The organism is Butyricimonas sp. Marseille-P3923 (assembly GCF_900184685.1).
Lineage (GTDB): Bacteria > Bacteroidota > Bacteroidia > Bacteroidales > Marinifilaceae > Butyricimonas > Butyricimonas muris.
In genome coordinates, this window is record NZ_FXXL01000005.1 from 346,029 (window position 1) to 403,699 (window position 57,671).

Here is a 57,671-nt window from a genome sequence, read left to right on the forward strand (position 1 = left end):
CGTTGAGAGATCGTATGGAAATGATAGAGGTCAGCGGCTATCTTATGGAAGAAAAGATCGAAATTGCCAAACGTCACCTGATCCCGAAGCAACTGGCAAATCACGGGCTAAAAGCAGAACAGATCACATTCTCGGATGATATATTGAACTATATTATCGACAAATACACCCGTGAATCCGGCGTGCGCGGTTTAGACAAAACCTTGGCTAAGATTATGCGCCAAGTGGCTAAAAACGTGGCCTTAGACCCCAGCTTCACGGTGCAACCGACAAAAGATACCGTGGAAGAATACCTCGGAACTCCTATCTTTACCAGAGAAGAATACCAAGGAAATGAACTACCGGGTGTTGTGACAGGCTTGGCTTGGACTGCCGTGGGCGGAGAAATTCTATACGTGGAATCGAGTATCAGCAAAGGCAAAGGACAATTAACCATGACCGGAAGCCTCGGTGACGTGATGAAAGAATCTGCCACGCTGGCATTGGAATATATTAAATCACACGCCGAAGAATTGGGCATCAACCCCGCGGCAATAGAGGAACATAACATTCACATTCACGTTCCGGCAGGCGCCGTACCCAAAGACGGTCCTTCGGCAGGTATCACCATGGTGACCTCCTTGGCATCATCACTGACCGGACGAAAAGTGAAAAAAGCTCTTGCTATGACCGGAGAGATCACCCTGCGCGGCAAAGTCCTTCCGGTAGGCGGCATCCGTGAAAAAATCCTCGCCGCCAAGCGAGCCGGAATCAAAGAGATTATCCTCTGCTGCGAGAACAAAAAAGACATCGACGAAATCAAAAAGGAATATGTTTCGGGTATCACCTTCCATTTCGTCAACCACATCCGGGAAGTACTGGAAATCGCATTGATTTAAAAATAACTGGGATTTACGTCTGAAATACTCAGACGTAAACCCACATGACTGACTAGTTCAAATCGCTTGATTTGAATATTGGTACTATTCTCATCAAAATTTGAAGAGAATAAAAAAATAATCCTAATAACGCCTCTCGTGAAAAACATCGTCCAATTACACCCTATTCTTTCGGTTCCAAGGCTTCTCACTATATTCCTTCTTTATCCCTTTCGTTATCGGGTCGTATCGATTTAATTTACCAATTTGCTCAGACCAATAATCGTTTTTACGATCAACATAACGAAAATCGTAAAAACAATATTTCTTTTCTTTAAATATACTTCTATCATTACAACGTACTGCACTTTGCACACACACGTCATTATCAATATTTTCCAATTTCACAATTCTCGGAAAATTACTCTCGTTCGTGTAATTTATCAAAGCATCCATACAATCCCACGGACCAGTAACCACAGTACGTAGACCATCCTCGTCAATTCGCAGTAAAGAACGAATTAGGATACCTCCCCCACGTGATTTCTCTGTACCAGAATCCACTCTCCCCGTGAAACAAATATCCAAACCACTAGCATGCACGAAAAATGTACCCGAAACTTTGCAATTACGAGCATAAACAAAAGGACGATTACCAAACTCTAAAACATCTTTATGCTCTGGACTGAAATAATAAAACTCTACCTCGAGGAAACGATATTCCACACTACCTTGTTTGATACAAAATCCACGAAAAAGCTGTTTCGCAATATCCTCGAAAATCTCGCTAGCATTACTCTCCGTGAGGTTATGCACATTCTCCAATACATTTTGTAACGTTGTCATTTCTTGCGTTCAATTAATCAATCAACAATTCTTTGCAACAAACATACCTTCCCCTCGATACAAATCTAATAATAATTTCCGCACAGGAATTCCCAGAGCCTAGACATTGCTCACACGGGAGGTATTGTTCTATAGTGACAGTTCGGTTCGGAAACATCGAATTTGTAAAGGTCACCATAAAGATCCGTGTATATATTCCCATTGCCGTCAGAATAAGTGGGGTCCTACTTACTCGACGGATAGCCAAAAATTTTCGTTCGAGCAAGGGGTGATGGAAGAGGAAAGCCGCCCTCATCACATATCTTCCATCGGAAACAAACGTTTTTCTATTTCATACTTGAACAACACTTTCTTCCGCATACAATCCCACGATATCAATTTTATCTTGTTCCTTACTACCCTTCCCTTGCCACCACATCCAACGCAACTAACTCTTTTTCTCTATTATAAAATTTCATATTTGTCCTCCAATCAGTTTAATCAAACAAAATTGCCAAATTTTACAGCCGCAAAATTTACCACTGTAAAATTTCAAAGTCAATATAAAGTTATGAATAATCAACACATTATTAGTTTTTCCTATACACACATAGAATAATTCAATTAGATTTATCATACATATCAAGAAAAACTATATATCTTTGTATCGAGAAAACAAATTAATAACAATCATAAACACACTAAACAATGGAACCAATTATCAATTCACAAATTCCGGAATTCAAAGTTCAAGCTTTTCACAATGGTAATTTCAAAACTGTAAGCAGCGACGACGTAAAAGGGAAATGGGCTATTTTCTTCTTCTATCCCGCTGACTTCACTTTTGTATGCCCGACCGAACTGGTAGACGTGGCAGAGAAATACGAGCAATTCCAGAAAATGGGAGTAGAGGTTTATTCCGTGAGCACAGACTCACACTTCGTACACAAAGCATGGCACGATGCTTCTGAAAGTATTCGTAAAATCAACTACCCGATGCTTGCAGACCCGACCGGGGTATTGAGTCGCGCATTCGGCGTAATGATTGAGGAAGAGGGAATGGCATACCGCGGAACTTTCGTGGTAAACCCGGAAGGGAAAATCAAAATTGCTGAAATCCACGACAACAATATCGGACGTAACGCGGACGAATTACTACGAAAAGTGGAAGCAGCTTTATTCGTGGCAGAACACCCGAATGAAGTATGCCCCGCGAAATGGAAAAAAGGTGCGACCACGCTAAAACCAAGCATCGATTTAGTCGGTAAAATTTAACAGAATCACGCGAAAGCCGACGAAACCACATCGTCGGCTTTTTTTAACAATGAATCACATGCTAGATACGACACTAAAGAACCAGCTAAAAACTATTTTCGAGGGATTGGAAGCAACATACACGTTTGATGTCATTGTTGCACCTCAACACGAGAATCGCCAAGAACTCTTGGAAATATTAAACGACGTTAGCGAATGCTCCGATAAAATATCGTGCAAACTCACGGAAGGAGACGGGCTAGCGTTCACGATCTTAAAGAACGAAGAAAAAACAGGTATAAAATTCCGGGGTGTTCCCAATGGACACGAGTTCACCTCTTTGTTGCTCGCCATCATGAATCTGGAGGGCAAAGGCAAAAACTTCCCGGATGAAACCACCTGTAACAGGGTAAAAGCCTTGAAAGGCCCCATTCACTTGACAACCTACGTTTCACTGACTTGCACGAACTGCCCGGATGTCATTCAAGCTCTGAATGCCATGACCACGTTGAATGACCAAATCACGCACGAGATGGTGGACGGAGCAATCAATCAGGCTGAAGTAGAGGCTTCAAATATACAAGGTGTACCTTCCGTGTTTGCCGACGGGAAATTGATTCATGTCGGACGGGGAGAATTCGGGGAATTATTGAGTAAACTGGAAAACCAATACGGTAGCAACGAGGACACGATTGATACCACCGAAAAACACTATGACGTGATTGTCGTCGGCGGAGGACCCGCGGGGGCAGCCGCAGCCATTTATTCGGCACGCAAGGGGTTGAATGTAGCTATCGTGGCTGAACGCGTAGGCGGGCAGGTAAAAGAAACCGTGGGTATCGAGAACCTGATATCCGTACCCGAAACAACCGGTAGCCTATTGGCCGAAAACATTAGAACACATATTCAGCGCTACCCGATAGACCTGTTGGAACATCGCCGGATAGAGAAAGTTGAAATCGAGAAGAATCAGAAAATATTATCCACGGCAAAAGGGGAGAAATTCATCGCTCCGGCAGTCATTATTGCCACGGGAGCAAGTTGGAGAAAATTAAACGTGGCGGGTGAGGCAGAATATACAGGTAGAGGCGTTGCCTTCTGCCCGCATTGTGACGGACCTTTCTATAAAGGTAAACAGGTAGCCGTTATCGGCGGGGGCAATTCGGGGATTGAAGCAGCAATTGATTTGGCGGGAATTTGTTCAAAAGTAACAGTTCTGGAATTCCTCGAGGAATTAAAAGCTGACCAAGTACTACAAGAAAAAGTAAAGAGCCTGTCGAACGTGGAAGTATTCACCAACTCGCAAACTTTGGAAATCATCGGGAATGGAGAAAAAGTAACCGGGATACAAGTGAAAGACCGCAAGACAGAAGAAAGTAGAGTAATCACCTTGGACGGGATATTCGTTCAAATCGGATTGGTTCCGAATAGTGGAGCGTTCCGTGAAGTAGTGGATACCAACCGTCCCGGAGAAATAGTGATTGACGCGCATTGCCGCACGAACATTCCGGGCATATACGCGGCAGGAGATGTATCTTCGGTACCTTACAAACAAATTATCATAGCTATGGGTGAAGGAGCGAAAGCCGCACTTTCCGCTTTTGAAGACCGTACACGTGGGGTGCTGGATTAGTTTATAAAGTTTATAAAGTTTGTAAGGTTTATAAGGTTCATAACGGCAACTTTCGTTGCCGTTAAATTCTGTCCGAAGAATACCTGTAACTTTATAAACTTTATGAACTTTATAAACCTTAGGAACCCGGTGAACTCATTCCAAACTCTTCGTGAGTGACTTCACGAGTTTATATTTATTAAAAAACTCCCTCAATATTACCCTCAACACGGTATAACCCGGAATGGCAAGAATCATTCCCGGAATCCCGGCCAAGTTTCCCGCGATTAATATCACCAGAAAAATTTCCATCGGGTGAGCATGCACGCTATTCCCGTAAATCAAGGGCTGCAAAATTACATTATCAATCAATTGCGTGATAATAAATACGATACTCATATAAATCAGTAAAGGAAATACCACCGTGTAGAAATCCACGTCCACGTTCGTGGCAATTCCCACCGAAAGCCCGAAGGCCGCACCGATAAGCGGTCCGATATACGGGATTACATTTGTTATTCCGGTCATCAACCCGATTAACACGGCATTATTGAACGGCAAGCCGATGATGGTCAGCCCCATGATATTCAAACCCATGACAATCAACACCTCGAAAGTAATCCCTATAAAGTAACGAACCAGCAATTTCTGTATAGAATCAAGTGCTTTCCCCACCCCCTCGCCATAACGTGTTGGCACAACAGCCAACAACATCTTATAAAAAAGATTGCTGTCCTTCAAAAAGAAGAACGCCATAAACGTCACCGAAAAAAGGGCGATAAAAATACTGCTGATAGTCCCCGCCAAAGAGCCGAACAAATTTCTAATCTGTGTAACGTCCACCACGGATTTGAGATTCTTCACGATATACTCTTTTACATCCTGATTGGCATCTATAATCCCGAAATGCTTCAATCCCTCTTCCAAATCGGCCAAAGGGTCTTCCAGCTTGTTCACGATATTCGTGATACTGATATCGCTTAACGACTGAAATTCCTGACTAACCAACGGTATCACCGTGTAAAAGAAAAGAATACAGACAAACCATATACAAACTAAAGCAATCCCCGCCCTCAACCCGTTCGGTATGCGCTTACCTTTTATTTCAATCTTCCCCAGAAGCTCGATAATCGGATGCCCGAAAAACGAGAGCACGACCGCCACCAGTATATAAGCGATAATCGAAGAAAAGTACCAACATAAAAATCCGACCGCCAACAGTGCCAATCCCCCCAAACAATATTTTCCTGCATTATTCATAATTCAATTTTACATTACCGGGTTAAAACTACCCCACGTGTAGAAACAAAATTAGACAAATAAATTTATCCTATACACGCATAAGTATTATTTATGCAAAAAAAATCGAACTTAGAAAAAACATTTATACCTTTGGTAACGTTCTTACATAGATAAACAATAAAAACTGCCGTGTATGTTAAAAAAGGCTTGGTATCTTTACTATGACGGATTTAAGAATATGCCCCGCTGGGGACGTACTCTTTGGCTTATCATCATTATTAAACTGAGTATCATGTTTTTGGTATTTAAACTCTGGTTGATGCCAAACTACCTCAACTCCCACTATGACAGTGCCGAGGCAAAAAGCGAGCACGTTTTCAAAGAATTAACAACAAAACCTTAACATTATGCTTCTTGATCTGACAACCACCACTCTAGTGGAGTGGTCACGATGGCAATTCGCCATGACAGCAATCTACCACTACATGTTTGTTCCCCTCACGCTGGGATTAGCCTTGATGCTCGCCGTCATGGAAACCATGTGGGTAAAGACAGGTGACGACAGTTGGCTGAAAGCCACCAAGTTCTGGATGAAATTATTCGGTATTAACTTCGCTATCGGGGTCGCCACCGGACTAATCCTCGAATTCCAGTTCGGGACGAACTGGTCGAATTACTCTTGGTTCGTGGGCGATATCTTCGGGGCTCCGTTGGCCATCGAGGGTATTATCGCGTTCTTCCTCGAATCCACGTTCGTGGCAGTGATGTTCTTCGGTTGGAACAAAGTCGGCAAACGCTTCCATCTCGTATCCACGTGGATGGTATTCGTCGGCGCGAACATCTCAGCCCTATGGATTCTTGTCGCCAACGCTTGGATGCAAAACCCCGTCGGCATGGAATTCAACCCGATTACCGCCCGCAACGAAATGGACGATTTTTGGGCAATACTGTTCTCGCCCACGGCAATCAGCAAATTCACTCACACGGTAACCTCCGCGTACACGCTTTCCGCCTGTTTCGTGGTAGGTGTCAGTTCATGGTTTATCCTCAAGAAAAGACACCTCGAATTTGCCCGCAAGAGTATCATGCTCGCCTCGGTGTTCGGGTTGATCAGTATCATTTTAACCATTTACACGGGTGACAGCAGCGCACAAGACGTAACAAAGACTCAACCCATGAAATTCGCCGCCATGGAAGGCTTGAATGAAGGTGGCAGAGGTGCCGCATTCACCGTTATCGGACTCCCGGTAAACGATCCGTCCTTGCCGACAGATAGAATGAAGAAAATGGAATACGCCATCCATGTACCCAAAGTACTCTCGTTCCTCGGCTATCATGATTTTGACGCCTACATCCCGGGCATTCAGAATATTCTGGACGGCTACACGTCTCAATCCGGCGTAACCTATCCTTCTTTAGAACAACGCATGGCAAACGGTCGCACCGCGATTGATGCATTGAAGACTTACAAGCAAGCCATAAAAGAGAATAACCACACGATGGCCGACAGCACATTACAGATATTTAAAGCCAACTACTCCGATTTCGGGTATGGCTATCTTAATTCCCCCTACGATGCCATACCTCATATACCTTTGGTATTTTTCAGTTTCCGTATCATGGTAGGACTGGGAATGCTTTTTGTTTTATTATTCGCCCTCTCTTTGTGGTACGCCAAGAAAAGAAAATTCGAGAAATTCAAATTCATCCCCTACTTGGCATTATTCTGTGTTCCGATGGCATACGTCGCATCGCAATGCGGCTGGATAGTGGCTGAAGTAGGACGCCAACCGTGGGTGGTACAAGATTTAATGCCTACCAATGTTGCCGTGACAAAAATTGCATCGACTTGGGTTATGACCACATTCTGGATGTTCGCCGTACTCTTCACCGTCCTGCTCATCGCGGAACTGAAGATTATGTTCAACCAAATCAAGAAAGGACCCGAAACAATTGAAAATTGAAAATGTAAAATTGAAAGTAAACTCCTCCAGTGATTCCAACCGAAGACGGAGAGGAACCAAGAGAGCACCGCGAAGCCGGGAGGAAGTTTAAATCATAAATCATAAATCGTAAATCATAAATCATAAATGAATATGGAATTTCTTCAACATTACTGGTGGATTTTGATATCGTTACTTGGCGGATTGCTGGTTTTCTTGCTTTTCGTGCAAGGTGGACAAACCTTACTATATACCATTGCCAAGACCGAAGACGAACGGAATGTTCTTGTCAACAGCTTGGGGCGCAAATGGGAATTTACATTCACGACATTAGTCGTGTTCGGCGGGGCATTCTTTGCAAGTTTCCCCCTGTTCTATTCAACGAGCTTCGGAGGCGCTTATCTGGCATGGATGGTCGTATTGTTCTGTTTCGTGATGCAAGCCGTTTCCTACGAGTACCGCCGAAAAGCCGGAAACTTACTCGGGGAACGTACTTATAATGTATTTCTGATTATCAATGGTGTGATTGGGACTATTTGTATCGGTGCAGTGGTCGGCTCTTTTTTCACGGGCAACCCGTTCAAATTAGGCGAGATGAACGACGTTACATGGATGAGCCCGTGGCGAGGCATAGAGGTATTATTCAATTTTGCCAACATCTGCCTGGGACTGGCTATTTTCTTTCTCGCCCGGACTTTGGCATCCCTCTATTTCATGAACAACATCAAGCATGATGCCATCTACGAGAGAAGTAAAAAGCAAGTCCTGTACAACTCGGTGCCTTTCGTCATTCTATTACTGGTATTCCTCGGCATCATACTGACCGGCAAAGGATACGCCATCATGGAAGATAAAAGCATCCAATTGGTTCAATACAAGTATTTCCACAATTTACTGGAAATGCCCTTGAATACTCTCGTGTTGTTGCTCGGGGTTGTCGGAGTATTATTCGGTATCATCAAATCCGTCATCACTCCTCACTGGAGAAAAGGGATATGGTTTTCCGGAATCGGTATCGTGCTTGCCGTTATCGCCCTGTTCATCGTGGCAGGATTCAACAACACGGCATTCTACCCCTCGTACACCGACCTGAACTCTTCGCTGACTATCTATAACGCCTCGTCCTCCTACTACACGTTAAAGACCATGGCATACGTTTCTTTGGTTTCTCCCATCGTGCTCGCGTACATCTTCTACGCGTGGAGAGCCCTTAACAAGAAACAAATTGATATCCAAGACGTACAGGATGACCACCACGCGTACTAAAAGACTAGATAAGGGAGGTGTGTCGAAACACACCTCCCTTTACCAAACCCACACCTTAAACAGGTTTTCAATAACAACAAGGATTTTTATCGCCTATATTTATAAATGCAATTTATAAATTTCAAGACATTATATATATTTGCATTGTAAATAGATTGATAACAAAATCCTCAAAAGATTCATGCACGGAAATACAGACCTTGATTATACTATATTAAAAGCTATCGTAGAAGGAGATTCAAACTCTTTCGAGATACTATTTCGCAAGTATTATCAAGAATTGTGCAATTATAGCATGGGCATTTTGGGTGATGCCGAAAAAGCGGAAGATGTTGTACAAGATGCTTTTGTCTACCTGTGGGAAAATCGGCAAAGAATCAATATCACGACATCATTAAAATCTTACTTGTACCAATCCGTGCGAAACGGGGCTTTAAAAATCATACGAACACAAGTCCTAGAACAACGCCATATACCTCGCTTGACCGAGTTTATAGAATACTTGGAAAAATCCGAATTTTCTGAAGACGAACTTGCCAAATTGCAAAAAATTGAACAGGCCATAGACGAATTACCTTCACAATGCAAAAGCGTTTTTTTAATGAGTTTCATGGATAAAAAAAGCTACAAGCAAATTGCAGAGGAATTGGAGATTTCATTGAACACGGTAAAAACACACGTCAGTAAAGCTTATCGTATCATTCGAGAAAAAACACAAAACTTCAAAAATCTCTCCCTGTTTATTTGGCTCTATTTTAGAAAGAACTGTGAAACAAGGCAATAATACACCACAAAGGAAGTAAAACCTGTTTTTTTTAAATTCTTTCAAAAACGCTTTATAGACGTTCGGGAATGCTTGTAAAACGTCTTAACAACGAGAGTAGAACGTCTTTACTCTCTCTTTTATCACTTACTCATTATCTTATTTATTAAAAATTAAGCATTTACCTATTCTTCCCTAGCACATTAATTCCACCATCGAATATATTTTTTCATTCCAGCTCATTTTTTTCATTTTTTCAATCACCCTTTTCGGGTAGTTGTGGACCTCGATGACATAAAAATAAAGCCATGAAAAACGAATTAGATTATCTGATACAAAGAGTGTGCAACTCGAAGAAAAAAAAGATATATGACGAGGATGCCGGCTGGAAGAAAGTACAAGCGAGAAGTTTTCACAAGAAAAGACATTCTATCTTCCTCTTGTGGTCGGGATACGCAGCATGTGCCTCAATTATCCTAGGTGGTATTCTACTCGTAAGCAACCTATTAGACCACCAAACCACCATATCTCTCATGCAGAATGAATCACAACAGCCCTCCCCAAAAACTAAAGTGGAATTAACCTTAGCCAACGGGAAAAGTGTTGATTTAGATGACGTAAATGATTTGCACGAAGAAGAATTAGGAATATCCATCACTCGGGATAGCGTCAATAACCAATTAACTTACCGAAGCTACGAAGTTTCAAGACTAGACTCTTTTGAAATTCGCTATAATCGTTTAGCCGTACCTAAAGGAGCTGATTTCTCGTTTGAATTGCCGGACGGTACTTTTGTCGCTGTCAATTCCGAATCCATTTTACAATTCCCGGTACAATTTGCCACGGACGACCGAACCGTGTACTTGGATGGAGAAGCTTATTTCGAGGTTACAAAAAACGAAAAAGCTCCATTTAAAGTCATCACCGGAAATCGACAAATCACCGTACTGGGAACGAAATTCAATATCAGTTCATATTCCGACGACCCGAATTGGAGCACCACATTGGTCGAGGGGAAAGTATCCGTATCGGATAACGGTAAATTGCATGTGTTACACCCGTCAGAACAATACATCGCGAACAATTCAACAGGTATAACCGAAATAAAACGAGTAGACGTGAAATTATACACCTCTTGGTTACACGGAAAACTTCATTTCAAAGACTGCCGCATGGAAGATATTACCCGGAAATTGGAACGATGGTACGATTTCACTTTCATATATCAAGATGAAGATTGCAAAGATTTGAAATTCAGAGGCGTCATTGACAAAGACCGCTCTCTAAAAGAAACCCTATTTCTTCTGGAAGAAACCAAAGTCATTCGCTTTGAAATAAAAGATAATGTTATCACCATCCGTAAACGGTAACCTAGTCATAAATAACCGACAAGAAAGTGTGCAATATATATATTTATTCATTTAAACAGTAATAGATTAATGAAAAAAAAGTATCTCAAAACAGCTATGGCTATAGTGGTAGTACTTCTATGCATACTCCCGCTACAAGCGAGTACGCTCTCTCCAAGCGACAAGCTAAATTTCAAAAGCCAACAAATGACTGTTGAACAAGTTTTCGATGAAATTTCAACACAATTAAAATGTGACGTATTCTATAACGAAAACCAGTTCGACGCACAGAAAATGGTACATCTGCCGCGTTTGCAAATGACGCTGGACGAAACATTGCAATTCATTTTAGCAGACAAATATTCCTACACGCTGGAAAAAAACTCGATAGTGATTGCCGCCCGTCCTTCCGTTACAAGTAAGAAAATAACCGGAACGGTAAAGGATGAAAAGGGAGAACCATTACCGGGGGTGACCATTTTAGTAAAAGGAACAACAACTGGATCCGCCACAGACGCCAATGGTAACTATTCGCTAGTAGTTCCGAAATTAGGCGTGCAACTCATTTTCTCGTTTATCGGGATGGAAACCCAAGAGATCACAGCCACCAAAGAGGTAACGAATGTCGTGATGAAAATGGATGTAAACGAGATGGATGAGGTTGTCATCACCGGTTACCAAGTAATCGACAAGAAAAAACTGACCAGCGCTATCTCGAGCGTGAAAGCCAAGGACGTGATGATTGCCGGAGCCATGTCTATCGACCAAATGCTCCAAGGGCGTGTGCCGGACATGATGATGATGACAAACTCCGGGGAAGTAGGTGTCGTTCCGAAAATCCGTATCAGAGGAACCTCCACGCTCGTGGGTAACCGCGAGCCGCTATGGGTGGTGGATGGAATCATCGTGCAAGACCCGGTGCCCATTGCCCCGGAAGAGTTGAACGACCCGGATTATATCAACCGCATCGGTAACGCTATCGCCGGACTGAATCCCCGGGATATCGACCGTATCGACATATTGAAAGATGCTTCCGCCACGGCTATCTACGGGGTGAAAGCGGCAAACGGGGTAATCGTGATTACCACGAAAAAAGGGCAAGTAGGACGTCCCGTAGTGAACTACGATTTCTCCGCCACCTACCGTCGCCGTCCCCGGTACACTGACCACAATATTCATTTGATGAACTCCAAACAACGGGTGGAATTCTCTAAAGACTTGGTAGAAAAACACCATGTATATTCCACGGACGTCAATTTAATCAGCTACGAGGGACTCGTGAACAATTTATACAACGGCACCATCACCCACGATCAATTCACGAGCGAGGTTGCCAAACTGGAAAACATGAATACCGACTGGTTTGATTTATTAACCGAAGATGCATTTTCCCACCAGCACACGGTCAGCATCTCCGGCGGAAGCGAGGAAATCCGTTATTACTCGTCCATCGGGTACGCCATCGACAACGATGTCATAAAAGGAAATAACAACGAACGCTACACCGCCGCTTTGAACGTGGATGCCACCATATCACCCAAAGTGACAGCCAGCCTTAACTTAAACGCGAATGTCGGGAAAAGGGAATATAGCGAGGAGAGTGTTAATCCCATCGACTACGCTTACACCACGAGCCGTGCTATCCCAGCCTTAGACAATCAAGGAAGGTATATCTATTACAAGCGTCAATATGCTTATCAACAATTATATAACTACAATATCCTGAACGAACTGGATAATAGCTATTCCCGACAGGATAACTCGGCCATCACGTTGACGGCAAACTTACGCTACAAAGCAACCAACTGGTTGTCATTCCAAGCCATATTCTCTTACTCTACTTCCAACACGGAACAGGAGAGTTACTTGGGAGAACAAACCTGGTACGCAGCTTCCTTGCGCAAATCGGAATACGGAGAAATTTCCAGTAAAGACCCAAATATCATGAACGAAATGCCTTACGGGGGAGAATTAAAAAAAGCATACACGCGCAATAACTCTTACACGGGACGTTTGCAAGCAGACATTAGTAAATATTTCGGGACTGACGACCAACACAATATCACCGCCAACTTAGGATACGAGGTCAGTTCCTCCAAATATGCAGGATTCGATCGCACGGACAGGGGTTATTACAATGATAGAGGAAAACAATTTACAGCCATAAATTTAGACGACTTCACGCATTACAAGTCATGGCTGCAAAACAACTTGCCAAGCGTGTCAGACAATCTAACAAACATGATTTCCGGATATCTCTCCGTATCATACAGCTACAAGAATTATTTCACGTTAAATGCCAACACGCGTATTGATGGCTCCAATCAATTCGGAAGCAGAAGCAATGAAAAATTACTTCCCGTGTGGTCAGTTTCCGGTTCTTACAATATTTCAGAACACACCAATATGGACAACCCGTGGGTCAGCAACTTGGCCTTACGACTTTCTTACGGTTACCAAGGAAACATGCTGAGCGGTCAATCCCCGGAAATGATTCTAAAGAAACTGCCCTTCAACACGCATTACAATGAATTAGAATCGAACGTATCAATTTATCCCAACCCGGACTTACGTTGGGAACGCACAAGTTCTTTCAATGTCGGTTTAGACTTTGCTCTATTCAAAAATGCCGTCCAAATGAATGCTTCCTATTATTACAAGCACACGAAAGATGCCTTTTTGACCAAAAAGATTTCAAGCGTGAACGGACGCGGCGAATACGTGATTAATTCCGGTACCATTGACAACCAAGGATTCAGCATTGATGCCACGGTAAGCCCTATTTCCAACGACAATTTCCGATGGACACTCTCGGCTTCCTACTCTAAAGTGTATAATGAAATGAACACCCTGCCGGGAGATAATGAATACGAATTGGACGACTTCTTAACCGGTAATGCCTTGACGAAAGGTCACGCGGTAGGAACTTTCTGGTCATACAAATTCATCGGTTTGAACCCGCGTAACGGAGGACCTGTTTTCGATGATATGCAAGACCGTAAACAAGAACTCGTGGGCTTGAATAAATACGACACGTACACGATGGTATTGACACCTTCCGGACAACGGGACCCGAAAGTGCAAGGTAGTCTAACAAATACATTGCGCTACAAGAGTTTCCGCCTGAACTTTATCCTCAATTATAGTTTAGGCTCCAAGATCAGGTTATTCGGTTTATATCCCGAAGGTTTGAATTTCGACCCGGAAAGAAATGTGAATTATGAAATGGTAGACCGTTGGCGTACCCCGGGTGATGAAAAACACACGAATATCCCGAATATCATTAACGGTTCTGACGCGGAAAGTCGAGCATACGCGCAACATTGGTCATTAGGCCTACAAGATCAAAACATTCAGATCATTGCTGAAAATGCATGGACCATGTATGACAATTCGGATCATCGGGTAGTGAGCGGCAACTATTTAAAATGCTCGAACATGAGTTTCACCTATGATTTCCCGATAGAAAAATTAGAGAAGTGGGGAATATCCATGCTCTCCGCCTCGTTATCCACGACCAACTTATTTGACATCAAATCAAAGAAATTGAAAGGACAAACTCCTATCCAGAGCGGATTCTCTGAAACACAATTGTCAGAACGTCCGACTTGGTCATTAAGTCTTAGTGTTTCATTTTAAAAAAAGTAGATTATGAAATATATTTATTTAACAGGTTTGCTTTGGTTACTGTTCACTTCCTGTTCGGATTTTTTGAAAGAGTATTCATTGGACCAAGCTTACGTGCGAGGTTACTCGGATTTGGACGAGTTATTGATCGGGGAAACTTACATGGCAACCGAATATTATGACATGAATTTAGACAAGGTTTATTACCCATACATCCATATGATGGCAGATGAAACCCAAGAAAATACCGAAAGCGTTAATTGGCAAACCAGTTATTCTTTATTCCAAAAACAATTTTTCGGATACATTACTTGGCAATACCGGATCGGATTAAACCCGGATAAATTGACAACAAAAGCAGAAGATACAGACTGGAACAAATTATATAAACATATCAACACTGCCAACATGATACTTTTCGAGATTGATAAACAATCTGCGGAAACAGACGAGGACAAACAAGCCGTGGCACGTATTCGCGGGGAAGCCTATTTCTTACGGGCAGCTTACTATTTCACCCTTGTGAACTTGTACGGACAACCGTATCAGCCTGCCAATGCGGCAACCGCTTTAGGGGTACCCGTGAAAACCAGTCCCGTGATTGAAGATAAAATGTTCCCTCGTGAATCATTGGCAACCGTGTATTCCCTAATCATTCAAGATTTGGAACAAGCGGCAACTAACTTGGAAGGCATCGCCCGCAAATCCATCTACCGGGCTAACCTGACAGCCGTACGTCTGTTGCAAAGCCGGGTATATCTTTATATGCAAAACTGGGCAGAAGCCGCCAAATACGCTCAATTATGTCTGGATTTACAATCGGATTTAATTGATTTGAACACATTTGACGGTTCAAAAGCTTTTGCCGAGGCAAGCTCCCCCGAAACCATCTTTTCCATGGGAGGAAATGGTATACAAGCAATAATTACAACCGCACAAAAAGGACTTAGTGCCTCTGAAGATTTGAAAGCATGCTATAAAGAGGGTGACTTGCGTAAAGAACATTTTGTTTGCAACAATGAAGAAAATTGGAGTGACTTATATTGGTATTGTAACAAATACGTGAGAAAGGAAAACCAATACACGGCCAATGTATCGGATAATTTCTTGTTCCGAACCGCTGAGGCTTGGTTGAATTTAGCAGAAGCATACGCATGCATGGGAGGGAACAACGAAACTGCAGCCCGCGAGGCTTTAGACCACTTGCGTGAACACCGCCTTGAAATGAATTCATTCGACGCAACAACTTTGTCCGGCGACGACTTGATAGAAGAAATTCGTACAGAAAGACGGCGGGAATTATGCTTCGAGGGACATCGTTGGTTTGACCTTCGCCGATATACCGTGAGCGAGAAAAAAACTTTCACCGGAGCCATTCGTAACACCTACACGGAATGGGGCAACTGGAATACTCTATCAACGATGTACACATACGAACTCAAAGCCGGCGACCCGTCGTGGACACTACAAATTCCTTACGAGGTAATTCAGTTCGAAGAATTGACTCCTAACCCAAGAAACGAAAGAACCCATATATCCATAAACCAATTTTATCTATAATCATGAAAAAGTTACAAGCATATATCCTTTACGGAATTATCTTATTAAGCTGTTTTTCGTGCGAAAAAGAAGATAGCCTGCAACCTAACGCCCCGCTCCCGAACTTATTCGCCCCGGCAGAAGGAGCCACAGACCTCACGTCGGAATTACGTCGAAAATTTCACGAGGAAACAGGATGTTATCTATTATTCACGGACACGCTGAAACATGAATATATCGGCACTGATGTGTATGGTAATCCATTATATAACACAGAATTAATAGACTTATCATATGGTGTAAACAGTTCTGCAGAATGGGTATTCTCATTCACGAATCTATCGGGTTACGAAAAACAAAAAGAGGCTGTTGAATTAGTCAAAAAATATATTTTACCAGTCTTGAACAAGAACTATTATCCCTATTCTTTCTTGTTGATAGATAACCTCACCTCCTACACGTATTGGATTGAAGAAGGAGATACCGATGGCTTCTGGGATTCAGGAGCAGAACAAGACTTCTATTTCGGTCCCCGGGCTTTAGCGATTTCGATATCGCTGTTACAGGAAGAACCGGAAGAATTTGCCCAAAAAATAGTCAAATCCACCCTAAACCAATATTTGACAGGAGATAAATTACAAGAATTCTACGCTCCCGGCAAAGAGTATTATGGCAAATATTTCTATGATTACCAGTATGACTTCTGGAGTGAGGAAGAGTTTATTATGGCAACAGGAATTTTATCCTTTTATTATGACGGGTACGAATATTTTGAAGTGGATAGTATGGATTCTGATTTAGATATATATCTAACGGCAATTCTCGAGGGCTCCGAAGAAGACTTTAAAGCCGAGTATGGCGACTACCCCTTGGTAATTAAAAAGTATGATATGCTCAAACAACTTTTGATTAAAGGTGGTTTCAATTTTTAAATTAAACATTTATACAAAGACATATATGAAAAGACGATTTATAGCCATTGTCATCGGTTTATTGACCTTAAGCTGGGCTTGCTCGGACGATGACGATAATCAAATACCGGTAATCGAACCGGAAGCACAGGGAGTGTTCAAAGGCGTAGTCGAATATGAAGACGAGGAATTAGAAATTGAATTCCCGTGGGTACGCTACGGCAATTTGGAGTGGATGACAACCAACTTGAATATCGACATCAGTGTAGACCGATGGTCGACGTCAAACGGATGCGAAATAAGCCATGACCCCGACAGAAATCCCATTGATATGGAAATCGAGAAAAAACAAAATTACGAAACATTCGGGTGCCTTTATACCTACGAAAAAGCATCCATCCTCTGTCCGGAAGGCTGGCGCATCCCGACGGATGAAGACTGGCAATCATTGGAAAAAGCAATGGGAATGTCAAATACCGATTTAAACGCAACCGATTGGAGAGGAAATCCAGTCGGTACACTATTACAAGAAGAAGAAGGCTCCATGATAAACCTGCGTACCGGAGGCATGGGAGATAATGACGGTTTTTATTTCACTTATGTATATGGCTTTTACTGGACGGCAACCCCGGAAGCAGAAGAGAGCAATCTCCATTATTGCCGCCAGATAAGTTACAATTCCGGTAAAATAGCGCGGCTCACTATCGATAAAGGTAAAATGCTTTCCGTACGCTTTGTACGGGATGCTAAATAACAAACAAATAAATGAATACTAGAATGATGAAAATTTGGTTATTACTTGTCGGGCTACTATTCGCAGCCCTATGCTCCGCCCAAGAACAAGAAAGTGTTGATGCTTTGCGTCCCCCAACTCTTTTAGGAAAAATGGCTCCGGAGTACCCTGTACAAAAATGGATCAACCGGGAGAGCAAAAAGAGTGACAAAAAATTAACATTACTATATTTTTGGTCTACCTCTAATCCGACAGCCGCTTACATTGACATTCCTCGTTTCAACAAATTCGCGAAAGAATTTGGGGATAAATTGAATATTATCGGTTTATCGGATGATGCACCCGAATTCATTTCAGACATCGAACCGGCATTAGAATTTCCTTACGCTTACGCCCCGGAAGCCGTGAAGAACTTCAAAATCAAAATCCCCGGCTACTGTTACATTATAGATCCCCGGGGAAAAGTGATTTATGAAGGTTTCCCCTTGCTGGAAGGAGAAACCATCACGGAGAAATTCTTGAAAAAATTAATCAAAAAACACTATAAGAAAAAATGAGAAAAATACTTATCACCAGCTTATTGCTGTGTCTATTCAGCTTCGGGATTCAAGCACAATGGAAACGCCAACCGTCCTTTAAAGGACAACGTTTTCCAGACTTCACCGTGAAAGAGTGGATTAGTAAACAACCGAAATTAAAAGGGAAATTCATCCTCGTTGATTTCTGGTGTATCATGGCTTATCCCGTAACACACCGCACGGTTCCCTATCAGAATCATCTGGCTAAAAAATACAAGAAACAACTTCAAGTGATCGGGTTAACCTGTGAAGAAGCAAACCTCGTGAAATTAATGGTCGATCCGTACATCCAATACTATAGCGGTATTGTCGATTTGGCCACAATTGACAATATATTTAAACTCGAAGGCTGGCCCACGAGCTACTTGATTGACCCGGAAGGAACCGTTGTATGGGAAGGCTATGTGCTCAAAGAAGGTCAAGGGGAAAAGAATATATTCAACTTGACAGAGGAGAAACTGGAACAATTCTTCAAAGACTATCAACAGAAGAAAAAGTCACGCAAATCCAAGAAATCATAATTCATTATTTATAAAGATTTAAACATGAAAAAATTATTACTATTTTTATCCACCTTTTTCGCTATCACATCCTCTTTTTCCCAAGAGAATGAGGAATTTGACTGGGACAGACCCATGTTAGGGAAAAAAGCTCCCGCATTACAAGTCAAAGAATGGTTAACCGAAAAGCCCGATACAACGGGCAAATTCATCATTCTTGACTTTTGGTCCACTGGTTGCGGTCCCTGCGTGAAGTTTACCCCCCACATGAATGAATTCGCCAAAATATTCAAAAAAGAGGCTGTTTTCATTGCCATCGCCTTACAGTCTAAAGCTAGCTTGGAAAAAGGAGTCAAACAAATTGAAAAAATAAAAAAAGAAAGGAATGAAAAATACACGCCTATAGAATTTTATCAAGCCACTGACCCCAAGTGCGAACTATTCGGTCGATATGGAGGTGAAAGCATACCCATGGTAATCATCATAGACCCGGAAGGAATTGTACGCTGGCAAGGCAATCCTCACGGGGAAAATGGTGAAGGAGCACTGACAGAAAAAGTGATTAAAGAAATCATCGCTAAATACAAGAAAAAATAAATGGAACTCACGGTTGAAAATTTCGAAGAAGCACGGCAAATATGCATACAGGCTGTTTTGGAAGCAATGAAAACTCTGGCGTACGATGCCTATATCGGGGGAGAAGGCAGTGAAGACGGAATATACGTTGCCGGCGTGAACGAGCACGACAGAATCCTTTATATCACTCATTTTGATTGGGAAGAAGTTTCCGAAATATTACCCGCAATCGAAGCCGGGGAAGTAAGGGAATGGCTCATCGAAATAAATAAAGAATGTTATTCCGATGGAATAATCAAGTAAAAAAATGACCGGAGATGTAATTCCCCGGTCATTTTCTATATTACCCAAATCTTCTTACATATAAGACGAATTATCCCAACAATGCGTGCAAAGCTCCTCCTTCGGCAACCCGATAGCCTTCACGATATCCTCCAAGCGTTGGAATTTCAGCGAATCCAATTGCAAATGCTGAGCCATCACCTCCAGCATCTTCTTGTACTTCTCCGAATCGGGGTCCGTATACGGTTTTAAAATCTCTTCCGTCAAATCGGACGTACCCTCTAAATCCCGAATCACCCGACGGGTAAACAAATCAAAATTCGAACGGGAAGAAGAGAAATTCAAAAACACGCAAGGGTACACCAACGGCGGGCAAGCAATACGCATATGCACTTCCTTCACCCCGCATTCCCGCAATTTCACCACGTTATCCTTCAACTGCGTACCCCGGACAATCGAATCATCCAAGAATAAAATCTTCGCATCGCGAGTGAACGCCTCGTTCGGCAACAGTTTCATTTTCGCCACCAAATCACGCATCGCTTGATTTTGCGGCATAAAACTACGCGGCCACGTGGGCGTGTACTTCACGAAAGGTCGTTTATACGGGATATGACGGGCATTGGAATAACCGATAGCGTGTCCCACGCCCGAATCCGGAATCCCGGCAGCGTAATCCACCTCCACGTCGTCATTCGCGGCAATAGCCGCACCGCAACGGTAACGGGCATCCTCCACGTTTATCCCCTCGTAATAAGAGGACGGGTAACCGTAATACACCCACAAAAAGGAACAAATCTGTTTCTTGCACCCCGGCTCGGTAATCTGCGTAATCCCGTCGCGAGTGATATGCAAAGCCTCCCGCGGTCCCAAATCACGCACGATAGAATACCCGAGATTCGTGAACGATGAACTTTCGCTTGCCACCACATACCCGAATTCATTTTTCCCCAACACGATGGGCGTCCTGCCATATTTATCGCGAGCGGCATAAATTCCGGTTTCCGTCAATACCAAAAAAGAACACGACCCCTTGACCGTATTGTACACGTTCTCGATACCTTCTCTAAAAGTATTACCGGAATTAATCAACATAGCGACCGCCTCTGTCGGGTTCACCGTGGAACTGGACAACTCGGCAAAATGCTTTCGCTCTTCCAAAAAACGAGCCACTATCTCGTCCAAATTATCCAAACGCCCCACGACCACAACCGCGAAACGTCCCAAATGCGAGGTCACCGTGATGGGCTGCGACTCCATATCGCTGATAATCCCGATTCCCAACGTAGAACCCGAAAACCTGTCCAACTCCGGCTCGAACTTATTCCGGAAATAAGCACTTTCCAAACTATGGATAGAACGATTAAAATCCACCCCGTTATAAAAAGCCATACCGGCACGCTTCGTTCCCAAGTGAGAATGGTAATCCGTACCATAAAACACATCTGCCACACAATCCTTACGAGATACACAGCCAAAAAATCCGCTCATATATTATCTTTTTAATTATTCTCGACCATCTCCTTTGCCGCACTCAAAGCCATATCGAACTTCGGGTAAATATTCCCGACCCCGACAAGTTCGCCGATTCCGCCTTTCAACAAATCTTTCTTCACCGGTTCACTTACTCCCGACAACACGATTCTCGTGTTCTCCTTTGTCAACTGTAGAATAGTTTCTTTCAGGTTTTTCAACCCGGTAGAATCCACGAACGGCACATGCCGCATACGGATAATCAACACACTATAATTCACGCCCAAGTTACGAATTGTTTCGCAATAAGTCTTAGCCGAACCGAAGAAAAACGGCCCGCTAATCTCGTATATACCCAAACCTTTCGGTAAATCCTTGTAATTCTCAGAGATATCTTGGTCCAGATTGGTTGCCCCGGTAATCTCTTTCGGCGCATTATCCGCCATACGCTTCATGAACAAGAGTGCCGCCAGCACAACCCCTATCTCGATAGCCACGGTCAAATCGACCAACACGGTCAAGAAGAACGTCACCAGCAAAATCACCACGTCGAACACCGAAGCCCGCAATATGGAACGGAACGACCGCCATTCACTCATGTTATAAGAAACCACGATTAAAATACCCGCCAAACAGGACATGGGAATCAAAGAAGCCCATTTCCCGAAAAACAACATAATCAACAACAGAACCACGGCATGCGTCATTCCCGCCACCGGGGTACGCCCCCCGTTTTTCACGTTAGTTGCCGTACGGGCAATAGCTCCCGTGGCAGGGATTCCCCCGAACAAAGGAGAGGCTATATTGGCAATACCTTGCGCTATCAACTCCGTGTTGGAACGATGACGACCACTAATCATACCATCAGCCACCACGGCGGACAGCAACGACTCAATCGAGCCCAGTATGGCAATCGTCAGTGCCGGTTGCAGGTAATAAGACAAATTCCCCCAATCTATCGTCGGAAAAGTCGGAGCGAAATTACACTTAATCTCCCCGAACAACGACCCGATAGTCGTCACCGAGTTCTCCGGCAAAAACATAGCAAGAGGAGTAATAACCAATATCGCCACGAAAGAACCCGGAACCCGTGATGTAATCTTCGGCATATACACGGTAATCAATATTGTCACGACCGTGATTCCCACGGCATACCAATTCACCGTGTTGATATTACTGAAATAAGCTCCCCATTTCCCGATAAAACTACTCGGTAAATCCGCAATCGTCAACCCCAAGGCGTTGGATATCTGCGTCGAGAAAATCACCAAAGCGATTCCTGAAGTAAAACCGACAATCAAGGGATGCGGAATAAATTTCAGCAACGTACCCAACCGTAACAACCCGAATCCAATCATAATCACCCCCGCCAATATCGTGGCGATAATCATACCGTCAATCCCGTACTGTTGGATAATCCCGTAAACAATAACAATAAAAGCACCCGTGGGACCACCGATTTGTACCCGGCTTCCTCCCAGCAACGAAATCAAAAAACCGGCAACGATAGCCGTTATAATACCTTTCTCCGGAGATACCCCGGAAGCCACGGCAAACGCAATTGCCAACGGAATCGCCACGATTCCCACTACTACTCCCGCGAGAATATCCTTAGAAAGATTCTTCTTCACGGTACCATCTTTAATTAAACCGAACAGCTTCGGACTGAACACCTTTTCCATAATGCTACCTTGTTAAAAACAAGCCGCAAAGGTAATAATATAAATGGTAAAATGAAAAAACGTGAAAATGAAAAACATTCCCGCAGGCTCTGCACAGTCAAACAGCCTGTAACCTGCCAACTTGCCGAAGGCAAACGCCTACACGTTAAAAACTTCCCTCACGTACTTCTTCAATTCCCCTTTCGACAGAGCCCCCCGTCCCAATCGCGGCTGCCCCAGCATGGGCACGAACAGCAAGGTAGGAATACTATGTACCCGAAACGCCCGTGCCAGCTCCCGTTCCACTTCACTATCCACCTTATAAATATCAATCTTCCCCTCGTACTCCCGCTTCAACTCCTCCAGAATCGGGGCAATGGTCTTACACGTGCCGCTCCAGTTCGCGTAAAAATCTATCAATGCAGGACGCTCCCCCTCAAACTTATACCTCCCGCCATCTTGGTAGTCAAACACTTTCTGTTTAAAGCTATCCTTGGTCAAATGCTCAATCATATAATCAGTTTATAAAGTTCATAAAGTCCATAAAGTTTATAAAGTTCTTTCCAAAAAACATTTGTTTGGTAGCTCATCCACTTTATGAACCTTACAAACCTTATGAACCTTATAAACTCCATATTCTTACGACATTATTTTCCTTTTTGTTTTCTTTATCGTATCTTTGGTGAGGCTATTTAAATATTAATACAATAAACATGAAAATCTTAGGAAATATTATCTGGGTAGTCTTCGGCGGACTATTCATCGCCATTGAATACTTCGTTTCCAGCGTGGGACTATTCATCACTATTATAGGTATCCCTTTCGGGTTGCAAACCTTAAAACTCGGCGTGTTGGCACTATGGCCGTTCGGCAGCAAGGTTGTCGATATTCCACAAAGCAGCGGTTGTCTGTCCTTTTTGATGAATGTCATCTGGTTCTTTATCGGCGGGATATGGATATTCCTGTCGCACATACTCTTCGGGGTAATCTTCTGCATCACCATCATCGGCATCCCCTTCGGCATGCAGCATTTTAAACTCGCCGGACTAGCCCTGACACCCTTCGGCCACGACGTGGAATAAGAAAAGCGGACCACATCCCTAAGGTCCGCTCATCTAAAAATGTCGCCAAGCGACAGGGATTTACACGTTCTGTGATTCACGATTTAGTGATTCAATATCATGAAAACAATATGATTTCCATCTCATTGTTTTCTTCATTTATGTTATCGTTTCACAAATCTAAAGAATAAAAACCGATAACACGTCCTTGGAAAAAGGATTTAAGATAGATTTAATACACCCTATTTCTTATCCACGACCACCTTGCAACTGTCGTCCAAACGCAAAACACCGCTAAACGTACTGCCATCCTCGTTTTTAAAACCGGTCAACACACCCGTTTTAGACTTTAACACCAACGCCTCGACTTGCTTCTGTGTTAATTTTTTCCCAAAAAATTCCATGGGAACAAGAAAATCACATGACTTCCGGTACAAACTACACCCCCAAGCAGTCCGTCCCTTGATTACGTCGCCGTTCCCGCACTTCGGGCATTTCAGCACGACAGGCTCCGCGGGCTCCTTTTTCTTCCGGGGAGTTTTCTCCTTTTTCGGTTCCTCATTTTTCACTTCCTCGGTCACCTCCACCGTGATTGCCTTCCGGGGCGAACATTTGACAACATGTACCAGCTCATTCACCATCACCTTCAACTCCTCCATAAAATCAGCAATCTGATAAGTCCCGTCCTCTATCATCCGCAACTTCTTCTCCCACTGTCCCGTCAATTCCGCCGACTTCAACAAATCATTCTGTATCGTGTCAATCAACTCCACTCCCGTTGACGTCGCCACCAGTCGCTTCTTATCCTTGCGAATATATCCCCGCTTTAACAACGTTTCGATAATACCCGCCCGCGTAGATGGTCGCCCAATCCCGTTCTCTTTCATCAAGTCCCGCAATTCCTCGTCCTCCACCTGTTTCCCGGCAGTTTCCATGGCACGCAACAAATCTGCCTCCGTGTAATACTTCGGCGGCTGCGTTTCTTTCTCCTGCAACTCCGGCGTATGTGGTCCTTTCTCCCCCACCTCGTACACGGGCAACACGTTCTCGTCACTCTGTTTGTTGGATGCCGCCGGAAACACCACCCGCCATGCAGGATTAATAATCTGTTTCCCGGTCGCCTTAAATTCATGTTCACCCACTTGCGCCATCACCGTTGTATTGGCAATCTCACAATCCGGGTAGAACACCGCGATAAAACGTCGGGCAACCAAATCGTACACCCGCTTCTCGTCGGGCGTCATGTCATAACTGAACACCCCGGTAGGAATGATAGCGTGGTGGTCCGTGATTTTCTTATCATTGAATACCTTCGCCGATTTTCGCAACTTTCCCCCGTTCAACACGGCGTCAACCAATGTCGCGTAAGGTTTTAACCCTTTCAGTATTCCCGGTGCCTTCGGGTATATATCATTCGGTAAAAAATTCGTGTCCACACGGGGATAAGTCGTCAATTTTTTCTCGTAAAGCGACTGTATCACTTTCAACGTCGTGTCTGCCGAGAAAGCAAACTTCCGGTTACACTCCACCTGCAACAATGTCAAGTCAAACAATTTCGGGGGATGCTCCATTGCCTTTTTGCGTTCCGAACTCTTGATTTCCAACTCCAAGGGCGTAATCTCCTGCATGAAGCCTTCCGCTTCCTCTTTCACCGTGAAACGTCCTTTCGTGTAAGAAAACCAACCTCCCCGGTAATCCGTCCGCACCTCCCAATAAGTTTCGGGTTTGAACTGCTCTATCGCCTTTTGCCTGTCCACGAGCAACGCCAACGTGGGCGTCTGTACCCGCCCGATTGACAACACGTTTTTCCCGTTACCGTAACGCAACGTGTAGGCCCGCGTGGCATTCATTCCCAACAACCAATCACCGATAGCCCTTGCCGAACCCGCCGCGTACAACGTGTCAAAATCCTTCGCGTCCATCAACTTATCAAACCCCTCCTTGATTGCCTCTTCCGTCAACGACGAAATCCACAACCGTTTCACCGGAGCCTTGCACTTCGCTTTTGTCATCACCCATCGTTGTATCAACTCTCCCTCCTGTCCGGCATCACCGCAGTTTATCACCATCTCCGCCCGATTGAACAACTCCTCGATAACAGCAAACTGCCGTTTAATCCCCTCGTCATCAATCAACTTGATTCGAAACGAGGACGGAATCATCGGCAGTACCGACAAATTCCAGAACTTCCACTTTTCCGTGTACTCGTGCGGTTCCTGTAACGAACAAAGATGCCCGAATGTCCACGTCACGCAATAGTCATTCCCCTCGAAATAACCATTCCGACGCACTTTGGCTCCCAACACCTCCGCAATCTCTTTCGCCACACTCGGCTTTTCCGCTATACAAACACGCATCGAATAATTTTAGATTTTAAATTTTAGATTTTAGATTTCACCCCACATTCCAACACTACTCCCCTTGCCGCCCGAAGCAATCCCTTCATTTTCAATTTTCAACTTTCAACTTTCAATTTTCAATTGTTTAGAAGCTCAACTGGATTCTCCCTTGAATCATACTAAACGTCTGTTTCCCTCCCTCTTGAGCATGTTTATCCAAACTCACCAGACTATAACTCATCTTTGCCGAAACGTATTTATTAAAATAATAAATACCACCGACAGACAAGTCATTTTGCTTGCCCCCCATGATTCCGGCATCTTTATCGTTCATATTCGTGATATTATAACGACACAAAAGCTCCAAGCACTTTTCTCCCGGGGCAACCGCCATACCACTCTCTTTATTATAAGCGTAACGCCCGTTCAACAAAGCATAACCGACCTGCGCGTACCAACCGTCGCCATTATAATTCTCCACTGCCGCCCGACGATTCACGTGAGCCAACAAGTATTCGCCCTGCACGTACCATTTATCAAGCACCATGACAACCTCCGCACCGAACCGCCATTCATTGATAGCATCCGTCACGTCGGCACGCAAAAACTTCTCCGGAATCAAATTGGAAGGAGCCCCGGCAGAATACACCACCTTACTCTCCTCCGCGTCCCCTAACGCGCTAAACCGGGAAGAAAACCCGATATGCATCACGTCTTCGCCATTCAGATAAGGACGATACAGTACCCGCCCCGACAAAGCATATCCCTCGTCACCTTTCTCCGTGTTATCCACATCTTTATCGCTAAATACCCCGGCAGAAATATTCAAGAGGTCGACATTGTACGTGTAACTCGCTCCCAACTTACGACGGTCGCCGAAAGCGATTCCGGTCACTGCCGCCCCGTTGAACTTCATATCCGAACTCCCGATGCGATACTCCAACGAGTAAGGTTCAAAAAAATGTCCCACCCGGAACAGATTCTTCCCGTCACGGTATTCTATAAAAATATCTTTCATGGATACTTTGCTCTTGGCAAATCCCACTTCAATCTTCCCAGTCCAACGCTCAAGGAAACGCACCACCGTCCCCAGCCTCAAATCATACACCTCCGCGGCATTTCCCAACGAAGTCTTATCACTAAAAAACACTCCCCCGTCAAACAACGCCCGACCAATCAAACGTGCCTCAAAATCCCCTTTCTCAGACTTCAACGCCAACTGCGCGAAAACTCCCGTGTAACAAGCCACCAAAAGTAAAAGCAAAAACACTTTCCTCATCATCAAGGTTTTAATTGATTAATAATTCATTTCAGAACAGAATATCTCTCGCGAAAATACAAAAAAATCAACGATTCACTATCTTTGTTACTTCAAACACAATAACGTGTCCGGCATACAAAAAGTTGCATTACATCTTGTAACATCTTGAGTAAAAAGCTCTACGGGCGAAAACAATAAAAAAACGACTCTATGGAAAAAGAAATCATAACCCGCACGATAAAAGCCTTGGAAAGCAACCATTTCGAGGTTTATTACGCCGAAAACAAGGAAGAAGCAAAAGAAATTTTCTTCAAGGAGATTTTCGAGAAAATAAAACCCGCCACCGTGTCGTGGGGAGATTCCATGACCATGAAAGCCACTGGCGTTTTGGACGAGATCGCCAATAATCCCGAATGCATCCTCATCCGCACCTTTCAAGAAGGATATAGCCGGGCACAGAAAACTTACTGGCGTCGCCAAGCCCTCCACGCCGACCTGTTCCTCACGGGCACGAACGCCCTCACGCGACAAGGACAACTTGTCAATATCGACATGGTAGGCAACCGGGTAGCGGGACTCACTTTCGGCCCCGAGCACGTCGCTCTTTTTATCGGTACCAACAAAATTGTCGAGAACATCGAGCAAGCCATGGAACGCATCCGCACCGTGGCAGCACCATTGAATGCCATCCGTCACACGAACCTGCATACTCCTTGCCAGAAAACCAAAACCTGCATGAATTGCCAGAGTGCCGACCGGATATGCAACACGTGGACCATTACAGAGAAATCATTCCCGCGGAAACGGGTAAAAATCATTCTTATCAACGAATCGTTAGGCTTATAATCATGAGAGAATTTGAATTTGAAATAGAAATGAAAGTACGGGACTACGAGTGCGACCTGCAAGGCGTGGTAAATAATTCCAACTACCAGCACTACATGGAGCATGCCCGTCATGAATTTTTGGAAACCACCGGAACCAGCTTTTCCGCCCTACACGACCAAGGCATCGACGTCATGGTCGCCCGTATCGACATCTCCTACAAACACCCGCTCCGGGGCAGTGACCGTTTTGTCGTGAAAGTCGCCTACGAAAGAGAAGGAGTCAAACTGGTATTCTTTGAAGACATCTACAAGCTCCCGGAACAAACGCTGTGCGCAAGAGGGCGAATTGAAGCCATTTGCCTTCAAAACGGCAAACTCACCCGCGGAGAACTTTTCGACACGATATTTATCGACAAAGTAAAAAAGAAACAAGAATAAAAAAACGAGTATCCACGTTCAAAAATGGATACTCGTTTCCAAAATTTCTAAAAACTACTTTCTACCACGGTGACGCATAAAGAATGAACGGAAATTCAAACTCTTGGCATCAGAATTATCCTCGAACACTGAAGACCGTCCTAAAGAATCATCTTCATCATAGGTGATATAAGAATAATTATATGATCTTCCATTGACATACTCCGTTGCAATGGTCCCATCTGAATTGAAAGAGTATGTCATATTACTGTCATGCTTCCCCTCGTTTTCGTATCCATCCGAATCTTTCTCGTACCACTCCTCCGTGTATGAAACCGGGAAATAAGACGATGCCTTTCCCAGCATTCCGACATACGCGAAAATATCCGCATCCTCCATGTCAAGAACGTCTGCTAATCCCACAGAGTATTGCCCCAGTTCATTTTTCTGGTCGCCATACTCAATCGTGCAAGTGGAACCGGCTTCCGACTTCTCACCATCCTCCGTGTCCATCTCCTCGGTCACAACCTTAACCAAGTTTCCGTTTTTCCACATGTAGGTAGCTTTATAAGTCCCCTTATAAGAAAAACTTTCCCCGTCTTCCTTACCACTCTCGCTAGAAGATTCCGAATAAGACGTTAGCTGACCATCTCCGTTATAAGAAAAAGAAATCTCTCCACTTCCTTTATAACTACCATCTTCATCCTTATAATCCCACGATGCTTTAATACTTTTGATATATCCCTTACCGGTAAACGACACTTTAGCCTCCTCGTCATCAGAGATTAAAATTCCCTTGTCATAATCAATCTCTCCCAACACATAAGAACCGCTTTTAACTTGAACACAGCGACCGTTGTCATCATACACGAAAGAGTAATTCCCGACTTTGGAAGGTAATTTCCCGGCGTATGTCATCGTCGGCCCTTGCGGAGTTTTGTCATCATCATCATCACTACAAGCTGCAAATAAGCACATTACCATGGCTATTATTGCCCATAACAAATTTTTCATCTTTCTTTTCGTTTAAGAATTATAAAATAATCAGTTCGCAAAATTAAGCAAGCTCACAAAAAAAATCAAGTCCTCAAATTCGTTTTTTAATATATCAATTCATATTTTTAAATTATCGGACAATTCTCATATTTCTGCCACGTTATGCTCCAAATAGTATATTCATACCCTATTCCTAAAGTTCTACTACCTCTACACGGTCACAGGTAGCTTATCTCCCGCTTACATCACCGTTACCGATAGGTGATGCAAGTAAGATATAACCGTCCAGTAAGTTTCATGAGATATTATTACGGTAGGATAACCTTGGGATATTCGGAAGAATCTAATATAACTGCTACCTCCACTCGACAAATATTCAACACATTACATCGCTTCTTACACATAAAAGTTCACTCTTTTCTCAATTCCTCTGTTCCTAAAAAATTATCTTTATCTATTTTTCTTGGAAAAAATATTTCGAATCTTTTGCAGTATTCAAAAAATGCACTACATTTGCATCCGCAATCAAGCAACACGGGCGCTTAGCTCAGCTGGTTCAGAGCATCTGGTTTACACCCAGAGGGTCGGGGGTTCGAATCCCTCAGCGCCCACAGCCACAAAAAGCCAAAAGGCGACGAGAAAAAGACAAACCTGTAAGTATCAAACACTTGCAGGTTTTTTCTTTGTACTTTTCAAGCCAAGAAATGGCTCACGTGAAAAATTAGGTGGATCAGAGCTCAATGTGTTATCTTTGCGTGTTTATCACTTAACCTATTTCAAAGCAATATTCTAGAAATATTTTGTACATTTGTAGAACAACAGCGAAACACGATGAAAACATGACAACAGAACAAGTAAAACAATTAATCGCCAAGGGAGAAGGAATAGAGGTGGAGTTCAAGGAATCCTACAACTCCCTTGCCCGGTCTGTTTACGAGACGATTTGCGCCTTCCTCAATCGCCGGGGCGGACACATACTACTCGGGGTGAAAGATGATAAAACGATCACGGGAGTGAACGAAGCCTCTATCCCCACGCAACTCGACACGCTGGCTAAGGATATGAATAATCCCCAAATCATCACGCCCACGTTTTATTTGGCAACAGAAGTCATTGACATTGACGACAAAAAAATCATTTATATATACGTGCCGGAAAGCTCGCAACCACATAGTTACAAGGGCAATACTTACGACCGTAACGAGGATGGGGATTTCAAACTCTCGAATCAAAAATTAATAACCGATCTCTATATCCGCAAGCAGGAATGTTACACCGAGAATAAAGTGTTCCCCTATCTGGACATGAGCGATTTCGAGGACGAACAGTTTGAACTCGCGAAAAAACTTGTCAAGACAAACAGAATCGATCACCCGTGGGGAAGCATGACGAACGAGGAAATTCTCAAGTCCGCCCGGATGAAATTGAAAGACGCCAACACCGGGAAAGAAGGATACACGTTAGCCGCCGCTTTACTTTTTGGCAAGGAAAACACGCTGGCGAGTGTACTCCCTCATTACAAAACAGATGCCCTTTGTAGGATACAAGACACGGAACTGTATGACGACAGGGATGATATACGCTGTAATCTCATGGGCGCATATTACAGGCTACTGGCTTTTATTCACAAATACCTTCCCGAACGAGCATATCTTGAAGGAACGCAACGTATTAGTTTACGAGATATGATTTTCAGGGAAGTTGTCGCCAACCTTCTCGTGCATCGTGAATTTTCTAACGCGTTCCCGGCAACGCTGACGATATACAAGGATACTGTTGTCACGGAAAACTGGAACCGTCCCTATATGAACGGACGAATTTACCTGGACAATCTTAAACCTCATCCCAAAAACCCGACAATAGCCAATTTCTTCAGGCAGCTAGGCTGGATGGAAGAACTCGGTTCCGGTATTCGCAGAATGTACAAGTATTGCCCCCTGTACGTGAAAAACTCGACTCCTGTCATTGAAGAGGGGGACGTGTTTAAACTTGTTATCCCGTACAACCCAATCAATGACGGTATAAACGAAAATGAGGGTGTAAATGGCGGTATAAACGAGAGGGTAAATCAAGGAGAGGGTGTAAATTATCGAAATGAAGGTGTAAATAGTGAAAGTGAAGGTGTAAATTATCGAAATGAAGGTGTAAATAGTGAAAGTGAAGGTGTAAATTATCGAAATGAAGGTGTAAACACTAAAACTCTCATATTAGAAATAATAACAAAAAACAGCGGGATAAACGTGATTGAACTCATGGAACGACTTGAGAGAAGTAAAACAACCGTTGAACGACATATCCGAACACTCAAATCAGAAGGCAAAATTGAATTTAGAGGCGCACCAAAAACCGGGGGATATTACAAACTATAATAATCTAACATTGACACGTAATATAGTTTGTACCACCCGAAAAGGTGGTACAAAGAACCTAATAACTTGATTGCGTTGCAAATAAAAGAACAAATGGAGCAACAAACACGCTATGGAAAAACATTCAACATTCTATTTTACCTCAAAAAAAAGAACTACCATGTTGGCAGTTCTTAGTATCTAATATTAAGCATCTCTATTCTTTCGATGGAAAATAATACTTAAAAAAGGGGAATCTTGACCATAAAAATTCTATATAAATAGGTTGACATTTGCTTTATCTGCCCGCTCCATATAGGTTGCGACACCACCAATAGTGACGTCATCCAATAACTCTTCTTTTTTTACACCCATTACATCCATCGACATCTGGCAAGCTATGAACTCGACTCCCTGTTCCAAGGCTTGCTCCCTCAGCGATTCGAGAGATTCAATCCCTTTTTGTTTCATAATGTAGCGCATCATGCGACCGCCCATACCAAACATATTCATCTTCGATAGTTTCAATTTACGAGAATTTGAGGGAAGCATCATACCGAACATTTTACCGAGGATATCCTTCTTAACTTTCGGTTTATCCGTTTTCTTGATCACGTTAAGTCCCCAGAAAGTAAAAAATATTGTCACTTTTTCACCCGTGGCAGCAGCCCCGTTGGCAAGCACGAAGGTAGCTAACGCTTTATCGAGGTCATCGCTGAACATAATCAAGGTTTTACCTTTACTGTCACGGGAAGTTACCGTTTCACAAGATTTGGCATTTCCTTTCTCTATAACAACAGTGAATCTCCCCCGCTCTTCAGACATGGAAATCAACGAATTACCGGTTGAATTACTCCAAGATTGGGCATCACGCGCAAATCCCGCATCGGTAGAAACAATCTCAACCCGTTCTCCCTCGTCAACCTTATCCATCGCTTGTTTCAGTCGCAACACGGGACCGGGACATTGCAACCCACAGGCATCTATCCTTACGGTCTTAATTTCAGCTCTCGTATCCTGTTGCTCTATGTTTTCATTCTTTCGGTCGGGCAGTATAACCGGTTCGCCCCGTTCAACCGGAGCAACCGCAGTGGCATAGGTTTTATATCCGCCCAACAAGTTGCGCACGTTTGAATATCCTCGTGCCAGAAGTATTTTTGTGCCAAGGTAACCTCGCAAACCGATAGCGCAATACAGTAGAATCGGTTTATTGACAGGAATTTCGGAACTTCGGCGACGAAGCTCACCCAAAGGAATGTTGACAGCACCCGGAATATACCCCATCGAGAATTCGTCTTTAGTACGGAGGTCGATAATCATTACCTCATCTCGGTTCACATGTTGAAGCTGTCGCCACGTCATACCGGGCATCGCCCCGCTAAGAATGTTACTTGCCACATAGCCCGCTATGGCGAGAGGATCTTTTGCCGATGAAAAGGGCGGAGCGTACGTGTGCTCTATCTTGATAAGATCGTATATGGTTCCGCCTTTTTTGATAGTTAGGGCTATCTGGTCGATACGTTTATCCACACCATCGTAACCGACACACTGTCCCCCGTATAGCTTACCACTTTGAGGATCAAACGTAAGCTTTATACTTAAAGGCAGGGCATCGGGATAGTAACCCGCATGCGAACCCGAATGTGTCCATGATTCGCGATAGGGGATATCAAACTGTTTCAATCGTTTAGCGGCCAAGCCCGTTGAGGCAACCGTTAAATCAAAAACTTTGGCAATGCTCGTGCCGATAGCACCTTCGTACTTTGTTTGATTATCGAAAACCATATTGTCGGCAACAATCCTCCCTTGACGATTAGCTGGATTTGCCAGATAGTTCAACCAAGGTTTCCCTGTCAACGGGTGCGGATACTCGATAGCATCACCCACGGCATAAATATCTTTGACGGAAGTTTCAAGATATTCGCTAACCCATATACCGCCCGTCTCACCAATCTTTAACCCGGCTTCTTTCGCCAGTACCGTAGCAGGTCTTACGCCAATTGAAAGTATGACGATATCGGCATACAGCGTTTCACCACTCCTAAAATGTATCATAATTTGGTCGCCTTTCCGCGAAAAACGCTCGACACTTTGTTCCAAATAAAGCTCGACTCCTTTTTGCAAAAGATGTTGATGTACTTGAGCCGCCATAGAAAAGTCAATAGGAGCCATCACCTGATCATTCATCTCCACAATGGAAACCCGCGCACCGGCATGGTGCAGGTTTTCCGCCATTTCCAAACCGATGAATCCTGCCCCGACAACAACAGCCTGCTTTACCTCTTTTGTCGATATATAATCCTTAATCCGGTCGGTATCGTTTACATCCCGGAGCGTGAAAATACCATCAAGGTCAATCCCCTCAAGCGGCGGACGGACAGGATTCGCTCCCGGTGACAGCAACAACTTATCGTAACTCTCGTCATATTCACTTCCGTCTTTTTTGCGAATCGTCACATTCTTCTTTTGCGGATTAATCCTGATAACCTCGTTTTCGACACGTACATCCACATTAAATCTTTCTCCAAATGATTGAGGTGTTTGCAAAAACAAACTCTCTCGTTCGGCAATCACTCCGCCTATATAGTATGGTAAACCACAATTGGCATACGAGATATATCTTCCTTTTTCGAGCAGTATGATCTCGGCAAATTCATCTGCCCGACGTATTCTGGCCGCGGCAGTAGCTCCACCGGCCACGCCACCTATAATTACATGTTTCATTCTTATTAATTTATATTTCTCTTATTTTAGTGATAAGTTCAAGGATGTTATCCGAATCACATTTAATTGCCTCTATGCATTTTTTCCCTTCGTCTGTAAGTTTAAAAATCATCTGACGTTTGTCAACTTCTCCAATGATACGTTTTACAAATCCCTTTTTTTCGGCAGATATAATTACCTTGGATGAATTCGAAAGGGTAAGTCCTAATAATTCAGCCACTTTCCCGGAAGAACATTCCCCCAAAGTATACAATGAACATAGTAACATTCCTTCATTCAAACCTACTTTGAAGTTTTTCTGGAGCACTCCTTCAAAATCATTTATCAACCGGTATATATCTCTTATTCTACAAAGAGGTTCCGCCTTTCTTTTTTTATCTATTGACATTGCTTCAAATTATTTATTTAGTGATACATCATCTATCATTTTTCTCATGACGAAATGCAAATATGGCTTTTATTTTCCAATAAAACAAATATCCAGTGGAAAATATATCCAAGGAAATATAATTTAGTACATAACAGACCACCATTCCCGGACAACTTCATCCTTATACCAAGATGTATCCTCTCTTCCGTTTTTAATGATTACTTTTGCATCATGTATCAGCTTGTACAACAATAAAAACATATAATGGCTCTGCATGACGGCAAGAATACATAAAAAATCGGACAAATGACAAAGAACGCTATCGAATCGAAATCAAAAACGTGGAACCCGTGGCACGGCTGTCATAAACTGAGCGCAGGTTGCAAGCATTGCTACGTCTACCGGGGCGACTCGAAACGAGGTATAGACAGCAGCATCGTCACCAAAACCAAGAGCTTTGACTTACCCGCCTTGAAAAAACGGAACGGAGAATATAAAATCCCACCGGGAACGCTGGTTTACACGTGCTTCACGTCCGATTTCTTTCTCGAAGATGCCGACGAATGGCGTACAGAAGCATGGGAAATGATACGAACCCGGAATGATTTAAACTTTATGATTATAACCAAACGCATCGACCGTTTGCAAGCATCCCTGCCCGATGACTGGGGCGACGGATACGATCATGTAACCATCTGTTGCACTGTCGAAAATCAGGACAGGGCGGATTACCGCTTACCAATCTACAAAACCGCCCCGGTAAAACACAAAATCATCATCTGCGAACCGCTCTTGGAACGAATCGACCTGACACCATACAACATCGGTTCATGGATCGAGCAGGTTGTCGCGGGTGGGGAATCCGGCAACGAAGCCCGTCCCTGCGATTTCGATTGGATAATGACACTACACGATATATGCGAGGAGCAAAATGTTTCGTTCTGGTTCAAACAAACCGGAGCCAAGTTCATGAAAGACGGGAAATTATATTCCATCAACTACCGCCAACAACATTCCCAAGCCCGAAAAGCGGGAATAAACTTCAGCACGGAATAGGAGCACTCCATTATTTCCACTCACGGGTTAGCCGGAATCTTGACTTTTTTCGACACGACACAATTGCAAACCTTGGCAAAGTTACATTTCAAATCACATTTACCGGGATTCGGGCGAAGTCCGATGAGTTCATAACGCAGTAAAAAAAAGTAAAGCGAGGAGTCATCCCACAATGCCTGCATCTACCCAAAAGAAACACGTTTCCGAGTCTCTTTTTTTTCTCCTCTATTATCAATCACATCTTATTCTATAAGTCCCAAGAGCACCGTGTAAGCCTCTTTGGGTTGATAATTCCCGTTATCATCGATATTGAACAAAAGTGGGAATTTATCACTATACGACTGCTCGTCTACTACTCCCCAAATAGTCAAGCCATATTGCTTTGCCTCATCAAGTGCTTTAAATGCTTTAAAGATATTCCCGTACATATTCGCCTGCCGCGTGTAATCACTAGGGAGGAGTTCACTCTCTTTTTCCATTCTTATATCCAATTCCGAGATATGTACCAAACCGAAATCCGATGCCATCTGTAATGTATTCGGAAGGTTCATTGTAACATCATACCACATATCTATATGAAACTGCAAACCTACGCCGTCAATAGGCACACCTTCAGCCCGGAGCATAGTCAAGAAAGCATATATACCATTGCGCCTTGTAGCATATTTCTCGTATTCCAGGTCAAAGTCATTGTAGAAAAGTTTAGCGTTAGGATCTGCCGCACGAGCTGTCTCGAATGCTATTTTAATATAATCTTTACCTACACGTTGAACCCAAAAATCATCGGGACTTAACCAATTACCCTCACCATCTGCTTCCGTCAGCCATTTAATCTCATTTACCACATCCCAACTTTCCACTTTACCTTTAAAATGAGTAGCAACATCTGTTATATAGGTTTTCAGTAATTCTGTCCATTGTTCCCGTGTTTTATCTTCGATAGGGATTTGTTGGAGCCAGAGGGGAACATCATTCGGCGATTGCCATACAAGAGTATGCCCGTGAACAGTCATGCCATTAGCTTTGGCAAAGTTTACAATCTTATCGGCTTCGGTAAAATTATAATCGCCTACACCTTGCCAAATCTGACGGGGTTTCATACTATTTTCAGCCGAAACCCGTTTGGCATTTGATTTCAGTATATTCACGTAATCGGAACCTGTTTCGCTCAAAGGAGCTCCTTTCATAATCGCAAACCCGACCGCAAAATCAAAATCTTTCAGTGTTTTCGCCACTTCCCCGGTCGTAATTCTATCCATCACGGCAACAGCATCCGAGGTGAATCCTGCTCCCGCTCCCTTGATATCACCTTGTATCAAAACGGTACGACCTTCGATTAATGTCGTTACGATTTCACTTCCTTTTGGAATAACCGCGACAATACAATCCTTCTCTGCCGCCCCGGTCTTTTTCCCGATCAGGATATACTCGTTATTATCCACGCGTGCCAGTGAAGTCACGCTTGTAGCTTTTCCTATAACAATACCTTTTACCCATACCTCTTGGGCGGGCAACATATTGATAGCCCCGGCTACCGAATAAGGATTAAGATAAGTACCCCTACCCTTGACTCCGCCAATTCCCCATTCTTCATCTTTAGGATCTGTTTCCTTATCAACATCGGCCTCAATCTCTATACTTCCCGGCTCTTCTTTACTTGTTTTGAAGGTAATCGTCCAAAGTTCTTTCTTGGCGGTTGTGATCTCGACATAGTCTTCCCCCTTGATTTTAATTGGATTACCGTCATTAGCGAGAGAAATTTTCAACGTGGAAGGCGCTTGAAAATAAGCGATGTCCGGCTCCGGTTTTTCCGCACGTTCGGGCTCATACTCAAGATATTTACCGTCATTCCCCTCGATTTTTGCCACCAATTGGGGATAAACAGATGTTGCACTCTCGTCGAAAATGAATTTTATCCCCACGTTATCCTGTGTACAAGTTAACGAGATGGATGAAACTTCCCCGGCTATAACCTCTTCAGTGACCGTGGCAAAATACACCGGTTCATTATAGTTCGGGTGCTCGACTTCCAACCCACTGACTAAAGTAATAGTATATTCCCCGGGCTCGAGATCATTTATCCGCGTTGCACCTTCAGTTAATGGCTCGGGACCGTAGCCATAACCGTTACCCATAATAGTTAGAAAATAGCCCGCGGCAGATGTCGAGCGTGCGGTTGTTTTAAGAACGACACCATCATCCAGCTTCGCCTTGAGCACGATAGCCCCTTTATCACCGTTAATCGAGTCCTCCGATATGGAACAGGAGAACAATGTTGCCAAAAACATTGCTATACCCGTATTCAAAAATTTCTTCATAGCGCTTATTAAAATGATTTTAAATTACTTATTATCATCTCCGTATTAGAGATTTATTTTGCGTTATCACAATTCTCCAACCAGATCTTCCTGTTGTATGTACCACGTCCAACCGTTAACAATGACACTTACACTCGTCCAAGGGTTGGTTGGCGATGAACCGGAAAGAAAAAATACAACCTCGTAGGAATCTTTACGATCCAGATACTCTTGGTCACTCCATTTATTTTTGTATTCTTCAAGACGGAGTGCAAGAAAAAACTCAGTCAGATCTACCTTAAATACCGTGGTGCCGGTCGTCTTGTCCTTCACGGAGAAATGATTCAGGCGATCAGTCATCAGGCGCATGGTATTCAGTTCTATAACACCCCTGTCGGCGGAGACCTGTTCCGTGTAATAAGGTTGATAACCCAGCGTATCGTCGGTCATCAGCGTGTTGTCATAGTCCATGTACCCGTTCGATTCGGTGAGTTCATAAATGTAATTGTCCACGTCCAAGGAGTTGTTTGTCCCCCTGTTCTCGAACACGAAACGAATCACGTTGGTATCCTTAATCAAGTTGATAATCTCAGTCTGGGAGTGATCACCCGTGAAGTTCACGTTGATAATTTCACCATACCATAACGGTTCAAGCGCCCTGTTGATGATAAGCGACTGCTCGCGCTTCAGTTTCAATTTCAACTCATTGATGGTCGACACGCCTCTGGCGAGCGACGTAATGTCATATGAATCACCCGCACCCGCCCAAGCCAATAACCGGTACTCGCCCACGGGTAGCTTCACTTCCATACGGTAGCTACCGTCAGCAAGCAGAGTACCTTCGTCGGTCTGAGAAAAAAGGTATTTACCCGCCTTATCGAAAACATACAATACCACCTTATTCACCCGTGAATGGAACGCATTGACTGAAAGCAAATTGTAATCGTACTTGAATTTAACAGACAAGCGACATTCGGGTAAATCTTCCTCGAAAGCAGTACACGAAGTCATTCCCCACGAGCATATGAAGAACAGGAATATGATTCGATATATATAGCGTAGCTGGTTCATACAGGTTGATTTAATCTTTATATATATGTTATGGAAAAGGATACATATTACTTTTCTCGTTAATTTCCTTTTTTTATGGACAACGTAAACTGTCCGTGTTTATATCCCGAAAATTTTGAAAAGGACTCCGTCAAAAGCCTAATGGCTCAAAAACCATTGTGGCTTTTGACATTCATCCTGACTTACAGGTTATTTGTTAAATGAAAGAATACCCATTACAAATCTTCACTTTGCTTATACCAAGTCCATGGATTGATGTTAATCTGAACCGAAATAAGCATATCATTATCTTCATTATCTTCTTCATCCGGATCCGGAATCGCCGGGTACCCAACATTCATGATCTTGTTGACGGTAATATCGTAAACGGAGTTGCGCACCACGCCAAACTCTCCCAGCTCATTCAACGCTCCTTGAGTACCGTCTGCCTTTAAGGCATCCACATCATCGTGCTTGATCATGATTCTGTAATAGTTCCAACCTTCCTCGAAATAAGATACCGAACCAAGAGTCCCCCCTTTTAGACCTGTCACGGCAGCAAATTTACTTTTAAGGTCAGCTATTCCGGCTTCAATTTTAGTTTGGTCAAGACTACCGCCTTGCCCATACGCTGTTCTAAACGCATCCCAATTTGCAGGAATAGTAACACTCTTGTCTACCCCCGGGTTGGTTTTCAGAAAGTCATTAAACGCATTTGTCAAAGGAGTGGGAATCGTGGTAGGATCCACACTCTGATTCAATGGCGGGAACTTTAGTGTCAATTCTGCCTCAATGTAAGTAACCAAAGATGCCAAGGTATAATACCCATTGGCCCCGATTCTGATCCAAGAATCACCGGGATCAAGAGTTACATCGGAACCATCCTTGTTTTTCAAACCTTTAGGTGCATACTGTGCTCTCAATAATACCTGGGTGGTATAAGCACGTTTATTATACTTTTGGATCTGCGTGTTTTCAAGACAGTAGGCGATACCTTTGTCTTCCAACCAGGTCAATGCCTCCGGGGCAGTCGAACTCGTGTAAGCGTCGTAATTCGCGTTATAAACAACAGGTGTTAAATCATTGTCAGTTCTATAATTAGGATCTATCCTGTAAGAACCTTTCTTGTACGTATCAAACGGGGCTCTGAATGTGTTTAACGGATAGTTTCCGGCAGGACTCGACGCTCCAACATTCCATGTACCGCTTGAGGTAGGAATATAGCCATCATCGGTATTCGCTGCTGCACCTTCGTTCCATGTAGGCGTACGTTCGGATAGGGGAAAAAATTTCTTATTTGTAACATTCAATACCCAACGAATTGCACCTATCTTGGCATTCGTGTTATCATCAATGCCGTTAGCCGTGTACAAACGTACTTTAGCGGCAACACGATCCACATAGATAGCTTGGGGGCTACTTTCCGCACTGGCAGCCGTGGTATGCAATGTCAAAGACGTGAGTGAACCATCATTATTGGATGGCTCCAAACTTCCCTTTGCATTAGTCATCATGAAATTATCTTTAGCGGCACCTATCACGTCAGTTATAGTGGCGGACTCTATAGCTTTATTCACATCGGTATAAGTTTTACCTTCCGCGAAAGGGCTTGCAAATTTACTTGAAGGATTTATCACAATTAATACATACTTTGCCTCCTTGGGAACTCTAAAAGCCGCACCTCCCAGACCTGTAGATTGTCCCGGCAGTCCCAAATTAGAACCCTCCAATTTTACATCTTTCACTACCACTTTAGGATCAAGGAGAGTAGTACCATCTTTGAAGAATATCGCTCTGGCATCCTTCACCTGAGTTTCATTAACAGTACCATTTTCCTGATTAGGAGTATTCGATCCTCTTGCTCCTTCCGTAGTCTGTATACGGACAGATACCCATGCTTCTCCGTTTTTGCCGATAGATTGCCCATCATCACGGTCATCAATCATGCCATCATCACTACATGCCGCAAACGCTAATACCGCGAGTGCTAACATAAAAAAAATTCGTATTTTCATCTTTTTGAGATTAGATTTAAAAATTAGATTTAAAATAATCGATTCGTCTTTACTTGTTTATATCCTTTTCTTTGTTTAATAATAATTCATTTTCTCTCTTTTTTGCCAATTCTTCTAAATTCTGCTTGGCAACTTCCAACCCGCTGGCGGCAGCTGTTTGCAGATAGGTTTCCGCTCTCTCGTAATTTCCTTCCAACAGGGCGAGTACCCCCATGGCATTGTTATATTCTGCCGGATAATTCTCCGGGGTTATTCTATTCAAGTAGCGCTCTGCCAAGGCAATATCATTACGCGTAAGCGCGGAGATAGCGGCATTCAAGTTGGCAATCTCGTCTTTCGGGAAGAGTCTGACGGCTGTTTCAAACACGTTGACAAACTCTTGTGACCCGTACGGGTAGGTATTTGCCACCAAGAACATCTCGTTCAAACTCAGATTTTGCGGACTGGTCAACATAACGACCTTTGCTTCTTCAACATCGAAGTTCTTCACGTTATAGTCAACTTTACAGATAGCAACACGCAGGCTCGGATAGATCGTGCGCAACATATGACGGTAGGGAACGCCTCCTGCCAATCGTTTCAGCTTGTCTTTCCTTTCTGCCGGGGATGGCGTGTACTCGATAATGTCAAGTATCCGGTTCCTGTATTCCATGTGACTTGCTTCCACGGCCTTAACCAAACCTGTCCAATTCTCTCCCCCGAAAAAGATACGGTATATGTTACGCGGGAAATCATATTGCATGGCAAGATAGTTTGCCAAAGCCCCGGAACGTCCTTCCGACAAGCGTTGGTTACCCGCCAGCGTTCCCTCCGGCGAAGCGTATCCCGTGATATCCAAACGATTCACCGTGATATTGGGATCATCTTTCAAGCTGTTGATCATATCGTGAATCTTGGACAACTCTTTGGGATTATTCATGTAGTAAGGGCGAATCACGGTTTGATTGACCTCGAAATCAAGGAAACATTCGGCGTGAATCTCCCGGCGTTTGACCTCTTCCCTTGGCGGTTGGATGTACACGAGGTAAGGGGTAACAATATATTCTTCAACAGGCGGAGTCGGAGCAAGAAGACGCTCCACTCTCATCAATTCCGTGTCACCGCACCCGCATTCGTCATATTGCATATCAAGGGCGGCGTATGCCATCCATGATTCGTAAGGCAGGGTGTAATGGTAACTAAATATCCCGTTTTTCTTTTTACTAACCTTTTCAATCACGTGGGATTCATTCTTGGTTTCCAGCTGTTTATAACCGGCAAACACCAATTTTCGTTCATATGCCAAGTATTCGTCCCGACCTTTAAAAGATATCTTCGGGAGATCGTATGTCTGTTCCGGGGTAACCAGCCGCGGGATCAAATCTATTCCATATGCCGATTTAACTTTCAGTCTGTCGAAAATGAAATCTATATCTACATGAAGTAAGTTTTCCACTCGTTCCATGCGTGCGGTTTTCACGATGACATTTCCCGTGTAAGAACGATTTTGTGCCGCGGAATGGGACATACCCACTTGAAATATTACCAGTATTACTGTTATGTATTTTAATATCCTATTCATCACTTTATTTTATAAGATACACCAATGAAATTCCTGCTTTGGTGGGACCAAAGTAATTCTTGTGACCGTCTTTCAGTTTTGAGCCGCATTCCGCGCAAGGATATTTGTCATATTTTATATAAGCGTATCCTACACCGACGGTAGCTTCTATACTCCAGCGTTTTTTTAATATCCACGATCGCCCGAAACTGAACCCCACGCCGTACAGTTCTCCCTCGTAACGGTGGTTCTGCATATTCTTGCTGATAAATGACCAGTTAGGCCACCCACCCGCGTTGAAATCGGCATAATGCACGTGTACCCCGACAAACATCCGGGTAAAGCGCTCGCAGAACCAATAACGCACTTCCGGTTGTACGCCAAAGTGCGCCAATCGTCTGCCATTAGCCGGTTTCCACGGGTTGTAATTGAAAGGGATGTCGAGAGTCCACTTACGTGCCAATCCGATTTCCAATCCCAAATTCATCGTGGTCGTAGCATCATAAAGCAGGTTACTCTTCACGCCAACCTGTTGTGCCCACGTCTTCACGGTACAACCTCCAAATATCAATAATATGAGAATAAACTTCTTTTCCATTTATATATTCGACAATTAGGTGTTTTTACTTTAATTCCACTTTTATACGTCGGGAAACATCTTCACCCGCGCTGCCTGAACCCGGGTTCAAGGCCGTTGAAAGATAAAAAGTTGCGACACCGGTTCCGGTTCGTTTTACCAGAATAATTCCATCGTCAACCGTAATATTTCGAGTATCGCCTCTCGCCGTTCCATTGGACGGCAGTAAGTCAACAGCGCCAGTAGCGGTACCCGATACGCAGTAATAGTTGAAATCTCCTGATGGTTTAGCAGCTTTTGTACTTCCATCACTCCATGCAGTTGTTCTCTTCTCCACCGTTACTTCTTTATAAATATTTCCATATCTGATAGTGACCGTTCCCAACGTAAGGTTTTCCGGAATGGTTATCGTCACATTCGTTGCTTGCACGCCACCGGGCTCAACCGACAAGCTGCTTGGAACCACCGTGATCCCCCCGGTTGCCGACAGGCTTCCGGTTACGATCTCTCCACCACTGTTCTTGACAATCAACTTTAACGCGACCAAATTTGAACTCGCGGCAGTTGTCGCATGATATAATATATAATGCGAGTTACTTACAGACAGGTAGTAATTATCGAACCTCGTGGTTTCATAAGCATCGGTATCGTCTATCGTGAGGGTGATTTTAATAATATGATTGAAAGCCTCAGCATGGATAGCTTCTTCCACTGAACCATGTCCTACATCATTTACTTCGGTTATATTAAAAGTATACCTATAATCGCGTAAAATATTTATCTTGCTTTTATTGTTATCCAGCAAGTCCATCTTATAATAATAGGTCTTACCTTGGTATGTACCTTTTATTACAAGACTTGTATTATTGGCTGTTCCCGACTCGTACAGGTACACGGGATTACTACCGGTAGTATTACTCGTGGCTCCCGAAATGTCCCCCGTTGTTTTTTTATAATCAACCACCCCGTCCCCACTAACCATCGCAGGCGGGGCAGTAGCCGACAGGTTGTGCAATACCCCGCGTTTGGGAGCGTTGACGACCGCGGAAACTGCAAGTAAGGTAAAATTGGCGGCAGTATTTCTTACCACGATTTGAGCCACGGCACGACCAAGTTGCAGCTTGTCCGTATCGGTACCGATGGTCGTGTTATCGTTAATCCCCGTCGTGGAAGGTTGGTAAACAAGACTCAAGGGCAACTTCTTTCGCGGATTGGTAAAAGGCACATCCGTCTGCGGATTCGTTAACGGTTCGGTATAAAGGATGTCACAAGACTGCTCTAAAGTTTTACCCTCTAAGACGGTTTTCAAGTTTTCCTCGTTAAAAACATACGAAGTAAAAGCAGTTCCGCTCTTTGCATAAAAGTTATCTTGCGTATTGGTAAATAACAACAGCTTGCATAGCGCGGTCTGCTTTTTTAATGCAACATAGGTTTTGTTTTTTCCCGGTACACGGTATGATTTTGCCACTTCTTCAAAAATATAACTACTACTCCCGTTATCTTTAAACACGATGATATAAGGTTCCGTATCAACATCGCTATCGGCAGAACCGGCTCGCGTCTCCGGCAAGGCATACTCGTTCATCCGCGTGAATAATTCAAGTGTAACCCGGTCGTCCCGCTCATCGGGAGCGAAGGTTTTCTCACCAATACACGACGCCAATACAAACAACATCCACACGACCGCCACGAGTGGTCTACAGCAAAAAGTTGATATGTATTTTAGTATATAGTTCATCATTGTTATTTTAACACGCAACGTAAGCTCACGGCGTCTATTATATTCTCTGTCATAGGACAAGAAGACATGTAACTAAACTCCATACCCCACATATTCCAATAAACATTTCTATTGGAACTTGTTATAGACCAACCATTGGCAGTGGAGGCAGAAGCATAATAACCTGACGAGGAGCGAAATTCCAAACGCCCGTTAGTCGGACCACCGCCTGATTCCGCGGAACGACGTCCTGCTGCCGGAAAAAATAACGACGCGTAACTGCCCGGATTGGGATTATGAAACAAAGTCCCCCGAAAAGCAATATTGGCATTATCCCCCGAAACAGCATAATATTTTACAGATTTAAATATCCCACCCACATTACTCATATTACTATACTGCTTTATCGGACGCCTGTCGAAAAAACCATCGGCATAAAACCCAAACGTAATCTCGTCTAGCTTCGCTTCCTTAAATTTCCCCGGCGCACGATCCGCGGGCTCCGCGTTATCGTTGGCACGGTCACTTGCGCTTCCGGACTGGGGATTTACAAATAAAGAAGTCCTCCACTCTGACAACATGGTTTGCTCGGGATTGTTGTTTAGTGCTAATTTTACTGCCGCATTATTACTTTCATCGTAACCCGTTTTCCCGTCATTAGGACGCCTGTATCCCGGGGGGCATGACTCTAAATAGTCTTTTAATATTTCTCGAGTGATACCGGGGTTTATATAATCCCAATACAAGTAATTGTTATCGTTACTACCCCATCTTGCATTATAACCATACCAGTCCAATCCATCTCGCCATTCCCCCCCCGAACCGTCTGTTTCAATGTATCCTCCGCTCTCGGTTTCTACGCTTCCGCTTGCAAATGCAGGAAAAAAAGCCCTTCTATGGAGCGTAGTTCTGTCAAGCCGAACTCCAAGCTGAAAAAACGCCCCGCCTTGCGTGGGGTAATCCACGTGCGCCCCGGCGTTAAGACCGACAATGTCGTACGCGACCTTATTGGCAGGATTTTGTTTAAATGCCGAACTTGTCACGTTGTAAGGTGAAAACTTGCGAGTGTTACTTCGCGCTTTTAATGTCCCCGCCCCGGATGTTGTCCCCGCGGGGTAAATCTGCATCACGTCTGTCGCACGCATCAGATAATCCGGTTCCTCTCCCTGACGCACGTACAAATAAGTTGTCATAAACTCATGTCCAGCAACTGCCGGATTCCTATGATAAAGTGTTATCCTCGCGTATCTGGGTTTAGTTCCTTTATTCGGGTTTGCCGACTTACATCCTATCCTGAAGTAAATCCGTCCCGTACCTTTCACCTTCTTCCCATTTTCCCCTTTGTAGAGATTAGGATTTACTTTGTAGTTTTCTGCCTCACCCGGGCTATCTGTCCCCAAACCGGGATCGAAACTCGGAGTACTACTCAACACAACCCAATCCCCGCCTCCTTCATAATCGACGGTAGCCTCCCATTCGGCAGGCGTGTTATAACTCGCGTACTTGAATACCATATTTTGCCCGCTGATAATTCTCTCTCCGGTCTCATCACTCCGGAAGAAGGCTCCCACGTATCCGGTCGGGCTACTTATATTCGGACTAAAATTGAAACGATACCCGTTTTGAGTCACCGTAACATCAATCGTACGTTGCATCTGATTGGAACCATCGGCTTCCTCTGCCAAAAGCGTTAATCTATAAGTGCCCGCCTCTTTGGTGTTGGCATTATCGTATCCAACTGCGGGGTCGGGCGTTGTTAAGCCTCTAGCCGTATATCCATTCACCAATATATCCATATACCCGAAACCTGTGGTTGCATCATAATAGAAACGGGTGGGTTCCGGGTTATACGGCCAGTATATATTCGTATTCGATGTAGAAGAATTGGCAGACAAATCATTAAAAATATAATTCGTGTACATCTCACTGGAACCATCACTAACAAATCCGTAAGTCACGCTTTTCGTGGGACCTCCGGATAGAACAGTTACTGTGTTTTTCACTCTCGCAACCGGCATACTCGAATAAAACGTAATCCGCACCCCGTTATAATCGGTAATATCTGCCTTCGTTTGCGACACATTAAGTATACGGACACCACCTATCTGCCAATTATTACTTACATCCGTCCAATCCTTTGCCTCAATATTCACCTCAAGGGATTTGTTAAGTGTACCTTCGAAATCAAGCCAAGTATTATAAGGCAAATTGTAATCGGAATCAAGTATTTTCAATTTGCACGAGGGACTGTATTTATCATCCGGCATATTGACGATAAGCTCTGTAGCTTTGTCCGCATTTGTTTTCGCGGGTTGCAAATTAGCAGGCAGCACGATCCTGTCCAGTTTCTTTGACCACAATATGGTTGCATCGATCGTTCCGTCAGAGAAACGGCTTGCCGGGTATTCTCTCGTCCCATTCAGGTTGATTGTTCCGGTATAATCGTTTTTAAACAAAGGTACCTTATCCGGAATCTCCGTCAACGTGATACCTTGAAAGTCTTCAGCCATAGTGCTAAACCTTGACTTTAACGTGACGTTCATTCTCACCGCCAAGCGGTCAAGGCGCAATATCAAAAGCGAGGTTTCGGCATCGGGCGCGTAAAGCCCTTCATCTGGCAAGGCACTTCTCGTGTAGTCATTAATATCCGTCAATGTCCCGCTACCCAATTTCACCTTACCCCCAGCCTGTACCGTTACATCTTTAATCACCTGCATCATGGGTATCATTTTATTGTCATCGAAAGCACTCGCTGGAAAAGCTATCTCGTGTAAATCAGCCAGTTTTTTAATATTATCGAAAAACGTAGTCCCTTCCGGTTCATTCGCGATGAACACCATCGTGTAGGGGTCGACACTTACCTTTACAGGGTGACGCACGACATCAACAGATGTATTAAAAATAGTGTACTTGGCATTACCCGAAGTAGGCTCGTCAAAGGCATCGAGTACATTTCCATTCTTATCAAACACCAGTACACGAAGTGTAAAAACCTTATTATCCAAGTTTTCTCCGTTTTTTTCACCCTCGTAAGAACGTGCTTGAGACATCATGCCATTCAACTGTATGTACACATAGGCATCATCCCGATCAGAAGAAACCAAATCGTCTTTACAGGCACATAGCACCCCTCCTACTACTATCAAAAGATAAAAATACATTTTCATGTAGAATGCAACTTCCCCTACCCGCTGTACAATAAATTTATATTTGCTTATAAACATTTACTTTGAATTCCACATTTTACAATACTCCATAATTCTCTCCCTTAATCACACAAGTGTTTTTATACTTGATACAAGAAAACACCCCTCCGGCACTTACCAAGTGTCGGAGTACTAAAAAATAAAGTTAGAGTAGGTTTACATTCAATCTTTTGTCACTCAATCTGTTTGCTACAAAATGGCAGTTGTACAATATTTGTAAAACATGAATGGCAGAAAGGAGAATATTCCTCACTTGGAGTAGCAAGCAAATTCTGTCATTAACAGATAGTTGAATTATTCAAGATATAGAACAAACCCGTTGTCCGGAAGTAAAACATTTGTAAAACAATCTAATTACCAACACATTATGCACATCTCTAATTTTAATAAACTTTTTGATTGCTATAATCAAGAGCAAGAGAAACAAGTACAGATTATACAAATTAACAAAGGAGAAAAACGAAAGTTATTCACCACGGATAATAAAATTGTATTTTTAATGCAAGGACATCTTCGCCTTATTTTCAATGATTTTCTAAGTCGCAAAACCATGAAAGGAGAAATTCTTTTCCTGCCGGCCGGAAGAACTTATTCATATCTTGCTCTTACCGATACCAGAATGATTATTTTCCGACCGGACACGCCGCTCAAATTACGCGAGAATTTTAGAATAGAAGAACTCCTTATTAATCGGGAAAACAAAGATGATTATCACTCTTACACGAGAAGTTTGATTGGAGTGTTGGATGCAAAGCCACAACTATGGCATTTATCGGAAGAATTAAACGCGTGTATTACAGACGGAATAAAATGCGACTGTTACTTTGATATAAAAACAAAAGAGTTATTATTGATATTGTATATTTACTATTCAAAAGAAGACTTGTATAATTTTTTTTACTCGATACTAAGTCAAGATACTGCATTTTCAGAATACATACGACTCAACTGGAACAAATTCCATTCTGTCAACGAGATGGCCAAATCAATGAACTTGACACACAAACAATTTTACAAACGATTTATTTCCATGTTCGGGCAAACACCCCAACAATGGATGAAAGAATCCCGCGCAAGCAGTATCCTTAAAGAATTAATCTTCACTTCAAAGTTAATCAAGCAAATAGCGAATGAAAACAGTTTTAGCTCAGAGCCACAATTTACTCGATTTTGTAAAAGACAACTAGGAAAAACCCCAACCCAAATCCGTAAAGAAAATATTACATCCAAAAGAGGAAATTGACAAAAGAAAGTCAAACATTGGTAAGTGTTATGTAAAAAAAACACACTACTTTTGCTACGATCAAGTGGCAAGAGAAAAACACCCCTCCGGCACTTGGTAAGTGTCAGAGTTTTTATAAGCTCGTATCCATATTATATACTGATACAAAGTTAACAAAAAAAATTACAAAACTGCTATTTTCATTTTATTATTCTCATGTACCTCCCATCCACTCAAGCAGAACTTCATGTACCGTAAACTTTCTATTTGATGGACACGACAAATTCGACCACTGCTTTCCCGGAAACAGAGGCAAAGAAAATACAATCAAGAAACTCGAATACTATGACATTATACTTCGTCACAAATTATTCGCTAATAACTAAGTCTATAGTTCGTTTGCAAAAGAGATTTTGGGATTAACGTTCTTTCAATTTGTTCGGGTACATGAGAACTGACAATATGTGCTATCAATTCACCGGTAGCATCCAACACGGAATTATCCAGCGAATCCAAATAAATAAGAGTTGTATGTTCGGAAGTATGCCCCAGACATTCACTAATAACCCTTATGGGTACATTCTCTTTCTTGGCAATAGTAGCCCAAGAATGGCGCGTCCAATGCGTACTTATCTGCTTTTTTATTCCTACCATAACACTCAATCTTTTAAGTCGGCTATTCTGTAAGCGAAGGGCGGTCTCGTATTGCAAATATGGAGGGCGCCCACTGCTCTCCTTGATTATAGGGAAAACGTAATGAGAACCTTGTACTTCTGTAGAGAAGCTATCCAGAATCTCCTGCATCTTAGCCGTTATCTTTATTTCCATCTGCTGACCGGTTTTCTTTCGCACATAACGTATAAAACCACCCCGGATATTCTCTTTCCGGAGATAAACCATATCCACGAAACTCATGCCTCGGGCATAAAAACAAAATTCAAAATAGCGTTGGGCGCGATAAAGATTTTCCGCGATTCGATACTCCTTGCTTCCCGTTTTTTTATTCGCAAGCAGATTCTCAAAATCAAGATTATATAGCTTCTGAATTTCATCCAATGCAAGAGCCCGTTTCATCGTTTTGGTTATTCCTTTGTACACGCTTATAAAAGGACATTCTTTAGCTTTAGGGATAAGTTTATCAGCGACAGCCTTATTATAGATTGCCCGAAGGTTACGCATATAATAAGACACGGTATTAGGTAATCTACCCGTATCTTTCAAGTGTTTCTCAAAATCCCTGATCAGGCAGGCATTTATTTGTCTCAATGGGATATCCTTCCCTTTATTAAATCTGACTAACCCTCTGGTAACAGTCCGGTAAGCTCTGGCTGTCCGGTATTGTCCTCTTTTTTCCAATCTATCAGCCAAAATTTGAGTAAATCTCAATATTTTACCATCATCAATGTGCTGACGACACCGACACAAAAGGTCATCCACCGAATATCGCCCCTGCTTTTCAAGAACAAGCAAATGATGGTTCAACATTTCTACCCCATCATGAATTTTACTTTCCAACGCTCCCAAGTACTTTACCCGACGCGAATCGCTTTCAGGATAAACGATTTGTTGAGTTTCTCTATCCCATTCTTCCGGGTAAAGGCGAAATCCTCTTAACGTGACAGTTTTTACTCGACGTTCATGAATTAGACGAACAGCCAGACTTCCCGGGTGGCGACCTTCACGAGCAGAAGGACGCAACACAAAATTTATGCTTGTCATACTGTTATATTATTGATATTTTATCGTAAATAATACATTCCGAAATTACCAACGGGAATAAAATCCGATAACTTCTTATATGCAAATTAAGGCATCATTCGTGTATAAAACAAATATATAGACTAACAATAACACAAAGTATAGTCCAACATTAGATTTATTCAAGTATTCAATGTTTTTTTAAGCTATTTTTCATCTAAAACAAGCTATCCCTTGGAAAATTATTCATCAATTGCAATGAGAATTTCGACACAAGCATTGTAATTTCTGTCCGTTTACTCATGTTCTTTGAAGATTCACAATAGAAGTGCAATCTTCACCTCTTTCCTGATTTTCGTGCCGACCACCACCCGCAAATCGGTTTATCCCAAAAGTTCTCCGACGGTATTTATATTTTTCAAAAAGAAAACCTTAACTTTGTAAAACATCAAATGCATTAACGCCATGGGCAACAAAGACAGGTATATCCGTTTCGACTGGGCAATCAAGCGATTGCTGCGCAACAAGGCAAATTTCGGGGTGCTGGAAGGTTTTCTGACCGTGTTACTCAACAAGGAGATACACATTCTCGATATTTTGGAGAGCGAGGGAAACCAGCAGAACGAAGACGACAAGTTCAACCGTGTAGACATCAAGGCTCGGGATCGGGACGACGATATTATCATCATCGAAGTACAAATCACACGGGAACTGTATTACTTGGAACGAATCCTGTACGGTGTGGCAAAAGCCATCACCGAACACATAGAACTTGGACACATCTACTCGGAAGTAAAAAAGGTATACTCGGTCAGCATACTTTATTTCGACATCGGGAAAGGAGATGACTACCTGTATCACGGGCAAAACATCTTCACCGGGGTACACACGGGGGATTTCTTACAAGTAACGTCAAAAGAGAAAAATGCCCTGGTACGAAGACTTCCGGCAGAAATCTTCCCCGAGTATTTTTTAATTCGGGTAAATGAATTTGACAAAGTTGCAGTAACCCCGCTGGAAGAGTGGATCGATTACCTCAAGAGCGGATACATCCGCCCGGACACGAAAGCCCCGGGATTGGAAGAAGCCCGCCGAAAACTAGTCTACTACAACATGGATGCAGCCGAACGGGAGGCTTACGATCGTCATATCGATGCCATTATGATCCAAAACGATGTATTGAATACAGCTAAACTGGAAGGACTCACAGAGGGATTTACCGAGGGACGGGCGAAAGGATTAGCGGAAGGATTAGCGGAAGGATTAGCGGAAGGACGCACGGAAGGATTAGCAGAAGGATTAGCAGAAGGATTAGCAGAAGGAGAAATGAGAGAACGGATCAAAATGGCAGGACAAGCCATGAAAATGGGTATGTCGGTCGAGGATATTGCAAAACTCACGGGACTCACGAGAGAAGAAATTGAAAAATTGTAATCAAAAAATGATTTACATATTTGATTCGTTTTTGGAAACGGGTAATGCAATCAAGATTATTTTTATACTATACACTCGACGAGAGAGCTTCACGAATTAACTTATCAACATTAGCCCCTTAAAGAAAGGGGGGAAGTGTCCACCTTCCCCCCGCCGCCGTCTTGAATTGAATTGGTTGCATTTGGCGGTCGCTGTCTTGCTTGTACAACACCACTCGTACATCACAGACAATCAGATCAAAAACTATCATTACTAAATATTTTGAGCATAAAAAAAACGCACCCGCTTAATCTCACTGCTCCCCCCGGTGGAACGATCGGAACAGTTCAATTAAGACGGGTACGTATATCTAATACGTACCACGTCTCTCCAAAGATACTCGATCGTTCCACCGGGAGAGTATCTATGGTGGTAGTACATTTAAAAGTTCTAAACTCTATCGAGCGAAATCTCCATCGCTCGTGTGACAAAGGTATAAATAAATTCATAAAAAGTACAACACACCTCTAAATACTTTAAATATCGAATATTTTCAGGTATTTACTCCCCTTATGTCCCCGACAAACCGGGGTTTTCCTATACTGTTAAGCGATTAAAAGGCGACAGTTGGCTGACAAATAGGCGGCATCGCCCACTATTCACCTACTCCTCGCCCACTCTTCGCCCACGTTTTAACAAACATTAATCTTATTTGGCTTGACAAAGGCTCCCGCCGGCAGTACCTTTGATTTACTTGCGAAAAAGCAAGCGGGACAGAACGGTAGGGTATTAGGTTACATTTAAAATTTAACAACCATGGTAGAAATTAAATCAGGAGCACTTCTCGGCGCCCACGGGCGTTACCAAGGGATGGTGATATTCCAAAAAGGCAAAAAAACGTACGGGAGAGCATTGCCCTCGTACGACGGAAACGCGGACTCTCCCTCGCGGAAAGTCCAAAACGCACGACTCGCGGCAGCCGTCACTCATTATCAAACGATAAAGGAAACGTTTCTTTATCACGCGTGGCGCATGGAAGCTACCCGCCGGGAGGTGATCTCGGGGTACAACCTATTCCTCAAGGAAAACATCAAAGCGTACAACACGGATTACACCGTGGGAGATTTCAGACTGCTGACGCTGATACCGGGAGCCCTTCAGGTTCCTTTCCGGATGCAGCAACAGGAAGCCCCAGCAGGCGTGCTTTCCATCACGTGGGAAGCCTCCCCGTGGGTCAGCCGCCAGAGAAACAAGGATACGTTCATGCTCGCCGTGATCTATGACGACGAACCCTTTCGCGTGGAAATTATCGAGAACACGGGCATCACCCGCCTCGACGGAACTGCAACCATTCCGCTCGCCAAAGCGGGCGCCGGAAAAGCCCACGTCTACGCCTTCTTCACGAACGAGGCAAGAGACGCCTTCACGAACAACGTGTATTTCAACGTGAAACTGGAATAACCCGTTCCCGACGAAACACGACAAAGACTCAATCATCCGGCAGTCCGCTTGCAGGGCGGACTGCCGGATGACAATCACACCTTTTTTTCAAACTTAAAACATAATCTTATGGCAATATTTGATTCACATCTTTTCGATAACGCCTCGGGTTCGGTAGGGAACGTCACCATGTGCCGCTTCAGGAACCGGAACGTGGTAAAAGCTAAAATCAGCTTCAAAAGCAAGAAGCAAAGCACCGCGCAACGAGTGCAACAGGCTCGCTTCAGCATCTTATCCGCTCTGGCACGCTATTTTTGCCCGGCAGTTCAGGCCGGCTTCCCGGGAAAATCATATTCCGAAGCCCGCACCCTCTTCATCGGGATGAACCAGAAAAGCGTGGAAATCGACGAGGAAACGCTCGCCGCCACGGTACACCGGGAACGCCTCACTTTCTCCAAAGGGAACCTGACACCTCCCGCGGTGGAAGTAACCATACATCACGAGAACCGGGAAGTTCACGTGAAATGGCAACGGCAAGCCCTTTCGCCCGTGGCAAAAGACGCGGATGACATCACCCTCGTTCTCTTCGACACGGCAACACAAAAATCCCGTGTTTACCCCCTAGGCAAACGGGGAACGCCCGGAGAAACGGCATTCCCGCTGCACAAGAAATTTACCCCCGGGAACACGCTCGCCTATGCCTTCGCCCACTCCTCCGTCAATGACAGGGCTTCCCGGAGTATTTTCATCGAGGTGAGGCACAAATCATAGACGCAAAACATGGGATTTAATGCCTCCTCTCCCCCTTCCCGACGTATACCCTCGTGATAACAGGCACAGGAGGCAAGATATAAAGAACAAAGCGACAAAATAGCTTTCCTCATCATTTCATGTTTTGTAACTTTCACTCTCCGAGAATTTTTCCCCGCTTCATCACCATCTGAATATTCCGCAACTCCTTGATATTATCATACGGGTTGCCGTTCAGCACGAGTAAATCCGCTTGCATTCCGGTTTCCACCGCTCCCGCTTTATCGGCGATGCCCAGCACTTCCGCGGCGACTCTCGTGACAGAGAAAATTGCTTCCATGGGATAGAAATCACATTTCTCCACGTAGAGATCAAGTTCGTCGAACAGAAAAGGAAAGGGGCGGTTCAAATCGTTGATATAGTCTGTTCCGGCACAAATTTTCACGCCGATTTGACGTGCTCTCTTTACAAAACGTACCGACCAATCCATTTTGTTCTCCATGCACAGGAAAAGAGTCGGGTCAAAAATCAACCCTTTCGCTTTCACCGTCTGCAAGAAACGCTCCACGGACATATTCTCGTGGTCGATCTTATCGTAATATTTCTCGTAATTCTCGAATATTTTACCGCTCAACCCTTCCGAAACGCCTTCCCATTCCAACATATACGCGTGAGAGATCACCTGCACCCCGGCATCTGCCACATCCCACGGTTTAGCGGGAAACAACGTGGCGTGTCCCCATACTTGCAACCCATGTTCCTTGGCTTTCCGCACGATCGGCAACAAAGCCTCCCGGTCGAATCCACCGTAAATCTTCACCCCCGTGCACCCCCACTCTTTTGCTTCCCGCATGGCTTTATCCAAATCGTCACCGGGACGGAGGCATTGCATCCACGGGGCGAAGGGCTCTGCCCATCCTTCCACCATACTTTTCTCCCGATCGTTACCCTCGAAATAGGCGGGACCCGCCATGAAGGCTGCATAATAAATGTCCGGTCCTATATATTTCCCTTGCTCCACGCCTTCCTTTAAATCTTTTAACACACGGGCATCCCCGGCAGCATCCCGGATAGAAGTTATACCGTGACGCAAGAAATATTCCAGATGTTTTGCCCGGTCTGCCTGTGTTTCCTTGGGATCATTGGCAATATGCACGTGAGCATCTATCAATCCCGGCATCACGTACTTTCCTGTCATATCCTTCACTTCCCCGTCAATCCCACTTCCCGCGTTCTTCCCGACAGCTTGAATATACCCGCCTTTCACCACGATATCAACACCCTCGCGGATATTTCCCTCCACGACATCGACAACATTCGTGTTTTTCAAAATAATCGCTTTCTCTTGAGCCGTCCCGTTCAGCCACAACACAAACAGTACGGCAAACAAGCCACATATCTTTCTCATGATTTTTTCTCTTTTATGATTTTTCGGATTTGTTCCAAATCGGGATTCTTCAACACGATATTCCCCTCCGGATCTATCAGGTAAACCGTCGGAACCTGCTCTACCTTATAAGCGTCACGCACCCGACTATTCTCGAAACCGTCACTATCTATCAGCTGTACCCACGATACCCCATCTTCTTTCAAAGCCTGCAACCAAAGCTCTTTCTTGCTATCCAGCGACACTGAAATTACCTCTAGCCCGCCTTCCCGTAATTCCGGGTATTGCTTATTCAATTCTTTGTTCTTTTTTCTACATGGCGCACACCACGAAGCCCAGAAGTCCAACAACACGTATTTTCCCCGGAAAGCCGCCAATTGTATTTTCTGCCCTTCCGCATCGGGCAATTCAAATTCAGGTGCTTTCCCTGTCAACTGCTTCGCTTTCATTTTCTCGTACAACTCAAAAATACGTTCCCGCATATCACTTTCCGGTCCGCCATTCCCCAATGCCTCTACCGCCCGGGTAAAAAACTCGAAATCCACCTCACAATAAAAAAGAATGTCATGTACCAGATTTTGGGCAATCTCTGTTCCCGCGAATCTCCGTACTCCTTCCAGCAATACATTATTTTTGTACTTGAACTTTTTATCCAGCATTTCCGAGATCATTGCTTTCCGGTGAATATCGGTAATCGTATCGTATCCTTGGCATGAATTCTCGTAATCCCGATTCAACTCATCCAGTTTCTTTTGCAATTCCACGTATTCGTTCTGCAAGGATGCCCCTTCCGAAAGCGCGTAATACCGCTCGTTCGATTCGACCAGCACGTAACGTATCTCTTCCGTGTACAACGGTATCCGAAGATAATCCTTCGGGAAGTTTATCAACACGACCTTTTTCAACGGAATATTCCCCGCTAACGAGAACGTTCCGTCCTCCCGAATGGGAGCCGCGATCAAATAT

The 57,671-nt window shown here is 43.7% G+C and carries 46 protein-coding genes and 1 tRNA gene (2 of these 47 cut by a window edge); 26 read left to right on the top strand and 21 right to left on the bottom strand.

The features are described 5' to 3' along the window. Positions 1–878, top strand: partial view of an endopeptidase La gene (lon, locus tag CS948_RS05030; protein ID WP_099290623.1) — the 3' end only. 1,537 nt of this gene lie to the left of the window's left edge; the window shows 878 of its 2,415 coding nt (coding positions 1,538–2,415); its start codon lies off the left edge, out of view; it ends in the stop codon at positions 876–878. Between the two features lie 156 nt (positions 879–1,034). Here lon and CS948_RS05035 read toward each other — a convergent pair whose 3' ends face one another. Next, positions 1,035–1,703 (bottom strand): hypothetical protein, encoded by a 669-nt coding sequence (locus tag CS948_RS05035; protein ID WP_099290624.1) that lies wholly within the window; start codon positions 1,701–1,703, stop codon positions 1,035–1,037. Positions 1,704–2,390: 687 nt separating this feature from the next. Here CS948_RS05035 and ahpC point away from each other — a divergent pair. After that, on the top strand, positions 2,391–2,957 hold the full coding sequence (ahpC, locus tag CS948_RS05045) for an alkyl hydroperoxide reductase subunit C (protein ID WP_099290625.1): 567 nt from the start codon (positions 2,391–2,393) through the stop codon (positions 2,955–2,957). A 58-nt stretch (positions 2,958–3,015) separates the two neighbouring features. After that, positions 3,016–4,569 carry an alkyl hydroperoxide reductase subunit F gene (gene ahpF / locus CS948_RS05050; RefSeq protein ID WP_099290626.1) on the top strand — a complete coding sequence of 518 codons (1,554 nt, stop codon included), beginning with the start codon at positions 3,016–3,018 and terminating at the stop codon, positions 4,567–4,569. A gap of 135 nt (positions 4,570–4,704) precedes the next feature. Here the strand turns inward: ahpF and CS948_RS05055 are convergent, their stop codons facing one another. Continuing rightward, entirely contained in the window at positions 4,705–5,808 is a 1,104-nt protein-coding gene (locus tag CS948_RS05055) for an AI-2E family transporter (RefSeq protein ID WP_099290627.1), read from the bottom strand. Positions 5,809–5,983: 175 nt separating this feature from the next. Between CS948_RS05055 and CS948_RS05060 the strand changes: the two genes are divergently transcribed. The 13 genes from CS948_RS05060 (at position 5,984) to CS948_RS05120 (ending at position 19,878) form a co-directional block, all read left to right on the top strand. Continuing rightward, positions 5,984–6,193 (top strand): DUF4492 domain-containing protein, encoded by a 210-nt coding sequence (locus tag CS948_RS05060; protein WP_099290628.1) that lies wholly within the window; start codon positions 5,984–5,986, stop codon positions 6,191–6,193. 4 nt (positions 6,194–6,197) lie between these two features. Beyond that, positions 6,198–7,754 carry a cytochrome ubiquinol oxidase subunit I gene (locus CS948_RS05065; protein WP_099290629.1) on the top strand — a complete coding sequence of 519 codons (1,557 nt, stop codon included), beginning with the start codon at positions 6,198–6,200 and terminating at the stop codon, positions 7,752–7,754. A 126-nt stretch (positions 7,755–7,880) separates the two neighbouring features. Next, positions 7,881–8,999, top strand: coding sequence for a cytochrome d ubiquinol oxidase subunit II (gene cydB / locus CS948_RS05070; protein WP_099290630.1), 1,119 nt, complete (start codon positions 7,881–7,883; stop codon positions 8,997–8,999). Positions 9,000–9,180: 181 nt separating this feature from the next. Further along, a complete protein-coding gene (locus tag CS948_RS05075; protein ID WP_099290631.1) occupies positions 9,181–9,783 on the top strand; it encodes an RNA polymerase sigma-70 factor in 603 nt (200 codons plus the stop codon). 287 nt (positions 9,784–10,070) lie between these two features. After that, complete coding sequence (locus tag CS948_RS05080; RefSeq protein ID WP_099290632.1) at positions 10,071–11,132, top strand: FecR family protein; 1,062 nt, start codon at positions 10,071–10,073, stop codon at positions 11,130–11,132. A 69-nt stretch (positions 11,133–11,201) separates the two neighbouring features. Further along, positions 11,202–14,750, top strand: coding sequence for a SusC/RagA family TonB-linked outer membrane protein (locus CS948_RS05085; protein ID WP_255301861.1), 3,549 nt, complete (start codon positions 11,202–11,204; stop codon positions 14,748–14,750). 12 nt (positions 14,751–14,762) lie between these two features. After that, entirely contained in the window at positions 14,763–16,298 is a 1,536-nt protein-coding gene (locus CS948_RS05090) for a RagB/SusD family nutrient uptake outer membrane protein (protein WP_099290634.1), read from the top strand. A 2-nt stretch (positions 16,299–16,300) separates the two neighbouring features. Next, positions 16,301–17,209 (top strand): hypothetical protein, encoded by a 909-nt coding sequence (locus CS948_RS05095; protein ID WP_099290635.1) that lies wholly within the window; start codon positions 16,301–16,303, stop codon positions 17,207–17,209. A gap of 25 nt (positions 17,210–17,234) precedes the next feature. Next, positions 17,235–17,942 (top strand): fibrobacter succinogenes major paralogous domain-containing protein, encoded by a 708-nt coding sequence (locus tag CS948_RS05100; protein ID WP_099290636.1) that lies wholly within the window; start codon positions 17,235–17,237, stop codon positions 17,940–17,942. Positions 17,943–17,965: 23 nt separating this feature from the next. Further along, positions 17,966–18,478: a redoxin domain-containing protein gene (locus CS948_RS05105; RefSeq protein ID WP_176554925.1), complete on the top strand. Its 513-nt coding sequence runs from the start codon at positions 17,966–17,968 to the stop codon at positions 18,476–18,478. Next, a complete protein-coding gene (locus tag CS948_RS05110) occupies positions 18,475–19,020 on the top strand; it encodes a redoxin domain-containing protein (RefSeq protein ID WP_099290638.1) in 546 nt (181 codons plus the stop codon). The genes CS948_RS05105 and CS948_RS05110 overlap by 4 nt, the downstream gene beginning before the upstream one ends. Before the next feature lie 24 nt (positions 19,021–19,044). Further along, positions 19,045–19,596, top strand: a complete 552-nt coding sequence (locus CS948_RS05115; RefSeq protein WP_099290639.1) for a TlpA disulfide reductase family protein — start codon at positions 19,045–19,047, stop codon at positions 19,594–19,596. After that, positions 19,597–19,878, top strand: coding sequence for a hypothetical protein (locus CS948_RS05120; RefSeq protein ID WP_099290640.1), 282 nt, complete (start codon positions 19,597–19,599; stop codon positions 19,876–19,878). It begins immediately after the preceding gene. Positions 19,879–19,932: 54 nt separating this feature from the next. Here the strand turns inward: CS948_RS05120 and CS948_RS05125 are convergent, their stop codons facing one another. The 3 genes from CS948_RS05125 to CS948_RS05135 all read right to left on the bottom strand — a co-directional run bounded on the left by CS948_RS05125 (position 19,933) and on the right by CS948_RS05135 (position 23,504). Further along, entirely contained in the window at positions 19,933–21,348 is a 1,416-nt protein-coding gene (locus CS948_RS05125; RefSeq protein WP_099290641.1) for an amidophosphoribosyltransferase, read from the bottom strand. Positions 21,349–21,359: 11 nt separating this feature from the next. After that, positions 21,360–23,012 (bottom strand): SulP family inorganic anion transporter, encoded by a 1,653-nt coding sequence (locus tag CS948_RS05130; RefSeq protein ID WP_099290642.1) that lies wholly within the window; start codon positions 23,010–23,012, stop codon positions 21,360–21,362. Between the two features lie 138 nt (positions 23,013–23,150). Next, complete coding sequence (locus tag CS948_RS05135; protein ID WP_099290643.1) at positions 23,151–23,504, bottom strand: co-chaperone YbbN; 354 nt, start codon at positions 23,502–23,504, stop codon at positions 23,151–23,153. Positions 23,505–23,704: 200 nt separating this feature from the next. Here CS948_RS05135 and CS948_RS05140 point away from each other — a divergent pair, with 200 nt between their 5' ends. Further along, a complete protein-coding gene (locus tag CS948_RS05140; RefSeq protein WP_099290644.1) occupies positions 23,705–24,073 on the top strand; it encodes a YccF domain-containing protein in 369 nt (122 codons plus the stop codon). A 221-nt stretch (positions 24,074–24,294) separates the two neighbouring features. Here CS948_RS05140 and CS948_RS05145 read toward each other — a convergent pair whose 3' ends face one another. Further along, entirely contained in the window at positions 24,295–26,409 is a 2,115-nt protein-coding gene (locus CS948_RS05145) for a type IA DNA topoisomerase (protein WP_099290645.1), read from the bottom strand. A gap of 127 nt (positions 26,410–26,536) precedes the next feature. After that, positions 26,537–27,670 carry an OprO/OprP family phosphate-selective porin gene (locus tag CS948_RS05150; protein WP_176554926.1) on the bottom strand — a complete coding sequence of 378 codons (1,134 nt, stop codon included), beginning with the start codon at positions 27,668–27,670 and terminating at the stop codon, positions 26,537–26,539. Positions 27,671–27,862: 192 nt separating this feature from the next. Between CS948_RS05150 and CS948_RS05155 the strand changes: the two genes are divergently transcribed. Beyond that, on the top strand, positions 27,863–28,498 hold the full coding sequence (locus CS948_RS05155) for a lactate utilization protein (RefSeq protein WP_099290647.1): 636 nt from the start codon (positions 27,863–27,865) through the stop codon (positions 28,496–28,498). Positions 28,499–28,500: 2 nt separating this feature from the next. Beyond that, positions 28,501–28,917, top strand: a complete 417-nt coding sequence (locus CS948_RS05160; RefSeq protein WP_176554927.1) for a thioesterase family protein — start codon at positions 28,501–28,503, stop codon at positions 28,915–28,917. A gap of 54 nt (positions 28,918–28,971) precedes the next feature. Here the strand turns inward: CS948_RS05160 and CS948_RS05165 are convergent, their stop codons facing one another. Next, positions 28,972–29,910 carry a DUF4595 domain-containing protein gene (locus CS948_RS05165; RefSeq protein WP_255301862.1) on the bottom strand — a complete coding sequence of 313 codons (939 nt, stop codon included), beginning with the start codon at positions 29,908–29,910 and terminating at the stop codon, positions 28,972–28,974. Positions 29,911–30,428: 518 nt separating this feature from the next. Here CS948_RS05165 and CS948_RS05170 point away from each other — a divergent pair. After that, positions 30,429–30,503, top strand: a tRNA-Val gene (locus CS948_RS05170). 228 nt (positions 30,504–30,731) lie between these two features. After that, the gene (locus CS948_RS05175; protein WP_099290649.1) at positions 30,732–32,261 is read left to right on the top strand and encodes an RNA-binding domain-containing protein; all 1,530 of its coding nucleotides are present in this window, start codon (positions 30,732–30,734) and stop codon (positions 32,259–32,261) included. A 252-nt stretch (positions 32,262–32,513) separates the two neighbouring features. Here the strand turns inward: CS948_RS05175 and CS948_RS05180 are convergent, their stop codons facing one another. Then, positions 32,514–34,964 carry a DsrE/DsrF/DrsH-like family protein gene (locus CS948_RS05180; protein WP_099290650.1) on the bottom strand — a complete coding sequence of 817 codons (2,451 nt, stop codon included), beginning with the start codon at positions 34,962–34,964 and terminating at the stop codon, positions 32,514–32,516. A gap of 10 nt (positions 34,965–34,974) precedes the next feature. Then, positions 34,975–35,352 carry a MarR family winged helix-turn-helix transcriptional regulator gene (locus CS948_RS05185; RefSeq protein WP_099290651.1) on the bottom strand — a complete coding sequence of 126 codons (378 nt, stop codon included), beginning with the start codon at positions 35,350–35,352 and terminating at the stop codon, positions 34,975–34,977. Positions 35,353–35,640: 288 nt separating this feature from the next. Here CS948_RS05185 and CS948_RS05190 point away from each other — a divergent pair, with 288 nt between their 5' ends. Then, the gene (locus CS948_RS05190) at positions 35,641–36,390 is read left to right on the top strand and encodes a DUF5131 family protein (protein ID WP_099290652.1); all 750 of its coding nucleotides are present in this window, start codon (positions 35,641–35,643) and stop codon (positions 36,388–36,390) included. Positions 36,391–36,632: 242 nt separating this feature from the next. Here CS948_RS05190 and CS948_RS05195 read toward each other — a convergent pair whose 3' ends face one another. The 7 genes from CS948_RS05195 to CS948_RS05225 form a co-directional block, all read right to left on the bottom strand. Continuing rightward, on the bottom strand, positions 36,633–38,708 hold the full coding sequence (locus CS948_RS05195; protein ID WP_099290653.1) for an endo-1,4-beta-xylanase: 2,076 nt from the start codon (positions 38,706–38,708) through the stop codon (positions 36,633–36,635). Between the two features lie 66 nt (positions 38,709–38,774). Further along, positions 38,775–39,758, bottom strand: a complete 984-nt coding sequence (locus tag CS948_RS05200; protein WP_099290654.1) for a FimB/Mfa2 family fimbrial subunit — start codon at positions 39,756–39,758, stop codon at positions 38,775–38,777. A 215-nt stretch (positions 39,759–39,973) separates the two neighbouring features. After that, positions 39,974–41,752 (bottom strand): Mfa1 family fimbria major subunit, encoded by a 1,779-nt coding sequence (locus tag CS948_RS05205; protein WP_099290655.1) that lies wholly within the window; start codon positions 41,750–41,752, stop codon positions 39,974–39,976. A 49-nt stretch (positions 41,753–41,801) separates the two neighbouring features. Next, positions 41,802–43,313 (bottom strand): DUF3868 domain-containing protein, encoded by a 1,512-nt coding sequence (locus CS948_RS05210; protein WP_099290656.1) that lies wholly within the window; start codon positions 43,311–43,313, stop codon positions 41,802–41,804. 4 nt (positions 43,314–43,317) lie between these two features. Then, complete coding sequence (locus tag CS948_RS05215) at positions 43,318–43,890, bottom strand: DUF3575 domain-containing protein (protein WP_099290657.1); 573 nt, start codon at positions 43,888–43,890, stop codon at positions 43,318–43,320. Positions 43,891–43,915: 25 nt separating this feature from the next. Next, the gene (locus CS948_RS05220; RefSeq protein ID WP_141560885.1) at positions 43,916–45,607 is read right to left on the bottom strand and encodes a hypothetical protein; all 1,692 of its coding nucleotides are present in this window, start codon (positions 45,605–45,607) and stop codon (positions 43,916–43,918) included. A gap of 5 nt (positions 45,608–45,612) precedes the next feature. Further along, on the bottom strand, positions 45,613–48,735 hold the full coding sequence (locus tag CS948_RS05225) for a fimbrial protein (RefSeq protein WP_176554929.1): 3,123 nt from the start codon (positions 48,733–48,735) through the stop codon (positions 45,613–45,615). Positions 48,736–49,162: 427 nt separating this feature from the next. Here CS948_RS05225 and CS948_RS05230 point away from each other — a divergent pair, with 427 nt between their 5' ends. Then, positions 49,163–50,038, top strand: coding sequence for a helix-turn-helix transcriptional regulator (locus CS948_RS05230; RefSeq protein WP_099290660.1), 876 nt, complete (start codon positions 49,163–49,165; stop codon positions 50,036–50,038). A 354-nt stretch (positions 50,039–50,392) separates the two neighbouring features. On the opposite strand, the gene CS948_RS05235 is transcribed toward CS948_RS05230, so the two are convergent. Beyond that, the gene (locus CS948_RS05235) at positions 50,393–51,736 is read right to left on the bottom strand and encodes a site-specific integrase (protein WP_099290661.1); all 1,344 of its coding nucleotides are present in this window, start codon (positions 51,734–51,736) and stop codon (positions 50,393–50,395) included. A 444-nt stretch (positions 51,737–52,180) separates the two neighbouring features. On the opposite strand from CS948_RS05235, the gene CS948_RS05240 reads away from it, so the two are divergent. Next, on the top strand, positions 52,181–53,149 hold the full coding sequence (locus CS948_RS05240) for an Rpn family recombination-promoting nuclease/putative transposase (protein WP_099290662.1): 969 nt from the start codon (positions 52,181–52,183) through the stop codon (positions 53,147–53,149). A gap of 118 nt (positions 53,150–53,267) precedes the next feature. Here CS948_RS05240 and CS948_RS21855 read toward each other — a convergent pair whose 3' ends face one another. Then, positions 53,268–53,399 carry a hypothetical protein gene (locus tag CS948_RS21855; RefSeq protein WP_255301864.1) on the bottom strand — a complete coding sequence of 44 codons (132 nt, stop codon included), beginning with the start codon at positions 53,397–53,399 and terminating at the stop codon, positions 53,268–53,270. A gap of 545 nt (positions 53,400–53,944) precedes the next feature. Between CS948_RS21855 and CS948_RS05245 the strand changes: the two genes are divergently transcribed. Then, positions 53,945–54,589, top strand: coding sequence for a hypothetical protein (locus tag CS948_RS05245; protein WP_099290663.1), 645 nt, complete (start codon positions 53,945–53,947; stop codon positions 54,587–54,589). A gap of 108 nt (positions 54,590–54,697) precedes the next feature. Next, positions 54,698–55,339, top strand: coding sequence for a DUF6266 family protein (locus CS948_RS05250; RefSeq protein WP_099290664.1), 642 nt, complete (start codon positions 54,698–54,700; stop codon positions 55,337–55,339). A 133-nt stretch (positions 55,340–55,472) separates the two neighbouring features. On the opposite strand, the gene CS948_RS05255 is transcribed toward CS948_RS05250, so the two are convergent. Together CS948_RS05255 and CS948_RS05260 are read right to left on the bottom strand one after the other, a co-directional pair. Continuing rightward, positions 55,473–56,726, bottom strand: a complete 1,254-nt coding sequence (locus tag CS948_RS05255; protein ID WP_099290665.1) for an amidohydrolase family protein — start codon at positions 56,724–56,726, stop codon at positions 55,473–55,475. Continuing rightward, on the bottom strand, positions 56,723–57,671 hold the 3' portion of the coding sequence (locus CS948_RS05260; protein ID WP_099290666.1) for a peroxiredoxin. Its footprint extends 140 nt past the window's final position; 949 of the gene's 1,089 nt are visible here — the last part of the coding sequence; its start codon lies off the right edge, out of view; it ends in the stop codon at positions 56,723–56,725. The genes CS948_RS05255 and CS948_RS05260 overlap by 4 nt, the downstream gene beginning before the upstream one ends.

Coding starts and splice junctions, on each gene's coding strand:
- CS948_RS05035 (WP_099290624.1), bottom strand. CDS start 1,703: ATGACAACGTTACAAAATGTATTGGAGAATGTGCATAACCTCACGGAG.
- ahpC (WP_099290625.1), top strand. CDS start 2,391: ATGGAACCAATTATCAATTCACAAATTCCGGAATTCAAAGTTCAAGCT.
- ahpF (WP_099290626.1), top strand. CDS start 3,016: ATGCTAGATACGACACTAAAGAACCAGCTAAAAACTATTTTCGAGGGA.
- CS948_RS05055 (WP_099290627.1), bottom strand. CDS start 5,808: ATGAATAATGCAGGAAAATATTGTTTGGGGGGATTGGCACTGTTGGCG.
- CS948_RS05060 (WP_099290628.1), top strand. CDS start 5,984: ATGTTAAAAAAGGCTTGGTATCTTTACTATGACGGATTTAAGAATATG.
- CS948_RS05065 (WP_099290629.1), top strand. CDS start 6,198: ATGCTTCTTGATCTGACAACCACCACTCTAGTGGAGTGGTCACGATGG.
- cydB (WP_099290630.1), top strand. CDS start 7,881: ATGAATATGGAATTTCTTCAACATTACTGGTGGATTTTGATATCGTTA.
- CS948_RS05075 (WP_099290631.1), top strand. CDS start 9,181: ATGCACGGAAATACAGACCTTGATTATACTATATTAAAAGCTATCGTA.
- CS948_RS05080 (WP_099290632.1), top strand. CDS start 10,071: ATGAAAAACGAATTAGATTATCTGATACAAAGAGTGTGCAACTCGAAG.
- CS948_RS05085 (WP_255301861.1), top strand. CDS start 11,202: ATGAAAAAAAAGTATCTCAAAACAGCTATGGCTATAGTGGTAGTACTT.
- CS948_RS05090 (WP_099290634.1), top strand. CDS start 14,763: ATGAAATATATTTATTTAACAGGTTTGCTTTGGTTACTGTTCACTTCC.
- CS948_RS05095 (WP_099290635.1), top strand. CDS start 16,301: ATGAAAAAGTTACAAGCATATATCCTTTACGGAATTATCTTATTAAGC.
- CS948_RS05100 (WP_099290636.1), top strand. CDS start 17,235: ATGAAAAGACGATTTATAGCCATTGTCATCGGTTTATTGACCTTAAGC.
- CS948_RS05105 (WP_176554925.1), top strand. CDS start 17,966: ATGATGAAAATTTGGTTATTACTTGTCGGGCTACTATTCGCAGCCCTA.
- CS948_RS05110 (WP_099290638.1), top strand. CDS start 18,475: ATGAGAAAAATACTTATCACCAGCTTATTGCTGTGTCTATTCAGCTTC.
- CS948_RS05115 (WP_099290639.1), top strand. CDS start 19,045: ATGAAAAAATTATTACTATTTTTATCCACCTTTTTCGCTATCACATCC.
- CS948_RS05120 (WP_099290640.1), top strand. CDS start 19,597: ATGGAACTCACGGTTGAAAATTTCGAAGAAGCACGGCAAATATGCATA.
- CS948_RS05125 (WP_099290641.1), bottom strand. CDS start 21,348: ATGAGCGGATTTTTTGGCTGTGTATCTCGTAAGGATTGTGTGGCAGAT.
- CS948_RS05130 (WP_099290642.1), bottom strand. CDS start 23,012: ATGGAAAAGGTGTTCAGTCCGAAGCTGTTCGGTTTAATTAAAGATGGT.
- CS948_RS05135 (WP_099290643.1), bottom strand. CDS start 23,504: ATGATTGAGCATTTGACCAAGGATAGCTTTAAACAGAAAGTGTTTGAC.
- CS948_RS05140 (WP_099290644.1), top strand. CDS start 23,705: ATGAAAATCTTAGGAAATATTATCTGGGTAGTCTTCGGCGGACTATTC.
- CS948_RS05145 (WP_099290645.1), bottom strand. CDS start 26,409: ATGCGTGTTTGTATAGCGGAAAAGCCGAGTGTGGCGAAAGAGATTGCG.
- CS948_RS05150 (WP_176554926.1), bottom strand. CDS start 27,670: ATGAGGAAAGTGTTTTTGCTTTTACTTTTGGTGGCTTGTTACACGGGA.
- CS948_RS05155 (WP_099290647.1), top strand. CDS start 27,863: ATGGAAAAAGAAATCATAACCCGCACGATAAAAGCCTTGGAAAGCAAC.
- CS948_RS05160 (WP_176554927.1), top strand. CDS start 28,501: ATGAGAGAATTTGAATTTGAAATAGAAATGAAAGTACGGGACTACGAG.
- CS948_RS05165 (WP_255301862.1), bottom strand. CDS start 29,910: ATGAAAAATTTGTTATGGGCAATAATAGCCATGGTAATGTGCTTATTT.
- CS948_RS05175 (WP_099290649.1), top strand. CDS start 30,732: ATGACAACAGAACAAGTAAAACAATTAATCGCCAAGGGAGAAGGAATA.
- CS948_RS05180 (WP_099290650.1), bottom strand. CDS start 34,964: ATGAAACATGTAATTATAGGTGGCGTGGCCGGTGGAGCTACTGCCGCG.
- CS948_RS05185 (WP_099290651.1), bottom strand. CDS start 35,352: ATGTCAATAGATAAAAAAAGAAAGGCGGAACCTCTTTGTAGAATAAGA.
- CS948_RS05190 (WP_099290652.1), top strand. CDS start 35,641: ATGACAAAGAACGCTATCGAATCGAAATCAAAAACGTGGAACCCGTGG.
- CS948_RS05195 (WP_099290653.1), bottom strand. CDS start 38,708: ATGAAGAAATTTTTGAATACGGGTATAGCAATGTTTTTGGCAACATTG.
- CS948_RS05200 (WP_099290654.1), bottom strand. CDS start 39,758: ATGAACCAGCTACGCTATATATATCGAATCATATTCCTGTTCTTCATA.
- CS948_RS05205 (WP_099290655.1), bottom strand. CDS start 41,752: ATGAAAATACGAATTTTTTTTATGTTAGCACTCGCGGTATTAGCGTTT.
- CS948_RS05210 (WP_099290656.1), bottom strand. CDS start 43,313: ATGAATAGGATATTAAAATACATAACAGTAATACTGGTAATATTTCAA.
- CS948_RS05215 (WP_099290657.1), bottom strand. CDS start 43,890: ATGGAAAAGAAGTTTATTCTCATATTATTGATATTTGGAGGTTGTACC.
- CS948_RS05220 (WP_141560885.1), bottom strand. CDS start 45,607: ATGAACTATATACTAAAATACATATCAACTTTTTGCTGTAGACCACTC.
- CS948_RS05230 (WP_099290660.1), top strand. CDS start 49,163: ATGCACATCTCTAATTTTAATAAACTTTTTGATTGCTATAATCAAGAG.
- CS948_RS05235 (WP_099290661.1), bottom strand. CDS start 51,736: ATGACAAGCATAAATTTTGTGTTGCGTCCTTCTGCTCGTGAAGGTCGC.
- CS948_RS05240 (WP_099290662.1), top strand. CDS start 52,181: ATGGGCAACAAAGACAGGTATATCCGTTTCGACTGGGCAATCAAGCGA.
- CS948_RS21855 (WP_255301864.1), bottom strand. CDS start 53,399: ATGATAGTTTTTGATCTGATTGTCTGTGATGTACGAGTGGTGTTGTAC.
- CS948_RS05245 (WP_099290663.1), top strand. CDS start 53,945: ATGGTAGAAATTAAATCAGGAGCACTTCTCGGCGCCCACGGGCGTTAC.
- CS948_RS05250 (WP_099290664.1), top strand. CDS start 54,698: ATGGCAATATTTGATTCACATCTTTTCGATAACGCCTCGGGTTCGGTA.
- CS948_RS05255 (WP_099290665.1), bottom strand. CDS start 56,726: ATGAGAAAGATATGTGGCTTGTTTGCCGTACTGTTTGTGTTGTGGCTG.